The 57671-nt window shown below is 63.3% G+C and carries 51 protein-coding genes and 4 pseudogenes (2 of these 55 running past the window's edge); 24 read left to right on the top strand and 31 right to left on the bottom strand.

What is annotated here, in order from left to right; translation table 11 throughout:
• From ACVDG8_RS32585 to ACVDG8_RS32565, 5 genes are all read left to right on the top strand, one after another.
• Positions 1–113, top strand: the 3' portion of a protein-coding gene (locus ACVDG8_RS32585) for a hypothetical protein (protein WP_371013481.1). 73 nt of this gene lie to the left of the window's left edge; only the last 113 of its 186 coding nucleotides appear in the window; the start codon falls outside the window, past its left edge; the stop codon is at positions 111–113.
• Positions 114–503: 390 nt separating this feature from the next.
• The gene (locus tag ACVDG8_RS32580) at positions 504–638 is read left to right on the top strand and encodes a hypothetical protein (RefSeq protein WP_013531161.1); all 135 of its coding nucleotides are present in this window, start codon (positions 504–506) and stop codon (positions 636–638) included.
• Positions 639–944: 306 nt separating this feature from the next.
• Positions 945–1883 (top strand): GlxA family transcriptional regulator, encoded by a 939-nt coding sequence (locus ACVDG8_RS32575; RefSeq protein ID WP_447257156.1) that lies wholly within the window; start codon positions 945–947, stop codon positions 1881–1883.
• 64 nt (positions 1884–1947) lie between these two features.
• On the top strand, positions 1948–2238 hold the full coding sequence (locus ACVDG8_RS32570; RefSeq protein ID WP_447252139.1) for a type II toxin-antitoxin system TacA family antitoxin: 291 nt from the start codon (positions 1948–1950) through the stop codon (positions 2236–2238).
• 38 nt (positions 2239–2276) lie between these two features.
• Positions 2277–2726 carry a GNAT family N-acetyltransferase gene (locus tag ACVDG8_RS32565; RefSeq protein WP_447252138.1) on the top strand — a complete coding sequence of 150 codons (450 nt, stop codon included), beginning with the start codon at positions 2277–2279 and terminating at the stop codon, positions 2724–2726.
• A gap of 3 nt (positions 2727–2729) precedes the next feature.
• On the opposite strand, the gene ACVDG8_RS32560 is transcribed toward ACVDG8_RS32565, so the two are convergent.
• From ACVDG8_RS32560 to ACVDG8_RS32495, 14 genes and pseudogenes are all read right to left on the bottom strand, one after another.
• Positions 2730–3524, bottom strand: coding sequence for an ABC transporter ATP-binding protein (locus ACVDG8_RS32560; RefSeq protein WP_447252137.1), 795 nt, complete (start codon positions 3522–3524; stop codon positions 2730–2732).
• The gene (locus ACVDG8_RS32555) at positions 3521–4297 is read right to left on the bottom strand and encodes an ABC transporter permease (protein WP_447252136.1); all 777 of its coding nucleotides are present in this window, start codon (positions 4295–4297) and stop codon (positions 3521–3523) included. Before ACVDG8_RS32555 ends, ACVDG8_RS32560 begins: the two co-directional genes overlap by 4 nt.
• 64 nt (positions 4298–4361) lie before the next feature.
• Entirely contained in the window at positions 4362–5312 is a 951-nt protein-coding gene (locus ACVDG8_RS32550; protein ID WP_447252135.1) for an ABC transporter substrate-binding protein, read from the bottom strand.
• A gap of 202 nt (positions 5313–5514) precedes the next feature.
• On the bottom strand, positions 5515–5880 hold the full coding sequence (locus ACVDG8_RS32545) for a beta/gamma crystallin-related protein (protein WP_447252134.1): 366 nt from the start codon (positions 5878–5880) through the stop codon (positions 5515–5517).
• A 79-nt stretch (positions 5881–5959) separates the two neighbouring features.
• On the bottom strand, positions 5960–6808 hold the full coding sequence (locus tag ACVDG8_RS32540; RefSeq protein ID WP_447252133.1) for a DUF1194 domain-containing protein: 849 nt from the start codon (positions 6806–6808) through the stop codon (positions 5960–5962).
• An 85-nt stretch (positions 6809–6893) separates the two neighbouring features.
• Complete coding sequence (locus ACVDG8_RS32535; protein ID WP_447252132.1) at positions 6894–9455, bottom strand: GcvT family protein; 2562 nt, start codon at positions 9453–9455, stop codon at positions 6894–6896.
• A 151-nt stretch (positions 9456–9606) separates the two neighbouring features.
• Complete coding sequence (locus tag ACVDG8_RS32530) at positions 9607–10365, bottom strand: FkbM family methyltransferase (RefSeq protein ID WP_447252131.1); 759 nt, start codon at positions 10363–10365, stop codon at positions 9607–9609.
• Positions 10362–11594, bottom strand: coding sequence for a hypothetical protein (locus tag ACVDG8_RS32525; RefSeq protein ID WP_447252130.1), 1233 nt, complete (start codon positions 11592–11594; stop codon positions 10362–10364). The genes ACVDG8_RS32530 and ACVDG8_RS32525 overlap by 4 nt, the downstream gene beginning before the upstream one ends.
• 2 nt (positions 11595–11596) lie before the next feature.
• On the bottom strand, positions 11597–13069 hold the full coding sequence (locus ACVDG8_RS32520) for an aspartate aminotransferase family protein (RefSeq protein WP_447252129.1): 1473 nt from the start codon (positions 13067–13069) through the stop codon (positions 11597–11599).
• Positions 13070–13092: 23 nt separating this feature from the next.
• Positions 13093–14101 (bottom strand): annotated as a pseudogene (locus ACVDG8_RS32515) (NAD-dependent epimerase/dehydratase family protein).
• Entirely contained in the window at positions 14098–14532 is a 435-nt protein-coding gene (locus tag ACVDG8_RS32510; protein ID WP_447252128.1) for an EamA family transporter, read from the bottom strand. Before ACVDG8_RS32510 ends, ACVDG8_RS32515 begins: the two are co-directional and overlap by 4 nt.
• Positions 14533–14655: 123 nt before the next feature.
• Positions 14656–16008: an FAD-binding oxidoreductase gene (locus ACVDG8_RS32505; protein ID WP_447252127.1), complete on the bottom strand. Its 1353-nt coding sequence runs from the start codon at positions 16006–16008 to the stop codon at positions 14656–14658.
• Positions 16008–17441 (bottom strand): UbiA family prenyltransferase, encoded by a 1434-nt coding sequence (locus tag ACVDG8_RS32500; RefSeq protein ID WP_447252126.1) that lies wholly within the window; start codon positions 17439–17441, stop codon positions 16008–16010. The genes ACVDG8_RS32505 and ACVDG8_RS32500 overlap by 1 nt, the downstream gene beginning before the upstream one ends.
• A 237-nt stretch (positions 17442–17678) precedes the next feature.
• Positions 17679–17942: a hypothetical protein gene (locus ACVDG8_RS32495; RefSeq protein WP_447252125.1), complete on the bottom strand. Its 264-nt coding sequence runs from the start codon at positions 17940–17942 to the stop codon at positions 17679–17681.
• Between the two features lie 201 nt (positions 17943–18143).
• Between ACVDG8_RS32495 and ACVDG8_RS32490 the strand changes: the two genes are divergently transcribed.
• The gene (locus ACVDG8_RS32490) at positions 18144–18962 is read left to right on the top strand and encodes a helix-turn-helix domain-containing protein (protein WP_447252124.1); all 819 of its coding nucleotides are present in this window, start codon (positions 18144–18146) and stop codon (positions 18960–18962) included.
• A gap of 164 nt (positions 18963–19126) precedes the next feature.
• A complete protein-coding gene (locus tag ACVDG8_RS32485; protein ID WP_447252123.1) occupies positions 19127–20023 on the top strand; it encodes an NAD(P)H-binding protein in 897 nt (298 codons plus the stop codon).
• Here ACVDG8_RS32485 and ACVDG8_RS32480 read toward each other — a convergent pair.
• Positions 20020–22508: pseudogene (locus tag ACVDG8_RS32480) on the bottom strand (mechanosensitive ion channel family protein). The gene ACVDG8_RS32485 and the pseudogene ACVDG8_RS32480 overlap by 4 nt on opposite strands.
• Before the next feature lie 204 nt (positions 22509–22712).
• Here ACVDG8_RS32480 and ACVDG8_RS32475 point away from each other — a divergent pair.
• From ACVDG8_RS32475 to ACVDG8_RS32455, 5 genes are all read left to right on the top strand, one after another.
• Complete coding sequence (locus ACVDG8_RS32475; protein WP_447252121.1) at positions 22713–23972, top strand: sarcosine oxidase subunit beta; 1260 nt, start codon at positions 22713–22715, stop codon at positions 23970–23972.
• Between the two features lie 69 nt (positions 23973–24041).
• Positions 24042–24335, top strand: coding sequence for a sarcosine oxidase subunit delta (locus ACVDG8_RS32470; RefSeq protein WP_455707385.1), 294 nt, complete (start codon positions 24042–24044; stop codon positions 24333–24335).
• On the top strand, positions 24332–27340 hold the full coding sequence (locus tag ACVDG8_RS32465) for a sarcosine oxidase subunit alpha (protein WP_447252119.1): 3009 nt from the start codon (positions 24332–24334) through the stop codon (positions 27338–27340). The genes ACVDG8_RS32470 and ACVDG8_RS32465 overlap by 4 nt, the downstream gene beginning before the upstream one ends.
• Entirely contained in the window at positions 27333–27935 is a 603-nt protein-coding gene (locus tag ACVDG8_RS32460; protein ID WP_447252118.1) for a sarcosine oxidase subunit gamma, read from the top strand. Before ACVDG8_RS32465 ends, ACVDG8_RS32460 begins: the two co-directional genes overlap by 8 nt.
• Before the next feature lie 229 nt (positions 27936–28164).
• Positions 28165–29547, top strand: a complete 1383-nt coding sequence (locus ACVDG8_RS32455; RefSeq protein ID WP_447252117.1) for an MFS transporter — start codon at positions 28165–28167, stop codon at positions 29545–29547.
• Positions 29548–29572: 25 nt separating this feature from the next.
• Here the strand turns inward: ACVDG8_RS32455 and ACVDG8_RS32450 are convergent, their stop codons facing one another.
• Entirely contained in the window at positions 29573–30277 is a 705-nt protein-coding gene (locus ACVDG8_RS32450) for a nitroreductase (protein ID WP_447252116.1), read from the bottom strand.
• Between the two features lie 227 nt (positions 30278–30504).
• Here ACVDG8_RS32450 and ACVDG8_RS32445 point away from each other — a divergent pair, with 227 nt between their 5' ends.
• The 4 genes and pseudogenes from ACVDG8_RS32445 (at position 30505) to ACVDG8_RS32430 (ending at position 37442) form a co-directional block, all read left to right on the top strand.
• A complete protein-coding gene (locus ACVDG8_RS32445; RefSeq protein WP_455707384.1) occupies positions 30505–31098 on the top strand; it encodes a helix-turn-helix domain-containing protein in 594 nt (197 codons plus the stop codon).
• Positions 31099–31199: 101 nt separating this feature from the next.
• Positions 31200–33652: pseudogene (locus ACVDG8_RS32440) on the top strand (GcvT family protein).
• 164 nt (positions 33653–33816) lie between these two features.
• The gene (locus tag ACVDG8_RS32435; RefSeq protein ID WP_447252113.1) at positions 33817–34998 is read left to right on the top strand and encodes a pyridoxal phosphate-dependent aminotransferase; all 1182 of its coding nucleotides are present in this window, start codon (positions 33817–33819) and stop codon (positions 34996–34998) included.
• On the top strand, positions 34995–37442 hold the full coding sequence (locus ACVDG8_RS32430; protein WP_447252112.1) for a GcvT family protein: 2448 nt from the start codon (positions 34995–34997) through the stop codon (positions 37440–37442). Before ACVDG8_RS32435 ends, ACVDG8_RS32430 begins: the two co-directional genes overlap by 4 nt.
• A gap of 143 nt (positions 37443–37585) precedes the next feature.
• On the opposite strand, the gene ACVDG8_RS32425 is transcribed toward ACVDG8_RS32430, so the two are convergent.
• The 7 genes from ACVDG8_RS32425 to ACVDG8_RS32395 all read right to left on the bottom strand — a co-directional run bounded on the left by ACVDG8_RS32425 (position 37586) and on the right by ACVDG8_RS32395 (position 44169).
• Complete coding sequence (locus tag ACVDG8_RS32425; RefSeq protein ID WP_447252111.1) at positions 37586–38173, bottom strand: NAD(P)H-dependent oxidoreductase; 588 nt, start codon at positions 38171–38173, stop codon at positions 37586–37588.
• On the bottom strand, positions 38173–38754 hold the full coding sequence (locus ACVDG8_RS32420; protein WP_447252110.1) for an NAD(P)H-dependent oxidoreductase: 582 nt from the start codon (positions 38752–38754) through the stop codon (positions 38173–38175). The genes ACVDG8_RS32425 and ACVDG8_RS32420 overlap by 1 nt, the downstream gene beginning before the upstream one ends.
• A complete protein-coding gene (locus ACVDG8_RS32415) occupies positions 38754–40157 on the bottom strand; it encodes an FAD-binding oxidoreductase (RefSeq protein ID WP_447257155.1) in 1404 nt (467 codons plus the stop codon). The genes ACVDG8_RS32420 and ACVDG8_RS32415 overlap by 1 nt, the downstream gene beginning before the upstream one ends.
• The gene (locus tag ACVDG8_RS32410) at positions 40157–41458 is read right to left on the bottom strand and encodes a cytosine deaminase (protein ID WP_447252109.1); all 1302 of its coding nucleotides are present in this window, start codon (positions 41456–41458) and stop codon (positions 40157–40159) included. Before ACVDG8_RS32410 ends, ACVDG8_RS32415 begins: the two co-directional genes overlap by 1 nt.
• A gap of 33 nt (positions 41459–41491) precedes the next feature.
• Entirely contained in the window at positions 41492–42343 is an 852-nt protein-coding gene (locus ACVDG8_RS32405; RefSeq protein WP_447252108.1) for an ABC transporter permease, read from the bottom strand.
• Positions 42330–43100, bottom strand: coding sequence for an ABC transporter ATP-binding protein (locus ACVDG8_RS32400; RefSeq protein ID WP_455707383.1), 771 nt, complete (start codon positions 43098–43100; stop codon positions 42330–42332). Before ACVDG8_RS32400 ends, ACVDG8_RS32405 begins: the two co-directional genes overlap by 14 nt.
• A gap of 64 nt (positions 43101–43164) precedes the next feature.
• Entirely contained in the window at positions 43165–44169 is a 1005-nt protein-coding gene (locus tag ACVDG8_RS32395) for an ABC transporter substrate-binding protein (RefSeq protein WP_447252106.1), read from the bottom strand.
• A gap of 254 nt (positions 44170–44423) precedes the next feature.
• On the opposite strand from ACVDG8_RS32395, the gene ACVDG8_RS32390 reads away from it, so the two are divergent.
• Entirely contained in the window at positions 44424–44807 is a 384-nt protein-coding gene (locus tag ACVDG8_RS32390; RefSeq protein ID WP_447252105.1) for a RidA family protein, read from the top strand.
• 68 nt (positions 44808–44875) lie between these two features.
• Positions 44876–45673, top strand: a complete 798-nt coding sequence (locus ACVDG8_RS32385; protein WP_447252104.1) for a creatininase family protein — start codon at positions 44876–44878, stop codon at positions 45671–45673.
• Here ACVDG8_RS32385 and ACVDG8_RS32380 read toward each other — a convergent pair whose 3' ends face one another.
• Positions 45674–46183 (bottom strand): tyrosine phosphatase family protein, encoded by a 510-nt coding sequence (locus ACVDG8_RS32380; protein ID WP_447252103.1) that lies wholly within the window; start codon positions 46181–46183, stop codon positions 45674–45676.
• Positions 46180–47235, bottom strand: coding sequence for a threonine-phosphate decarboxylase CobD (cobD, locus tag ACVDG8_RS32375; protein ID WP_447252102.1), 1056 nt, complete (start codon positions 47233–47235; stop codon positions 46180–46182). The genes ACVDG8_RS32380 and cobD overlap by 4 nt, the downstream gene beginning before the upstream one ends.
• Between cobD and cbiB the strand changes: the two genes are divergently transcribed.
• Positions 47234–48223: an adenosylcobinamide-phosphate synthase CbiB gene (gene cbiB, locus ACVDG8_RS32370; RefSeq protein WP_447252101.1), complete on the top strand. Its 990-nt coding sequence runs from the start codon at positions 47234–47236 to the stop codon at positions 48221–48223. The genes cobD and cbiB overlap by 2 nt on opposite strands.
• On the opposite strand, the gene cobO is transcribed toward cbiB, so the two are convergent.
• The 3 genes from cobO to ACVDG8_RS32355 all read right to left on the bottom strand — a co-directional run bounded on the left by cobO (position 48220) and on the right by ACVDG8_RS32355 (position 50203).
• Positions 48220–48843: a cob(I)yrinic acid a,c-diamide adenosyltransferase gene (gene cobO / locus ACVDG8_RS32365; RefSeq protein ID WP_447252100.1), complete on the bottom strand. Its 624-nt coding sequence runs from the start codon at positions 48841–48843 to the stop codon at positions 48220–48222. The two genes, cbiB and cobO, sit on opposite strands and share 4 nt — an antisense overlap.
• A 1-nt stretch (position 48844) precedes the next feature.
• Entirely contained in the window at positions 48845–49390 is a 546-nt protein-coding gene (gene cobU, locus ACVDG8_RS32360) for a bifunctional adenosylcobinamide kinase/adenosylcobinamide-phosphate guanylyltransferase (RefSeq protein WP_447252099.1), read from the bottom strand.
• A gap of 126 nt (positions 49391–49516) precedes the next feature.
• Positions 49517–50203 carry a gamma-glutamylcyclotransferase gene (locus ACVDG8_RS32355; protein WP_447252098.1) on the bottom strand — a complete coding sequence of 229 codons (687 nt, stop codon included), beginning with the start codon at positions 50201–50203 and terminating at the stop codon, positions 49517–49519.
• 140 nt (positions 50204–50343) lie between these two features.
• Here ACVDG8_RS32355 and ACVDG8_RS32350 point away from each other — a divergent pair, with 140 nt between their 5' ends.
• Entirely contained in the window at positions 50344–51522 is a 1179-nt protein-coding gene (locus tag ACVDG8_RS32350) for an aromatic ring-hydroxylating oxygenase subunit alpha (protein WP_447252097.1), read from the top strand.
• Here the strand turns inward: ACVDG8_RS32350 and ACVDG8_RS32345 are convergent.
• A complete protein-coding gene (locus ACVDG8_RS32345) occupies positions 51514–52713 on the bottom strand; it encodes an MFS transporter (protein ID WP_447252096.1) in 1200 nt (399 codons plus the stop codon). The genes ACVDG8_RS32350 and ACVDG8_RS32345 overlap by 9 nt on opposite strands.
• Positions 52714–52945: 232 nt before the next feature.
• On the opposite strand from ACVDG8_RS32345, the gene ACVDG8_RS32340 reads away from it, so the two are divergent.
• Both ACVDG8_RS32340 and ACVDG8_RS32335 read left to right on the top strand, forming a co-directional pair.
• Positions 52946–53947 (top strand): heparan-alpha-glucosaminide N-acetyltransferase, encoded by a 1002-nt coding sequence (locus ACVDG8_RS32340; RefSeq protein WP_447252095.1) that lies wholly within the window; start codon positions 52946–52948, stop codon positions 53945–53947.
• The gene (locus ACVDG8_RS32335) at positions 53944–54423 is read left to right on the top strand and encodes a methyltransferase family protein (protein ID WP_447252094.1); all 480 of its coding nucleotides are present in this window, start codon (positions 53944–53946) and stop codon (positions 54421–54423) included. Before ACVDG8_RS32340 ends, ACVDG8_RS32335 begins: the two co-directional genes overlap by 4 nt.
• Positions 54424–54434: 11 nt before the next feature.
• On the opposite strand, the pseudogene ACVDG8_RS32330 reads toward ACVDG8_RS32335, so the two are convergent.
• A pseudogene (locus tag ACVDG8_RS32330) lies at positions 54435–54819 on the bottom strand (MerR family transcriptional regulator).
• 149 nt (positions 54820–54968) lie between these two features.
• On the bottom strand, positions 54969–56387 hold the full coding sequence (gene mgtE, locus ACVDG8_RS32325; RefSeq protein WP_455707382.1) for a magnesium transporter: 1419 nt from the start codon (positions 56385–56387) through the stop codon (positions 54969–54971).
• A gap of 352 nt (positions 56388–56739) precedes the next feature.
• Between mgtE and ACVDG8_RS32320 the strand changes: the two genes are divergently transcribed.
• The gene (locus ACVDG8_RS32320; protein WP_447252093.1) at positions 56740–57411 is read left to right on the top strand and encodes a LuxR C-terminal-related transcriptional regulator; all 672 of its coding nucleotides are present in this window, start codon (positions 56740–56742) and stop codon (positions 57409–57411) included.
• Positions 57412–57545: 134 nt separating this feature from the next.
• Positions 57546–57671, top strand: partial view of an aminotransferase class V-fold PLP-dependent enzyme gene (locus tag ACVDG8_RS32315; protein WP_447252092.1) — the 5' end (the start) only. It continues 1065 nt past the right edge of the window; only the first 126 of its 1191 coding nucleotides appear in the window; the start codon lies at positions 57546–57548; its stop codon lies off the right edge, out of view.

The raw sequence follows: 57671 nt of genomic DNA, 5'->3' as shown, positions 1-57671 counted from the left end.
GCGCCATCCACGCGCTGCCGATCGAACTGCAGAAGGACATCGGCTGGCCGGAAGCCGCCGACGCCAAGACCAACATGCGCTTCGGCGTCGGAAGCTGGGCCGGAGCGAAGTAACCCAGTGAACATTCAATGCTGAAGGCCTGCCGCATCAGCTCGGCAAGCCTTTTCGTTTGTGCCGCACCTTTCTATTTGCACAGAACCTTTTTGTTTGCATTCAAACGACTTTGCCAGCCATGCGGGCCACGCATGACGCATATGAAGCAGCCGCATAGCGAGTTAATTTTCAAGATAAGCCGTTGTAATAAATAAGAAATTTCAGAAACACTGCCTAAAATTTCAGGCATCTTGCCTAAAAATGTCGCAAACGGTGTCGCATTTCATATCAAGCGCTTCGCTTTTGCGATTTAGTTTCTGCTGAACTGAGCCTATATCACCGCCAGCAAACGAGCTGCCCCACTCCATCAAGCGAAGGCGACCCGTCTAAGCAACTGATAGGAGATGATGATGAAGCTTTTTGCCCGCCTCTTTGCCCGCCGCGAAATGAACCTGACCACCGCTCTCGAGCGTCAGCGTCTTGCCAACACCATGCCCGGCCAGACCGGCGCCATGAATGCCGCCCGCCTCGGCTTCGTCGCCTGAGACAATCGGCCTCCCAAGCTGAATTCGACGCCGCCCGGTTTCACCGAGGCGGCGTTTTCGTTGGTGCTGGCACGGCATCGGCCGGCCGACGATACTTTACGCATGCATGAATTGCCCATTTGCGACCCGTGTCGCAAATTTAATCTTCACTTAGCCGCCTACCCGATTGACAGGAATGGTTTTTCCTGATGTCGCTATGCTATTCGCGACATCCTGTTCGCGTCATGGCTGCGTGAGGTTCCCGTGAACGTCGTAAAGCATCCGATCAAGCGATCGTTTGTGTTCTTTCTTGTCCCCGACTTCACCATGATCGCCTTTGCGACAGCGCTCGATCCGCTGCGCTCCGCCAACCGGATGCTCGGCTACGAGGCCTATCGCTGGCGTCTGGCCAGCATCGATGGCAAACCGGTGCGCGCCTCGAACGGCGTCGAATGCGCCGTCAACACCTCGCTGGAGGAAGAGCGCAAGAAGATGGCCGGGCCGGATCGGCCGAACATGGCCATCGTCTGCAGCGGCATCAATGTCGAGCGCTACCAGAACAGGTCGGCCTTCGCCTGGCTGCGCGAGGAGTATAATCGCGGCGTCGCCGTCGGCGGCCTGTGCACGGGCGCCCATATCCTGGCCGCCGCCGGCCTGTTGTCCAACAAGCGCTGCGCCATCCATTGGGAGAACCTGCCCGGCTTCTCCGAAGCTTTCCCGAAGGCCAATGTCTTTGCCGATCTCTTTGAGATCGACCAGAACGTCTACACCTGCGCCGGCGGCACCGCCGCGCTCGACATGATGCTGAAGCTGATCGGCGACGATTTCGACGATAGCCTGGTCAACCGCGTCTGCGAGCAGGTGCTGACCGACCGCGTGCGCAGCCCGACCGACCGCCAGCGCCTGCCGCTGCGCGCCCGCCTCGGCGTCCAGAATTCCAAGGTGCTGACCATCATCGAACTGATGGAAGCAAACCTCTCCGAGCCGCTGTCGCTGATCGAGATCGCCGACCATGTCGATCTGTCGCGCCGGCAGATCGAGCGCCTGTTCCGCACCGAGATGGGCCGCTCGCCCGCCCGCTACTATCTTGAGATCCGGCTCGACCGCGCCAGGCACCTGCTCATCCAGTCCTCGATGCCGGTGGTCGAGGTGGCGGTGGCCTGCGGCTTCGTTTCGGCCTCACATTTCTCCAAATGCTACCGCGAGCTCTATGCCCGCTCGCCACAGCAGGAACGCGTCGACCGCAAACAATTGCTGGCGGCCTGAGTCATTTTGAATTTGTCATGACATTGTCTGACAGTCATGCTACCTCTATATTGTGAGGTACGTTATGACTACAAGAACCAATCGATCCGAAAAGCTTGACTTGCGCCTTACGGCGGAAGCTAAGCGTATTCTTGCGACCGCGGCGGCGGCCGAGCGCCGGTCGTTGAGTGATTTCGTTCTTGAAAGCGCGCTTGGCCGGGCTGAGGAGACATTGGCCGACCGGCGTACCTTTTATCTTGACGCTGAGAAATGGGCCGCATTTATCTCAGCGCTTGATGCGCCGACCAAAGACCTTCCGCGCCTCAAGAAACTGCTGAGCGAACCAGGCATCTTTTCCGGCCGCGATCCGGCGTGAGCTCTTTTCGCATTGAGAAGCTGACTCGCAGCCATTCGGTGGAGGAGTTCGACTGCGGCGAACAGCCGCTCAACCGCTTTCTTGCTCGCTATGCATTTCAAAACCAGCAAGCAAACGCGTCGCAGACATATATCGGTCTCTCTGGCGAGATCGTGATCGGCTTTTATACGCTGGCCATTGGCGAGGTTGCCTATGACGACGCGCCCGATCGTTTGAAAAAGGGCCTGGCTCGTTATCCGGTGCCGATAATGTTGCTGGCGCGGCTCGCGGTCAGCTTGGATTGGCGGGGTAAAGGCGTTGGGGCGGGCCTGTTGCGTGACGCAGTCCTGCGCAGTTTGCAAGCAGCCGATATCGCCGGCATCCGCGCTCTCACAGTACATGCGAAGGACGACAACGCCCGCAGCTTTTACGAACGCTACGGATTCATGCGGTCACCGACCGACCCGCTACACCTCTATGTGCTCATAAAGGACTTGAAGAACCTCTGAGTTTTATGCGGCCGCCTGTGCCTGCGCCGTCCGCATCGCCTCGATGCGGATGTCTTCGGTGAGTTGCGCCTTCAGCGCCGAGAATTCCGGGCTGGTCTTCAGCGTGTAGTGGCGCGGATGCGGCAGGTCGACCGGCACATCCGATTTGATGCGGCCAGGCCGCGCGCTCATCACGATCACCCGCGAAGCCATGAAGATCGCTTCCTCGATGTCATGGGTGACGAACAGCACCGTCTTCTTGCGCCGCTCCCAGATGCCGAGCAGCAATTCCTGCATCAGCCCGCGCGTCTGGTTGTCCAGCGCGCCGAACGGCTCGTCGAGCAGCAGGATTTCCGGATCGTTGGCCAAAGCCCGCGCGATCGCGGTCCGTTGCTGCATGCCGCCCGAAAGCTGCTTTGGCCAATGGTTCTCGAAACCCTTCAAACCGACTAGGTCGACATAGGACGCGACGATGCCGTTGCGCTCGCGCTCGGCCATGCCGCGTTCGCGCAAGCCGAAGCCGATGTTTTCAGCCACCGTCAGCCAGGGAAACAGCGTGTAGGACTGGAACACCATGCCGCGATCCGGACCCGGGCGCGTGACGGCTTTGCCGTCGAGCAGCACCTGGCCGGTGCTTGGCGCCTCCAGCCCGGCGACTATCCTGAGCAAGGTCGACTTGCCACAGCCGGAAGGGCCGAGAATGGTGATGAAATCATTGGCCGCGACCGAGAGGTCGACAGGTTGCAGCGCCTGCACCGGCTTGCCGCCCCTGACCGCGGCAAAGGTCCGCGAGACGCCTTCGATGCGAAGCTTGCTCATGCCAGGCTCCATGGATAGAGCCAGCGGTTGAGCGCCTTGAAGGCGAAATCGGACAGCAGCCCGATCAGCCCGATGACGATGATGCCGAAGATGATCTGCCCCGTCGCCAGCCGCGACTGGCTGTTGATGATCATGTAGCCGATGCCGGACGACGAGCCGATCAATTCGGCGACGATGACATAGGTCCATGCCCAGCCGAGCACCAGCCGCAGCGTCTCGGCGATCTCCGGCGCGTTGGCCGGCATGATGACGCGCTTGACGATGCCGTTGTCGGTCGAGCCCAGCGTGTAGGCGGCCTCAACCAGGTCACGCCTGGTGTTGCCGACCTTGACGGCGACGATCAGAATGATCTGGAAAACCGAGCCGACAAAGATCACCAGGAGCTTTTCCAGCTCGCCGATACCCGCCCACAGGATCAGCAGCGGGATGAAGGCCGATGCCGGCAAATAGCGGGCGAAGGACACGAACGGCTCGAGGAAGGCCTCGGCCGGCTTCCAGGCGCCCATGGCGATGCCGATCGGCACGGCGACGAGCGAGGCCAGCACGAAACCGCCAAAGACGCGCCACATGGTGATCAGGATATCGAGCCAGAAACGGTCCTCGACGAGCAGCCGCCAGCCGTCCTTCAGCATCGACAGCGGATCGGCGAGAAAGATCCGGTTCACATGGCCGCCGAGCGTGATCCACGCCCAGAACGCCACGAAAAGCACGAAGAAGGCGATGCCGAGCACGGCCCGCAAGCCAGGCGGAACGGGATGCAGGGGACGCAGCATCAGGTCCTCTCATTAACGAGGAATGGCGGTGGCCGGAAGGCACCGCCGATCGCGGGATTCAGCGTCAGTTCGCCACCGCGCTGGTGTCGGCAAGCGTCGTCACATCCGGCGCTTCCTTGATCAGCCCCATCTGCAGCAGAAGCTCACCCGCGGTCTTGGAAAAGTCCTGGAAATCCTTGGTGAAGAACTGCTTGTTCTCCGCCTTGTCGGCCCATTTCAGGTATTTGGCCGAGTCCTCGAACTCCTTGGCCGACTGCTTCACGTCGGCGCCCATAATCCCGTAGGATTTCTGCGGGTCTTTCTTGATCAGGTCGAGCGCTTCGAAATAGCTGTCTGCCAGCGCCTTGGCGGCATCGGGATTGGCCTTGAGGAAGTCGGGCGTGCAGCCGACGGTGTCGAGCACCATCGGATAGTCGAGCGTGGTAGCCAGGATATGCCCCTGGTCGGACTTGCCGCGCACCGCCGAAATGAAAGGCTCGTAGGTGACGGCCGCGTCGTTCTGGCCGGCCAGGAAGGCCTGCGCCGCCGCGTCCGGCTCCAGATTGACGACCGTCACGTCCTTGGTCGACATGCCGTTCTTGTTGAGCACCCAGGCGAGCATGAAATAGGGCGACGTGCCGGGCGCCGACGAGGCGACATTCTTGCCCTTGAGATCAGCGACGCTCTTGATGTCGTTGCGCACGACGATGCCGTCGGCGCCGTAGGACTTGTCGAGCTGGAAGATCTGCTTGGTGGTGACGCCGCTGGCGTTCCAAACCATCCAGGTCTCGACGGTGGTCGCCGCGCATTGCAGGTCGCCGCTGGCAATCGCCAGCGGACGGCTCGCCTGCGGCACCTTCTTCAGCGTGACGTCGAGCCCGTGCTTTTCGAACAACCCGGCGTGCTTGGCCAAAGTCAGCGGCGCGAAGCCGGTCCAGCCGCTGATGCCGATGGTGACCGAGGTGGCGGCCATTGCCGGCGCGCCGAGCACGACGGCTGCCGTCAGCGCCGCCGTGAAAATGCTGGTCCTGTTCATTGTGGTTCCCCTTTTGTGTTGTGAGACCGAATTGTCTCACAGACGCCAAAAGGCTTGTCAATGAAGTGCCTGCCCTGCCAAGCCATGCTCCAACCAAAGACCAATCACGATCGCGGCAGCTTGTCCGGGACCGGGCCGGATGGCTTCCTGGAGCAATTCCGGGAATAGAGCGGTTCGCCGTTTCCGTGAACGGTGAACCCTTCTAGTACTGGTCGCAAACGCACTCGGCCGAGGAGATGCGATCATTCCAGCCACCGAGGCTGCGGGCCCTGCGCTGCACCTCGATCGATCGGCCACGCATCCCGGTATCCTCATAGGCGACCAGTGTGCAGCCGCGGCTCACGAAGATGGACGAGACACGGTCGTTCCAGAACTGGCCGCCGCGGAAATTGACCGAATCGCCGGGCTCCATTTCAATGGACCGGCCCCGAAAGTTGACGTCCTCGAACATTGCGCAGGCTGGCCCCCCATAAGATTGGGCGATGGCGCTGCCGGTGAAAATTATCGACGCGAATGCAGCCAAGGTAACCAAACGCTTCATGTGATGTTCCTCATAAAATTGCTTCACGCAATGACGCCGTCCCTGAGGCACTTTGCCATCTTGCAGCCCAGCGAGGCAAGCCTGCGCGCTCCGTCTGGCGTCTTGATCACGGGTTGCCCGGCACCCAGCCGCGATTGCGCCACATCTTCTCGCCCGCCAGGCAATCGGCGGTCGGCCTGTCGTCCGCCAGCACCACCGGCGGGTGCGCCGCCTCTTCCGCCGCCCATTGCGGCGAAGCCGGACCGGCGAGTTCCAGAACCAGCTTGCGGCGAATGGCATCCGGAAATTGCGTCCAATCATTGACCGGGATCATGAAAGCGCCCGGACCGCCGATGACGCAGTCGCTGTAATAGCGGTCGAGATTGTCGACGTCGAAAGCACTGCTGAAGCCGCCGCGTGTCATCAGCGGCAGGCCGTTGATGGTGATGCCTTGCTTCACCACCTCGTCACGCGTCAGGTTGACCGGCGCGCCCTGGTTGTTGGGACCGTCTCCCGAGACGTCAATGACCCGCTTGGTGCTCTGAAAACCGCTCTCGGCGAAAAGATCGCTGCCGAAGGTCAGCGCGCCGGAGATCGAGGTCCGCCGCGCGCTGTCCGGCGGGCTGGCGTTGAGCTGCGTGACGAACCGCTCGGCATCGGCGCGGCTGGCGATCACGGTCCACGGCACGATGACGCGCTGCCAGGTGGTGCCGGCCCATTCGACATAGGTGACGGCGATCTTGCCAGAGGCGCCGTCGGCGATGGCCTTGAGCACATTGTCATGCGTCAGCGCCGCCGCGTAGCCATGGCGCTGGATCTCCAATTCGGCCGGTGACATGGAGAGCGAAACATCGACCGCCAGCACCAGCTCGACATCGACCGGCTCGGCCGCGGTCGGGCGTGTTGTCAGGCCAAGGAGCATCGCCAGCGCGGCAGCGCTCGAAAGCCAAGGACCTGCACGGCCGAAAGCGGACATGACGCGAGGGTAAGCGATAACGGCGCTCGGACAAAGCAAAAAGGCTCAGCATCAGCCGGGCCTTCGACAGCGATAGACCGGTGGCTTAGCTGCGCGGCTTGAGGCTCTCCGGGTCGTAGAGCGGCTTGTAGCCGACGGCGGCGACCTCGACCGGATAGGTCTCGCCGAAATATTCGACGTTAAGCTTGCGGCCCTCCTGGGCGAAGGCCCAGGGCAGGTAGGCGAGCGCGATGTTCTTGCCGATCGTCGGGCCGTAGGCGACCGACGTGGTGAAGGAACGGCGGCCAAGTTCGTCGACCAGCGTCTCGCCGGTCGCCGGGTCCAGCACCGGCATGATACCGACCGGATAGCGGGCGACGCCCTTGGCATCCTTGTTGTCGGTCATCACCAGCGTGCACAGGATGGCCGGCTGGTGCTCGCGGGCGCGATATTCGACATGCTTGGCCTTGCCGCAGAAATCGTTGTCCTTGACCTTCGGACGCGCCAGATCGGCCTCGAGCAGATTGTACTCGGTGAGCAGATCGGCATTCTGCAGTCGCAGGCTTTTTTCCATGCGGCGCGTGTTGGCATAGGTCTCGACGCCGAACGGCATGACGCCGGTGGAGCGCAGCGCATCCCAGACGGCGAGCCCGTCCTCGTAGCGCATATGCAATTCCCAGCCCTGCTCGCCGACATAGGAGATGCGGAAGGCAGTGACATCCTTGCCGCCAATCCTGATCGGCTTGATCGCGGCGAAGGGGAAATTCTCGAGCGAAAGCCCGTCCGGATTCTCGACCACCTTCTGCAAGGTCGTGCGCGCGTTCGGCCCCCAGATGCCGATGGTGACGTATTTCTCGGTAACGTCGGTGACGGTGGCGTCAAAACCTTTGTCCTGCGCGGTGCGCTGCATATAGCGAAAGTCGCGCGGCCCGGCGTCGGCGCCGTCGATGACGCGGCAGCGGTCGGCCATGCGGATGACGGTGAAGTCGGCGCGCACCATGCCTTCCTCGTCGAGGAAGTGGGTGTAGATGCCTTTGCCGATATTGTTGTCGCCGCCGATCTTGGCCGCGCAGAGCCATTCCAGCAGCGCGACATGGTCGGGTCCTTCGACGTCATACATCGAGAAATGCGACAGGTTGACGATCCCGCAATCCTCGCTCATCGCCAGATGCTCGGCATTGGAGACGCGCCAGAAATGGCGGTTGTCCCACTCGTTCTCACGCACGGGAACCCGATTGCCATACTTCTCGAGCAGATGCTCGTTGGCGGCATAGCCATGGGCGCGCTCCCAGCCGCCGAGTTCCATGAAATAGCCGCCCAATTCCTTCTCGCGCTCCCAGAACGGCGAGCGGCGGATGTTGCGGCCCTTGGAGAAGGGTTCGCGCGGATGCACAGCAGGATTGTAGACTTTCATCGCCGTCTCGGTGCAGCGATCCCAGATGAACTGCTCCTGCGTCTGATGCGGGTAGAAGCGCGCATAGTCGATGGCGTGATGGTCGATTTCGGTGCGGCCGTCGGTCATCCAGTCGGCGATCAGCTTGCCCATGCCCGGGCCGTCCTTGACCCAGATGGCGACGGCATACCACAGGCCTCTCACCTTCTGGCTTTCGCCCATGGACGGGCCGCCATCGGTGGTCACCTGCAACAGGCCGTTGAAGGAATGGCCCTCATTGTAGCCGAGCTCGCCCAGGATCGGCGTCAGCTCCATGGCGCGCTCCAGCGGCGCCATGATCTGCTCCATGTCGAGATCGCGCTGCGACGGCGACAGCCGCGCCTGATCCTTTTCGAGCAGGTCGCGCGGATGGCAAAGGCGCGGATTGGTCTCTTCGTAATAGCCCCACTCGATCTGCCCGCCCTCGGCGGTCTTCGGGTCGCCGGTATCGCGCATATAGGCCGAGTTGCCCTGGTCGCGCAGCAGCGGCCAGCCGATCTCCTTGCCGGTGCCGGCGAACTCATTGTAGGGGCCGAAGAAGGTCAGTGGATGGTCGATCGGCATCACCGGCAGGTCCTCGCCGACCAGCGCCGCGGTCAAACGGCCCCAGATGCCGGTGCAGACCACGACATAGTCGGCCTCGATCGTGCCGCGCTCCGTCACCACGCCCTTGATGCGCCCGTTCTCGACGATGAGCGACTTGGCCGAGGTGTTGGCGAAAGCCTTGAGCTTGCCGGAGGCCTCGCCCTGGTCGACCAGCTTGCCGGCCACCGTCTGCGAGCGCGGAATGACGAGGCCGGCGTCCGGGTCCCACAGGCCGCCCTGCACCAGGTGCTCCTCGATCAGCGGGAATTTTTCCTTGATCTCGGCCGGTTCGATCAGCCGCGCGCGCGTGCCAAAGGCCTTGGCCGAAGCAATCTTGCGCCTGATTTCTTCCATGCGGCTGTCGTCGCCGACGCGCGCCACCTCGAGGCCACCGACGCGGGCGTAGTGACCCATCTTCTCGTAGAAATCGATGGAGTAGAGCGTCGTCCAGCAGGACAGGAAATCGTGGCTGGTCGTATAGCAGAAGTCCGAGGCGTGCGCCGTCGAGCCGATGTCGGTCGGGATGCCGGACTTGTCGATGCCGACGATATCGTCCCAGCCGCGCTCGATCAGGTGATGGGCGACCGACGCGCCGACAATACCGCCCAGGCCAACGATGACGACCTTCGCCTTTTTCGGAAACTCTGCCATTGCCCGCGACTCCAAAGGGATGGACGGGCGCCTTTGCGCGCCCTTCGAATGGCGCACAATATGCAGAGGACGTCGACCGAGCTACCGCCTGTTTGCGACACGTCGCAGGTACGGCGCGACCCGTCGCGCCGCTCGGTCATCCAGGGCCGATTCAGGCGAAAGCCCAGATGTCCTCGGCCTGGAAGCCGACCTGATAGCCGGCGGTCTTGAGTTTGACCACGACCTGGCCGATCTCGGCGGCCGGCAACGCGCCGACCTCGATCTTGATCATGCCGGGGCGGTAGCGCTGCAGATCGAGCTGCTCGAACACAATCCAGTCGGCGCCCTCGCAGTCGACCAGGAAAGCATCGATATGGTCGATCCCGTTGCGATCGAGCAGCGTCCGCAGCGTCTCCGACGGCACCTCGATGTCCTTCAGATGCGGCGCGAATTTGTTGAAATTGGCATCCGCCTCACCCCAGGCATTCTTGCCCGACATCAGATTGGTGTCGGTGACCGAGGAGCAGCCGATAAACTCGATCGGCAGCGTGCCGGCCTCGAGCGCGGCGGCGTCGAAAGTGTGCACGGTGATCGTGCCTTTGATCCGGGTCACCGCCACCGGCTCGATGACGAAGCGGCTTGCATCCGGATAATTGGCGCGCAGCCGCTTCTGGTTATAGGGGATCGGCTCGACCAGCATGGCGCGAGCGCCGCGAATGCTGTGCAGCCACGGCGTCACGTCGTCGAACAGCGCGCCGTCGCAGGCGCCGACATTGACCATCTGGAACGGCCGGCCCTTGCCACTGAAGCGGGCCTTCAACGCGGCTTTGGCGAGGAACTTGGTGCCATGCAGCGAGGGTCCACGGTCAAGCAGGCCGGCGGGCAGGCCGAGTGAGAGCAGGATGCGCGCCAAGCTGGAAACCGAACTCATGACTTGTCTCCGGAAATGACCTGCAGCGCGACGCGCCGGCCTGCCTGGCTTGCCGATGCCCACAACGCCGTCAGCGGCGCGATGAGCAAAAGGAAGGGCGGCAGAAGGTTGGGGAAGTAGATGCGGGTGTCGTGGATCGGGAAGACGGTGAATTTCGCCAGCACGCCGAGCACGAGCGCCGCAAGCAGGATGCCGGCGCGGCGCTCGATCCGGAAACCGGCGCGATCGAGCCCGAACCAGCCGGCCAGAGCCAGCACCGAGACGCCGACCCAGCTGTTGACGGTGACCGCGCGCACGACCGAGGCGGCGAAAGCCTTGAGATAGGCCGTCACCGAGAGTGGCGGCTCGAACCCGTCCATATTGTAGTGCTGCTCGATGCTGGAAAACCAGAGATGCGGCCACCAGCCGGGATGCTGCGCCCAATGCGAGATGGCGAAATAGGCAACGAACGAGGCTGCGAAACCGGCCAGCGCGCCCCAGGCTTTCTGACGGAAAGCAACGAGCAAGACAGCGAAGATGGCCAGGAAGACGATGTTGTCCGGCCGCGCCATAAAGGCCAGGAAAAGCAGGATCGCGGTTGCCGCCTCGCGTTTGCGCATATAGGCGAACAGCCCGCCAAGGAACAGCGCCGAGCACAACAGGTCGGGCGTCGAGGCGCGCGCGGCGTCGCCGAAATCGGCCATGATCAGCACGGCGCCAACGACCGGCGCCAGCGCCAGCGCGCCTTCGGCGCGCAGCCAGGCGAGCGTGATGGCGCCGAACAGCAGCACCGAGAACACCTGCACCAGCCGCATCGCCTCGACCGGCGAGACGACATGGCTGAGGCCGGACAGGATCTCGGCGTAGAGGAACTTGATGCGGTACATGCCGAGCAGCGAATGGAAGTCGACGGCATTGTCCGTCATGTGGCTGCGGAAACCGCCGTCGTCATCGGTCAACGTTTTATAGTCGCCCGCCGACACACCGGCCTTGACCGTGCTGTAGGCATAGTCGTGAAGCGCCTGCGCATCCGGATGCGTGCCCTCCTCCGCAATCGCCAGATAGGGAAGCATGTCCCAATTGGCGTCGGGCATGAACCAGGCCGTAGAAGCGGTGAGCAGGATGTAGAGCGAAAACGCAATCGCGCCGATGGACGCCGCCCATCGCGCATAAGTCTCCTCGCCCCGGGCGAGACCGGCCGACGTAAGCCGTTCCAGCGGGTTTTGCGGAGCAGGAGACTTGGTCAGCATCCTCAGCGAACCTGGCTTTTCACGAAATCCTTCACGATCGCCACGATGCCGCGCGACAATAGGCTGTCGAAGGCGTCGACGAAGCGGTCGACATGCTCGCGCTGGCAGATCAGCGGCGGCTCCAGACGGATGACGTTGCGGTTGTATTCGGTGAAGGCGACGAGCACGTCATAGTCGCGCAACAGAAGCGAACCGACGAAGCCAGACAGCGAACCCTTCAGCTTGTCGTCGAGCACGCTGACGATCGGCCGCAGCACCATCGGCAAGGTCTGCGAGAAGTCGTGGAATTCGAGCCCGACCATGAAGCCCCGGCCGCGCACGTCCTTGATGATCTTCGGGTATTTTTCCTTCAGCGCCTGCAGGCGCTGCAGAAGGTAGTCGCCGGTCAAGGCGGCATTGTCGATCAGCCCGTCATCATAGAGCACGTTGATGCCTTCGATCGCGGTAACACAGGCCTCGCCCATGCCGCCAAACGTCGCCATGGCGTGGATCATCGCCGTCTTCGGCGTGCCATAGGCCTTCATGTAGACGTCGCGCTTGGCGATCATGGCGCCGACCGCGGCCTTGCCGGCGCCCAGCGACTTTGCCAGCGCCGTCACGTCCGGCACCACGCCATAGTGTTCGAAGGCATAGAAGCGGCCGGAGCGGCCATAGCCGCACTGCACTTCGTCGGCCACCCACAACACGCCATGCCGGTCGCAGAGCGCGCGCAGCTTCTGCCAGTACTGCGCCTCTGCCTGGATGATGCCGCCGCCGCCCTGGATGGTTTCGAGCACGATGACGCCGATCTCGGGATCGCTCATGAACAGTCGCTCGACGGCGTCAATGTCACCGAACGGAACGCGCACGACATTGTCCGCCACCTTGAAGTCGGCGCGATAGAGCTGGCCGTCGGTGATCGCCAGCACGCCCTTAGTCTTGCCATGGAAGGAATTCTCGGCATAGACCACCTTCGGCCGCTTCGGGCCGGCGGCGCGCTCGGCGAGCTTCACCGCCGCTTCCATGGCTTCCGAGCCGGAAGAGCCCAAAAACACCATGTCGAGCTCGCCAGGCGAGCATTTGGCGATGTTGTGCGCGAGTGCTGCCGCATATTGCGACATGAAGGCAATGGCGATTTCCTGGCGCTTCTCCTCCTGGAATTTTTTCCTGGCTTCCAGGATGCGCGGGTGGTTGTGGCCGAAGGCCAGCGAACCGAAGCCGCCGAAGAAGTCGAGGATCTTGCGGCCGTTCTGGTCGATGTAGAACATGCCTTCGGCGCGCTCGATCTTGATCTTGTGGAAGCCGAGCAGCTTCATGAAATGCAGCTGGCCAGGATTGAGATGCGCCTTGAACAGGTCGGTGATGCGGGCGACATCCATCGCCTTGGCCTGTTCGACGCTGATCAAATCGGGCTTGGCTATTGTGGCGGGCGACAGCGCCGGCGCATCGACCAGCGTGCGCGCGTTCGTCTGTTCCGGCTTGGCCATGACGGTCATCTGAAAAATCTCCCTACGTCGCCTTATTCGGCAGGAACGTGTTTGGTGGCGACGGCGTGGCCGTCCTTCTTGGCGCGGTATTCGCTGTAGGCGGCAATCAGCATGTCCTCGTCACGATATTGCGGCACCCAGCCTCAGCTGGCGCTCGGCCTTGGACACGTCGAGCACGCATTCCTCGTCGGCAATCAGATATTGTTCCGGATCCATGATCGGCATGTTCATGAGGTCGAGCAGGTCGAGCGTACGCTTGACCGCCCAGCCCGGCGTCGGAATGAGCAGCGACTTGGAACCGGCATGACGGATCAGGTCACCCAGTAGTTTCCTGACCGGCGGCGGGTTGAGCGAGCCGAGATTATAGGCCTCGTTCGGCACGCCTGCCTTCCAAGCCGCGCGGGCGGCCTCGGCGCAGTCGAACACCGAGATGAACTGATAGGGATTTCGGCCCGAGCCGATCATCGGCACCGGCAGGTTCCAGTCGATCAGCTTGAACAGTTTTTCGAGGATGCCGAGCCGGCCGGGTCCAATGATCAGGCGCGGACGGAACAGTGAGATCGACATGCCGCGCGTGCGCCATTCGGCGGCAAGTTCCTCGGTCTTCTGCTTCGACCAACCATATTCGCCGAGCGGCGCGACAGGGTGCTCCTCGGTCATCGGCATCGTCACCGTGTGGCCGTAGATCATGTCGGTCGTGTAGTGGACGAGCCTCGGTGCGCCGGCCTTGTCCATGGCCCGCATGATGTGTTCGGTGCCGTGGAAATTCACCGGAAAGAAGAAATCATGGCGCTTGGCGCGCACCTGGATCGGCGACAGCATTTTCGCCGACAGATTGTAGACCATGTCGTCGGCCTTGAGCCCAACCGTGGCCACCGAGGCCGGATCGGTGACATCGCAGGTGACGAACCGCATCGAGCGGTAATGCGGCAGGTCGCTCTTGACGATGTCGGCGACGACGACTTCCTCGCCATCGGCAACGAGCTTGGGGGCAAGGTGACGGCCGACGAAACCGTCACCGCCGAAAATCACATGTCTCATCGGACGATCTCGTTTGCTTGGATTTTGTCGGACGCGATGGAGGCGGTCTGGTCCTCATGTCCGCGGCCGCTTTGCGCTATCAGCACGGTGCCGACGCAGATGCAGGCGATGCCGGCGATGCGCCAGCCATTGAGGTCCTCGCGGAAGACGAAATAGGCGAAGATCGCGACCGCGACATAGGCGAGGCTGAGGAACGGATAGGCGAAGCTGAGCTCGACCTTGGACAGCACATAGAGGTGCGACGCCATCGAGATGACGAAGGTGCACAGCCCCAGGAACACCCACGGGCTGAACACGATCTGCAACAGCTTCATGAGCGGGTTGGTGCCTTCGAACGAAATCGGACCAAGCGACATCATGCCTTGCTTCAGCATCAGCTGCGCCGCGGCATTGGTCATAACCGTAAAGAGAATGAAGACGATGTATTTCATGTGCGCCACCCTGCCCCGCGGTCGTCCTACTACTAACCTGCAAACATTTCGTGAAGTCACAAGAACATATTGAGTAAACCATGGCTTTAACACTTAATTTACCACGATTTATTCAAATTCTATCTATTCCGCGGCTTCCGCATTCCTTCGTCCGATATCCAGCTTTTTTGCCGTGCGTGCCCAGAAACTCGACAGGAAAGCCGGGTCGCGAAACGCCTCCAGGCGCTGCCATTGCGGGAACGACGCAGCGAAGGTTTCGGGCGGCATGCGGGCATCCTTGTAAGGATTGACCGCCCCGCCGGCTTCGACCGCGATGCGGTCGAGCTCGGCCAGCAGCCGCAGCGTTTTCTCGCCCTTGTTGGGAAAATCCAGCGTCAGCGTGTAGCCGGGCCGCGGGAATGACAGCAGCGCCGGCGAGCGAATGTCGCCGAAACGCTTCAGGACGGTCAGGAAGGAGCCTTGCCCTGCCCGTCTCGCGGCTTCCAGCAACGTCGGCACGGCATGGCGCGCGGCGGCCTCCGGCACCACGCTCTGGTGCTGGAACAGGCCGCGCGGTCCATAGAGCCGGTTCCAGTCGCTCAGGCCATCGAGCGGGAAAAAGAAGCCTTGATAGCCGGCCTGGCGTGGGGCCGCTGACCGGCCTTTCGCCCAGCGATAGGCCGCATTGAAAGCGGTCAGGAACGGCCGGTTGAGCACGTTGAAGGGCGGCTGCACCGGCACGGACAGCCGGTTGCCAGCGCGCGCGGCGGCGTGTGAGCCGTGCTCGGCGTGGTTGCCGGTGAACAGAAGGCCTCGGCCTCGCCCGTGGCCGCCGGCGAGTTGGTCGATCCAGGCGACGGCATATTCGTTGGCCTGGTCCGCGGCTTCGGCAAGTTCGAAGAACTCGCCGAGATCGCGAAACCGTGTCGCCTTCTCGATTATGTCGAGCGACGGCACGCGCATCAGCCGGATCGAAGCCGACAGGATCAGCCCGGTCAGGCCCATGCCGCCGATCGTCGCCCTGAACAATTGACTGTTCTCGGTTTGCGAGCAGCGATGGATGCGGCCGTCGGACCTCAGCAACATGAACGCCTCGACATGGCAGCCGAACGTGCCGCGCCGATGGTGGTTCTTACCGTGAACGTCGTTGGCTATGGCGCCGCCGAGCGTGACGAACTGCGTGCCTGGAACCACGGCGGGAAAGAAACCGTAGGGCGCGGCATGCGCGATGATATCGCAAAGCAGCGCGCCGGCTTCCGCCTCGAGCACGCCGGTCTCGGCATTGAAGGACCGGATGCGGTCGAGCGGCCGCATGTCGACCACCGTGCCGGCATCGTTCTGGCAACTGTCGCCATAGGAGCGTCCGTTGCCGTAGCCGAGCAGCGAGCCCGGCCTGGCGGCGCCGCTCTTCAGCAGCGCGATCGCCTCGTCAGCCGAAATCGCCTGGCGCGCCGGCGGCGTCGCCAGCCCGAAGCTGCCGAAGCGCTTGGCGTCCATCACCAGCCCCCGATGACGAGAAACACCGCGCCGATGGCGACGACGATCTGGCTGCGCCAGTCGCGAATGATGAAGACGACGGGATCGTCATGCATCTCGTCGCGTCGGGCAAGGATCCACACGCGCATGGTAAGGTAGAGCACGATCGGCGCCAGCGGCCATATCAGCCATGGATGCGGATAGAGCTCGCGCACAGCCGGGCTGTCCATGTAGAGCGCCAGCACCAGCGCCGAAGAGAACGCCGAAGCCATGCCCGCCTGCGCGACGATCTCCTGGTCTTCGGTGCGATAGCCACGGCCGGCGATGCGCTCGCCCGGCGGAATGGCGGTGGTGCGCAGTTCGACGAAGCGCTTCACCAGCGCCAGCGACAGGAAGAAGAAAATCGAGAAGGCAAGCAGCCAGAACGACACGTCGACGCCGGTGGCGGCAGCGCCCGCCAGCACGCGGATCGTGTAGAGGCCGGCGAGCGTCAGCACATCGACCAGAAGCATGCGCTTGAACGACAGCGAGTAGGCGGTGGTGACGGCCATATAGCCGGCAAGCACACCGAGGAATTCGATCGGCAGGAACAGGCCGGCGGCGATCCCGATGGCGAGCAGCACGGCAATCGCACCAAGGCCGAGGGGGATCGACAGCGCGCCGCTGGCGAAAGGCCGGTTGCGTTTTGTCGGATGCTTGCGGTCGAGCGCCAGGTCGAAAAAATCATTGACGATGTAGATGGCCGATGCCACCGCGCTGAAGGACACGAACGCCAGCAGGCACTGCCAGATCATGTTGGCGTTGAAATATTCGTGCGACAGCACCATCGGCACGGCGATCAGCGAATTCTTCAGCCACTGATGCACGCGCAGCATCTTGATATAGATCTTGAGCGTCCGCTTCGGCGCCGGCATGGCTTCGGCACCATGCGCCGCCTGCCAGCGCCGGGCGCTGCGATCGGGGGCGACGACAATAGAGCTGCGCGCGGCGTCGAACACTTTGAGATCGTGGCGGCTGTTGCCGGCATAATCGAAGCCGGCATCGCCATAGGCGGCAATCAGCGCGGCGCGCTTCCTGCCCGAGGTCATGTTGTGCGGCCCGTCGGTCGCCAGCACGCGGTCGAAGATGCCGAGATGTGCGGCGATCGCTTCAGCGAATTTGCGCGGCGTTCCCGTCGCCAGGACGATCTGGCGTCCCTCCTGGTGCTCGACCCGCAACCGGTCGAGCAGGTCCTGGCGATAAGGCAGCGAGGCCGGATCGATGTCGACGCGTTTGGCGATTTCCTGCTTCAGCCGGGGCGGACCGCCGGCCAGCCAGAACGGCACCAGAAAGAGATAGAGCGGATTCTTCTTGAGCAGGATGAACAGGCCTTCCCACAGAAGGTCCGTTGTAATCAGCGTGCCGTCGAGATCGACCGCAAGAGGAATTGCGTTCCTGTCCGACCGCGCGTCCATTGTCCTGCCCTGCTCGGGCGATGACCCATTTCGCAATGGGTCATCGCCACCAAGATCCGCGCCGTGTTTCGGCATCTTCGCATCGGATATAACGGGGGATGGCGCAGCGAACGTTAAAACGCCCGGTTGCAGCGGGTGGTCATACCGGTTTTTCAGGCGTCATCGTTAAGCGTCGGCTACCGGAAACGATAAAAGGCCGGACATCCGCCCGGCCTTTTGCCAATCATGCGACGACGATTACTTGATGCGGGCGGCGCCGCCCGAAATCTCGACCGTTTCCGAACCGGTCAGCGCTTCGAGGTCGCCATTCGGCAAGGTGACGAAGCAGCCATTCGAGCAGAATTCCACCGTCTCGCCGGCGCCGAGCGTGATCTCGCTCTTGGCGCCGCCTTCGGTCACGATCAGGGTCCGCGTCTGAGCATCCCTGTTGATCGCGCTGGCGGCGAAAGCCGAACCGCCCAGAGCCAGCAAAGCGATGGCGGCAACGACAGACTTCCACATTGCATTTCCGGTGCTTTCACACCGCCTCTGTTCAAATTTGCAAGGCATTCTCGCCCTTTGCATCGGAGCTTATATGAGATGTTACCTGAACCGCAACTGAATGCCGTATTCATGCCACAATCGGTTTCGTCCTCCACACCCTGTTAAATTCGGGCGGCGGACCCGATATGATACGGGCACGTTACAGGTGAGGTCAGCACAGTGCCCGGCACATGGCTTGAAACGATCGGCGTCGAAGTCGAGCGGCGGGATATCACGGCCGGCCTGAACTATTATGTGCCCGCATCGCCCTATCATCGTCTCGGCATGCATGTCGGGCCGCCCGTCAACGCCTCATGCCGTTGCGACGACAGGCATCACCGGCGTGTCCAGGCGCATGGCGATATCGACATCGTGCCTGCCGGCTTGGATGGCAATTGGCAGGATGATGCGGACTGCACCGTCCTGCGCCTGTGGGTCAATCCGGCCCTGGTCCGGCGGGCCGCGCTGGATCTGGAGCTCGATCCGGACCGGATCGTCGTCGAACCGCAGTTCCAGCGCCGCGATCCGAGGATCGAGCATATAGCCTTGGCGCTCGCGAGCGGACTGAACCCCGAGGTGCCGTCGGATCGACTCTATTGCGAAAGCCTGGCAAGGGCGCTGGGCGTGCAACTGATCAATGGCGCGGCCATTAGAAAGCTGCCTTCCGGACAAATGCTGTCGTCCGGCCAGAAGCGCAGATTGCGGGAATTCGTCGAGGCCAATCTCGACCAGGAGCTTTCCCTCGATGATCTGGCGGAGGTCGCGGCGATCAGCGTCTCGCATCTGAAGGATTTGTTTCGCCGCAGCTTCGGCATGCCGGCGCACCAATATGTCATCCAGCGCCGTGTCGAGCGCGCCAGGCTGTTGCTTGGCGAGAGCAAGATGCCGCTCAGCCAGATTGCATTGGAAGCAGGCTTTGCCCACCAAAGCCACATGGCCCGCAGCATGAAGCGCGTGCTGGGCGTGACGCCTGCGGCGCTCGCTCGTCTGCAGCGATAGAGCATGATGCCGAAAAGTGTGGAGCGGTTTTCGGACGACATCATGCTCCATTGATCTAGCCGCTACAAAATCATCGTCCTTTTGTGCGCGCCGCCGTCCTTCCCGGTGCGACGCGCGCTCGCATATCGGGCATCCAGCGCTCCTACATCGACAGGAGAATGAAGATGTTCGTGATCATGGGCGCCACAGGTAAAATCGGACGGGCGACAGTCGGCGCGCTGCGCCAGAACAACCTCCCGGTCAGGGCCGTCGTTCGCAACCCCTCGACGGCTGACGAACTCCGCACGATCGGTTGCGACATAGCCGTCGCCGATTTCGCGGACATGCCGGCGCTGGTGCAGGCAATGAGAGGCGCCTCGGCTGTGCAGGTGATCTGCCCCACCCTCGTCAGGGCGCAAGATGCGTTGTCCCAGATGAAAGCGACGACCGACACGATCGTCGAGGCGCTGGCGCAGGCCCGCCCAGCCCATGTCCTGGCGATCTCCGATTACGGCGCCCAACTGCCGACCGGCACCGGCATCACGCTCGCCTTCCACCATCTCGAAGCGCGATTGAAGACACTGCCGGCGTCGCTGACCTTGCTGCGCTCGGCCGAGCACATGCAGAACTGGGGCCGCAGCACCGGCCGGGCGCTGCAGACCGGCATCCTCGGCAGCCTGCATCATCCTCTTTCCAAGTCGTTCCCGACCGTCTCGGCGGGCGATGTCGGGCTGATCGCCGCCGATCTGCTCATGTCCGGCGCAGGCAAGGCGCCACGCATCGTCCATGCCGAGGGACCTCGGCGCTACAGCGTGTTCGACGTAGCCGAGGCGTTGAGCGTGACCAGCGGCCGTAAAATCGTTGCCCGCGAGGCGCCAAGACAGGACTGGATTGCGATTTTGACCGCCGGCGGCATGAGCGCGAGCTATGCGCAGCTTGTAGCCGACCTGTTCGATGCCCACAACGCCGGCCGTATCGATGCCGAGCAAGGCGCCGGCGAGATCAGAAAGGGCAAGACGGAGCTTTCGGTGGTCCTGTCGGCGCTGGTTCCACCAAGCGAACAAGCGTCGCTCGAGGCTTAACTAGGATCGGGCTTGCGGCCTTTGCGTTTCAGCCTGGCAAGCCGGGCCTGCTCGGCCGCCGCCTCCGCCTCAAGCCGCTGGCGCTCGGCAAATTCGGCCTCGATCTTGTCGTCGTCGATCGGCCAGGCCTCGTGCTTCTTGGTCTCGACGACGGCGCGCGGCGTCGACGGGATCTCGATGTGCTCGTCCTCGAAAACATCGAAGATGGCGAAACGGATGTCGTTCTGGACGATGCTGCCGTTCATGATGTCGGCCACGAACACGCGGATCTCGAATTCGAGCGCGGCGGCGCCGAAATTGGCGAACAGCACGAAGGGCTCGGGATTTTTCAGCACCATCGGGTGGGCGCGCGCGATATCGGCCAGGATCGCATGGACGCGCTTGACGTCGCTGCCATAGGCGACGCCGACCTTGATGTCTACGCGGCCGAGCTTGTTGCGATGCGTCCAGTTGCCGACCGCATTATTGATGAGGTTCGAATTGGGCAGGATCACCGACTGACGCTGGAATGTCTCGATCTCGGTGGCGCGCACGCTGATCTTCTTCACCGTACCGCTGGTGTCGCCGGCGATGATCCAGTCGCCGACCTTGAACGGCCGCTCGGCGAGCAGGATGAGGCCGGAGACGAAGTTCGAGACGACATTCTGCAGGCCAAAACCAATACCGAGTGACAGCGCGCCAGCCACCAGCGCAAGGTTTGAGAGATCGATGCCCGCGGCCGAAATGCCAACCAGCCCCGCGAGCGCGACCCCGGCGTAGCCGACGCCCAACCGAATCGAATTGCGCACACCGGTGTCGACCTTGCCGCGAGCCATCACCGAGCCGTCGAGCCAGCCCTGGAACCAGCGTGTCAGGAAATAGCCGATGATGAAGACGACGATGCCGGTGAGGATGCCAAGGAAGGAGATCGTCACCGAGCCGACCTGGACACCGGTGGCAAGCTTGTAGGCCCACGCCTCGATATCGCCGGGTTGGAACCCCCACATCAGGAGGATCAGCGGCAGGAAGACCAGCACGATCATCACGTTGATAGCGATGCTGACGACCAGGCCAAACTGGTCGAGCGCCGTATCCTCATAGCTGGAATTGGCCGAAAGCCAGCGCCCCGCTGTCGTGTCGGCGAAGCCGCCCTCCTCGCCGATCGCCCGCGCCGACAGGAAGCCGATATAGGCGGTAACCAGGATGGTGCCTGTAACCACCACCTGGAACGAGACGAAGAGCGCCAGACCGATATAGCCGAGCAACGCAGCGGCAATGGTGAACAGCCCGAGCCCGATGGAAAGGAAGCGAAGCCATGCAGGCCAAGGCCGCCATGAACCGTCCTTCGCCCTGAAAGGCCTGATCAAGCTCATCAGGATCAGGATGACGCCGACGATTATGGTGGCAACGAACCCCTGGCGATCGTCAACGAGAGCGGCGAGCCCATCTTTTCGTTTACGACCGAAAGGAAATAGTTGAGCCCCAGAACGATGGCCATGGCGGTGGTCAATCCGACCAGCCAGCGTGCCGGGCCGTTTGCGACCGGAATGAGCCGCCAGTTCGGCAGGCGTGGCTCCAATGCTGCATTGGTCAGCCTGTTGACGCAGAAAACCATGGCGATCACGGTAAGCAACGCGTTGAGGAATGTGCCGATGTCGCCACGCAAGACATTGTAATAATTGAAGAAGAAGACGGCGGAGGTGAAGAACGCGCCGAGTGCCACAGTTGGCAGCAGCGTCGACCAGAATGCCACCGAAAGCCGGCTAAGATAGGACGGCTCCTCAATGCTCGGGTCTGCCTCGAAAATACGGCCGAACAACCGTCTGCCGCCGATCAAAAGAACGGCGGCCAGCGCCAATGCCATCAAAGTTGCGGCAAGGATTGCCTGAAACTTGAACTTGAAAGCGAAGCTAAGCCATGAGCTGACCGCCTTGTAGAGACCGCTGAACTGGTCGTGCGCGTCCGAAAAGGCCTGCGGGCTCAGCGCGTCGGTCAGCTCGTATTGCTTGGTGATGACATTGCGGAAAAGCGCGCTGCGCATGGTCGCGATCTTGTCGACCAGCCCGTTGACACGGATCGACAGGTTCTGCGCGCTGGCGACGACCGCGTTGATCAGTGCCTTTTCGGAGGAGAGCGCGGCGCGCTCGCTGCTGACGACTTCCGGCTCCGGCGGCTGTCCTTGCGCCGGCGCCGGGCCGAGCACCTGGATACGGTTGTTGATATCGGTTAGCCGTTGACGGAACGCCAGCGCGCTGTTGAGCGCCGCCCGCGATATGTCTTCCAGCTGTAGGCGGATGTCGACGAGGCCGGCATCGTCCTGGCCGGGATCGTTCAGCTTCTTCTCCAGGCCATCGGTCCTGGTCGTCAGGTCCTGGATAACCTTGGTCTGGTCGGTGATGAGCTGGGAGGAGCCGTGGCCGATCGCCTGCGCCGAGGCGTCGAACGACGGCTGCGCCCATGCGGCGACGATCAGGACCAGGATCAGGCGTAGCAGTCGAAAGAACATGATTTTGTTGGCGACTCGCGGCCGGAAGACCTTCGAAATTTCCGCCCTTGATAAAGACCGCCATACCATGCGGCAAGCTGTTCCCGTTCATGACGGGCATGGGGACCGGAGTCGGCCTGTCGAAAAGCCATGGCGCAATCCTGGCTTTGCCCTTACAGGCCGCTCTATAGTGTGCCGCCTCGCATCATAAGGACGACAAGAAGAATGGCGGAGTACTCAGCCTTTTCGCTGCTCAAGAACGCCCTGTCCGGCAACAAGGACTGGAAGCCCGCCTGGCGCAAGCCGGACCCCAGGGCCTCTTACGACGTGATCGTCATCGGTGGCGGCGGGCATGGCCTCTCGACCGCCTATTATCTCGCCAAGGAACACGGCATCACCGACGTCGCGGTGCTGGAAAAAGGCTGGCTGGGCTCCGGCAATGTCGGCCGCAACACCACGGCCGTGCGCTCCAACTATCTTCTGCCCGAAAATACCCGCTTCTACGAGCATTCGATGAAGCTGTGGGAGAACCTCTCGCACGAGCTCAACTACAACGTCATGTTCTCGCAGCGCGGCTGCCTCAACCTCGCGCACACGCCGGCCCAGCTCGACGATTACGCCCGGCGCGGCAACGCCATGCGCCATCTCGGCGTCGACGCCGAGCTGATGAGCCTCGACCAGATCAAGCGGCTGGTGCCGGCGCTCGACCTCTCCGGCTCCGCGCGTTTTCCCGTGCTTGGCGGTCTGATGCAGCCGCGTGCCGGCACCGCCCGTCACGACGCCGTCGCCTGGGGTTATGCGCGCGGCGCCGACCGCCGGGGCGTCGACATCATCGAGAATTGCGAAGTCACCGGCTTCCTGCGCGACGGCGGGCAGATCACCGGCGTGACGACGACGCGCGGCGATATCCGCGCCAAGAAAGTCGCGCTTGCCGTGGCCGGCAGCACCGGGCGCGTCATGCAGCTTGCCGGCATTTCCCACATGCCGATCGAAAGCCATGTGCTGCAGGCCTTCGTCTCGGAATCGCTGAAGCCGGTTATCGACACGGTGCTGACCTTCGGCATGGGCCATTTCTACATCTCCCAGTCCGACAAGGGCGGCCTCGTCTATGGCGGCGACCTCGACGGCTACAACAGCTACGCCCAGCGCGGCAGCCTGCCCGTCGTCGACGAGGTGATGAGCGAGATGCTGGCGCTGTTCCCGGGCCTCGCCCGGGTGCGCATGCTGCGCTCCTGGGGCGGCGTCTGCGACATGACGATGGACGGCTCGCCGATCATCACCGCCGGGCCGCTGCCTGGCATGTATCTCAATTGCGGCTGGTGCTACGGCGGCTTCAAGGCAACGCCTGCCTCGGGCTGGTGCTTTGCCCATACCATCGCCAAGGACGAGCCGCACGAATTCAACGCGCCCTTCACGCTCGACCGTTTCTACCGCGGCCTCGTCATCGACGACAAAGGCCAGGGCGCGAATCCGCGGCTGCATTAGCACCATGATCCCAAAAAGTGGAAACCGGTTTTTGGAAAAGATCATGGTTGAACAAAAAGATACAAAGAAATGCTGATCACCTGTCCCTATTGCGGCCCGCGCGACGTCATCGAGTTCGCCTATCAGGGCGACGGCAACCGCGAGCGGCCGCAGCCGGCCTCGCAGAACCTCGACGCCTGGAATGCCTATGTCTACGACCGGCTGAACCCGGCCGGCGAGCACAACGAGATCTGGCAGCATTCCGGCGGCTGCCGCGCGCATGTGCGCGTCGTGCGCAACACCGTGACGCATGAGATCCTGAGCACCGAATTCGCGCGTGGCGGACACAAATCCGCCGGCCACAAAGCGGGGGTCCGGTCGTGAGCCCGCGCCGTACCGAGATCGGCGGCCGCATCGACCGGCTGCGCACCATCCGCTTCACCTTCGACGGCGCTGCTTATACGGGCCATGCCGGCGATACGCTCGCTTCGGCGCTGCTTGCCAATGGGGTCACCCTGTTCGGCCGCTCGTTCAAGTACCACCGCCCGCGCGGCCTGCTCGCCGCCGGCGTCGAGGAGCCGAACGCGCTGGTGACGGTGCTGCGCGGCGAAGTGCGCGAGCCCAATGTCGCGGCCACCATGGTCGAGATCTATGACGGGCTGGTCGCCGTCAGCCAGAACCGCATGCCCTCGCTTGCCTGGGATATCAATGCCGTCAACCAGCTCGGCGGCAAGATCCTGTCTGCCGGCTTCTACTACAAGACCTTCATGGGGCCGGTGATCGGTCCGCTGAAAGGCACGCGCTTCTGGATGTTCTGCGAGCATTTCATCCGCCGCGCCGCCGGTCTCGGCAAGGCCGGCACCGCGCCCGATCCGGCGCGCTATGAACGCATGAACGCCTTTTGCGATGTGCTGGTCGTCGGCTCCGGCCCTGCCGGCCTGATGGCGGCCAAGGCCGCCGCCGACCAGGGCGCGCGTGTGATCCTGGCCGATCTGGAGGCCCATTTCGGCGGTTCCGCCAACTGGTCGGGCGAAACCATCGACGGCTCACCCGCGGCGGACTGGGCCCAGCGCATGGTTGGTCAGCTCGAAGGCAATGACAATGTGCGGCTTTTGCCGCGCACGACGGTGTGGGGTTATTACGACGGCAACACGCTGGCCGCTCTCGAGCGCGTGACCGACCACAAGGAAGTGGCGGCCAAGGGCGAACCGCGCCAGCGCTACTGGGCGATCCGCGCCGGTACAGTGGTTCTCGCCACCGGCTCGTTCGAACGGCCGCTGGTGTTTCCGGGCAACGACCGTCCGGGCGTGATGCTCGCTCACGCCGCCGAGCGCTACGCAGCTGAATATGGCGTGCTGCTGGGGCAGCGCATCGCGCTCCTCACCAACAATGACAGCGCCTACCGCTCGGCCGCTGCCTTGAAGAAGGCGGGAGCGGCGGTCGTCGCCATTGTCGATGTCCGCGGCGACGTGAGCGGCGACATGCGCAGGCTGGCGAGCGAGGCCGAGGCCGAGTTGCTGACCGGCCACGCGGTGATCTCCACCGAGGGCGGCAAGGCGCTCAGCGGTCTGAAAGTGCAGCGCTTCGACGCTATGAGCGGGGCGCTGAGCGGCGACGAGCGCAGCATCCATGCCGACTGCCTTTTGATGTCGGGCGGCTGGTCGCCGACCATCCATCTCGCCAGTCAGGCCGGCGCGAAAGCCGAATGGGATCCGGCGAGACAAGCCTTCCTGCCGCCAAAGCCGACGCAACACTGGCCAAATCAGCAATGGATTGGCGCCGGCGCCTTCACAGGCAGTTTCTCCACCACTGAGGCAATTGCCGAAGGCCGCGCCGCCGGTCTTCAGGCTGCGGGCGGAGCGACGTCATCCGCCCCCTTGCCCGTTGTCGAGGCAGCGCCCGGCGATCCCGATCCGGCGCCGGTGTTCGAGATCAAGGCCAAGGGCAAAAGCTTCGTCGACTTCCAGCACGACGTCACCGCCGAGGACGTGCGGCTGGCGCATCGCGAGGGCTTTGTCTCGGTCGAGCATCTGAAGCGCTACACCACGCTCGGCATGGCGACCGACCAGGGCAAGAATTCCAACGTGCCGGGCCTTGCCATCATGGCCGAGGCGCTCGGCAAACCGATCCCCGAAGTCGGCACGACCCGCTTCCGCCCGCCCTATACGGCGGTGTCGATCGGCTCTTTGGCCGCCGAACGCTTCGGCGATCTGAAGCCCGAGCGGCTGACGCCGATGCATGACTGGCACCTCGCCAATGGCGCGACCATGTACTCGGCCGGCCTCTGGTACCGGCCGATGATCTACGGCCTTGCCGGCGAGACGGTCGAGCAGGCCTATGTGCGCGAAGCCAAGGCAACGCGCGAAAGCGCCGGTATCGTCGATGTCTCGACGCTGGGCAAGATCGCCGTGCAAGGGCCGGACGCCGCCGAACTCCTCGACCGCGTCTACACCAACATGTTTTCAACTCTGGCCGTCGGCAAGGCGCGCTACGGTCTGATGCTGCGCGAGGACGGCCTTGCTTTCGACGACGGCACCACCTGGCGGCTCGGCGAGCAGGATTTCCTGATGACCACCACCACCGCCAATGCCGGCAAGGTGATGCAGCATTTGGAGTATTTCCTCGACGTCATCTGGCCGGAGCTCAAGGTCACCGTTACATCGGTCACCGACGAATGGGCGGGCGCGGCGATCGGCGGACCGAACGCGCGGGCCATTCTCGCGGCCTGCGTCAAAGGCACGGCGGTCGACAATGCCGCCCTGCCCTTCATGGGCATCGTCCATGGCGAGATCGCCGGCGTGCCGGTAATGATCTGCCGGCTCTCCTTCTCCGGCGAAATGGCTTTCGAAGTCTATTCCGGCGCCGGTCACGGCACGCGCGTCTGGGAAGCGCTGATCGAAGCCGGCAAGCCGTTCGGCCTGGTCACCTACGGGCTCGAGGCGCTCGGCACGATGCGCATCGAGAAGGGCCATGTCACCGGCGCCGAGATCGACGGCCGCACCACCGCGCGCGACCTGCATCTCGACTGGATGCTGTCGAAGAAAAAACCTTTCATCGGCTCGGCGATGATGGACCGCGAGGGGCTCATCGCCCCCGACCGGCTGCAGCTCGTCGGCGTGATCGCCCTCGACAACCGACCGCTCAACGGCGGCGGCCACATCGTCGAGGCGCTGGACGAAGCCAATCCGCACGGTTCGCTCGGCCACATCACCGCCTGCTGCTATTCGCCGGCGCTCGGCAAATACATCGCGTTGGCGCTGGTCAAGGGCGGCAAGGCAAGACATGGGACCCGCGCCTTCGTCTCCGACCCGCTGCGCAACCGGTTCGGGCCGATCGAAATCGTCTCCAACCATTTCTACGATCCGGACGGGAGCCGCATGCATGGCTGATCAACAGTCGCCCGAACGCCTATCGCCGCTGGAGCCCGAGTATCATCCCGGCTCGCACGGCAATTTCGAGCACGGCGTCGATGTCATCCTGTCCGAGACACGGCCGGGCTCGATCCTGCAGCTCGCCGCCTGGACGGGCGAGGAGAAGCAGCTGATCGACGCTATCCGCAAGGTCACCGGCCTTGCCTTGCCCGACGGCGCTGGCGGCGGCATCAGCAATGGCGCGAAATCGGCCTTTGGCTTCGCGCCGGGCAAGTTCACCGTCGTCGACGAGGCCGAGGGGCTGGCTCAAGCCTTTGCCGGCGTCATCACGCCGGCCATCGGCACCTTGACCGACCTGTCGCACGGACGCACTGCAATCCGCATTGCCGGGCCGAAGGCCGAATGGATCATGGCAAAATTCTTCGCCATCGATTTTGCCCTGCCGGCCTTTCCGCTGGGCGCCGGCCGCTCGACCAATCATCACGACATCTTCGCCCAGATCCAGCGCACCGGCGCCGACCAGTTCGACATCTACGTCTTCCGCTCCTTCGCGCGCTCCTTCTGGAAGGCCTTGTGCCACGCAAGCGAGGAAGTCGGATACGAGGTGCAGTAGAGCGACTGCATCCGTTGGCCGGGCTGAGAATTGGTCCAGCCGGCGTCTGGCACTATTGACGACTACAACTGCTGCTTGAGCGCTGGACCAGCAGGGACGATAGATAAGGAATCATCGGCGTTTGCCAGCCAAACGTCCGTTCAGGCAACGAATTCGACTTTATTCTCCCATGACTTTAGAGACTTCGGCGACAGCCACGACCCGCTTTGCTCCAGCGGAAGGCCCATCGATGCTGTTGCCGGCGACCGTCGCTTGCGGCGTGTTCATGACCAGCCTCGATCAGAACGTCATCGTCACAGCACTTCCCGGCATCGGTGAAAGCCTGGATCGCCCGCCGAGCCAGCTGGGTCTGCTGATTACGGTCTATGTCGCCAGCCTCATCGTCACCATGCCGCTCGGCGGCTGGCTGGCGGACCGCTTCGGCCTGCGCAACGTCTATTGCTTTGCGCTCCTGGTGTTCGCCGGTTCGTCGGCCTTGTGCGGCCTCTCCGAAAACATCTGGATGCTGGTCGGCTCACGCGCCGTGCAAGGGTGCGGCGGCGCGCTGATGGGCACGCTAGGCCAGGTTGTCATCCTGTCCAGCTTCCCGCGCGACCGCACGCTGAAGATCAACATGTACATCTCGCTCGCCGGCCAGTCCGGACCGCTGGTCGGGCCGCTGGTCGGCGGCGCGCTCACCACTTACGTCTCGTGGCGCTGGATCTTCTATATCAACATCCCGATCGCGCTGACCGCGGCACTGCTTGCCGCGTCGCTGTTTCCGACGACGACCAAGCCGGTCCGCATGCCTTTCGACTTTCCAGGCTTCCTGCTTGTCGGCAGCGGCATGGGACTGCTGGTCTTCGGCATGGACTCGCTGGCCGCGAAGGATGCCGCCGGCAGCGTCATCGGTCTCGAGCTCGGCCTGGCGATCGCTATCCTCACTGTCGCCGCCTTCTACTGCCTGCGCGCCCGCAACCCGCTGCTCGATCTCAATCTGCTGCGCATCCGCACCTTCCGCATCAGCTTTCTCACCGGCGGCGGCCTCGACACGATCGGTTTGAGCTCGGTCGTCTTCCTGTTGCCGCTGATGTTCCAGCTAGGCTTTGGCATGAGCGCCGTGCAGGCCGGATCGCTGACTTTCGTCGCCGCGATCGGCTCGTTGGCAATGCGCGTCTTCATGCCACGCCTTTTGAACCGCTTCGGCTTCAAGCGCGTGCTGGTCACCAACACGCCGATCGTCGCCTTATTGGTTGCGGGCTTTGCCCTGATGCACGAGAACCTGCCGGTCTGGATCGTTCTGGCCTATATCTTCGCCTTCGGCGTCTTTCGCTCGGTGCAATGGGCCTCGACCGGCAACCTTGCTTATTCGGACATCGCGCCCGAGCAGCTCGCCCGCTTCAGCGCGCTCTATTACATCCTGTGGCAGCTTGCTGTGGCGCTCAGTGTCGGCCTGGCGGCGGCATTGCTGTCGCTGCTGGCGGGCGGCGGCCAGGCCAGCGTCAACGACTATCGCATCCTGTTCGTCGTCGAGGGCCTGATCACGCTCTGCGCGCTATCGGCCTATCTCAGACTGACGCCGCAGGACGGCGCCCATGTCAGCGGTCATGGCGCGCATATGAACGCGGACTAAAGTCCATCGCGACCTTACGCGGGCGCTATTTCGAGAACGTCACCCAGTCCTCGAGCGGCGCGCGGTCGGTGCGGAATTCGTTCTCGGGCTTGGAGATATCCTCATAGCCCAGCGCCATGCCGCAGACGACGATTTCCTCGTCGGGAATGTTGAGCACAGGCCTGATCTGCCGATGATAGGGCGCGAAAGCGGCCTGCGGGCAGGTGTGCAGGCCCCTGCCCCGCGCCGCCACCATGATGTTCTGCAGGAACATGCCGTAATCGATCCACGAGCCCTGGTTCAATCGCCGGTCGATGGTAAAGATCATGCCGACCGGCGCGTCGAAGAAAACGAAGTTGCGGTCGTGCTGGGCGCGCATCTTGTCTACCTCGCGGCGGCCGATGCCGAGCGCGCCATAGAGCCCGAAACCGTTGGCGCGACGGCGCGTCAGATAAGGCTCGAAGAACTGGGTCGGGTAGTAGCGGTATTCGTCCCAATCGGCCTTCTCGGCGCGGATGCCGGAATTGAGGATGGCGTCGCTGATCTGCTGCTTGACCTCGCCCTTGGTCACATAGACCCGCCAGGGCTGCATGTTGGTGCCTGAAGGCGCGCGCGCGGCGACTGCCAGTATGGCGCGGATCGTGTCCTCGTCGACCATATCGGGCAGGAAGGCGCGCACCGAACGGCGCGATAGGATCGCCTCGTCGACGATCGCCGCATCCTTGGCAATCCGGCTGTTGTTTTCCAGCATGGGCCGTCCCTTTGCGCATGGCCGGGAACCGGAGGCCGGTTGCCCGAAGGACGATGCGCAGACTCAAATCTCAAACCTGGTCCCGACCGGACGCCCCACTCGCCGCTCGTGCGCGAGCCTTTGCATCAACCGGCGGAATCGCGCAAGCAAATCTTGTGGCCTATGAAAATCCTCTTGATTTTTTCACAAGCCTGCCCTCTCATGAAATTTATTCGGATTTTTTCACGATGCGATTGACCCCGACCGCCGCCAGAACGGAACAGGACAATGGCGACCGGCTGCTCGCCGGCGACATCCGTGCGCTGCGCAAGGCGCGCGGGCTGACGCTTTCGGAAATCGCCCTCAAGCTTGGCCGCTCCGTCGGCTGGGTCAGCCAGGTCGAGCGCGGTCTTTCGGTCCCTTCGCTTGGCGATCTGCGCGCCTTCGCAAACCTCTTCGGCGTGCCGATCAGCCTGTTCTTCAGCCATGACGTGCCGGTCGAACAGGAGCGCGGCGTCATCGTGCGCGCCGGCCGTCGCCGCGCGCTTGGCACAAGTGAATCCGGCCTGGTGGAAGAGCTTCTGTCGCCCGATCTCGGCGGTAGTTTCGAGATGGTGCGCTCGGTGTTCGCGCCCGGCGCGGAGATGAAGACGGCGGCGCTGCGGCCGACCGAGGAGGCCGGTTATATCGCGTCGGGCCAGTTCGACATCGAGATTGCCGGCGTCTGGCATCGGCTCGGCGAAGGCGACTCGTTCCGCTTCGAGGGCAAGCCTTATCGCTGGCGCAACCCGGGAACCGAACCGGTGGTCGTGATCTGGGTGGTTTCGCCGCCCGTATATTGAACAATGCATGCCGCCCAAAAATGCTCAGCGGTTTTGGGACAACGGCATGCATCAAACAAAAATGAAAGCGCGTCCTAACGCGCTTGATTGAGGAGAAATACATGGCCGGTTTGCCGACCACGGCGCGCGTGGTGATCATCGGAGGCGGTGTCGTCGGCGCTTCCTCGCTTTATCACCTCTGCAAAGCGGGCTGGACCGATTGCGTTCTGCTCGAAAAGAACGAGTTGACCTCCGGCTCGACCTGGCATGCCGCCGGCAACGTGCCGACCTTCTCCTCATCCTGGTCGCTGATGAACATGCAGCGCTATTCGACCGAGCTTTACCGGGGCCTTGCCGACGCCGTCGACTATCCGATGAACTACCATGTCACCGGCTCGCTCAGACTTGCTCACAGCAACGAGCGCATGCAGGAGTTCCAGCGCGCCAAAGGGATGGGCCGTTACCAGGGCATGGACATCGACGTCGTCGGCCTCGACGAGATCAAACGCCGCTATCCCTTCATCGAGACGCATGAGCTGAAGGGCGCGCTCTACGACCCGAGCGACGGCGACATCGATCCAGCTCAGCTCACCCAGGCGCTCGCCAAGGGCGCGCGCGACATGGGCGCGAAAATCATCCGTTTCTGCCCGGTTACCGGCGTGCGCCGCGAGAACGATGAATGGGTGGTCGAGACACCGCAAGGCGAGATCCGCTGCGAAATCGTCGTCAATGCCGCCGGCTATCGTGCAGCCGAAGTCGGCAAAATGTTCGGCCGCCAAGTACCGATGATGGTGATGAGCCACCAGTACATCTTGTTCGAGGAAATTCCCGAACTCGCAGCCTGGTCGAAGGAACAGGGCAAGAAACTGCCGCTGCTGCGCGACGTCGACACGTCCTACTATCTGCGCCAGGAAAAGAGCGGCATGAATCTCGGCCCCTATGAGCGCAATTGCCGCGCGCATTGGGCAACCCACAACGATCCGATGCCGGATGATTTCTCCTTCCAGCTGTTCCCGGACGATCTCGATCGTCTCGAGCACTACCTCGCCGATGCCGTCGCGCGCGTGCCGATTCTGGGCACCGCCGGCCTCTCCAAGGTCATCAACGGACCGATCCCCTACGCGCCCGACGGCAACCCGCTGATCGGCCCGATGCCGGGCGTGCCGAATGCCTTCGAGGCCTGCGTCTTCACCTTCGGCATCGCGCAAGGGGCGGCGCCGGCAAGGTGCTGGCTGAATGGATCACCGAGGGTCAGACCGAATGGGACATGTGGTCCTGCGACCCGCGACGCTTCACGTCCTTTGCCGCCGCACCCGACTACTGCCTCGCCAAGGGCCTGGAGATCTACGGCAACGAATACGCCATCCAGTTCCCACGCCATGCCTGGCCGGAGGGGCGCAACCGCAAGCTCTCGCCGCTGCACGACCGCATCAAGGCGCTTGGCGGCCAGTTCGACGCCTATAATGGCTGGGAACGCGCCACCTGGTATGCGAAGCCCGGCGACGATACGTCGGAAGAATCGACGCTGACTTTCCGCCGCAACGGGCCCTGGCAGCGCGCGGTGCGCGAGGAATGCCTCGCCGTGCGCGACGCTGCCGGCATCCTCGACCTGCCCGGCTTCTCGCGCTTCAACCTCGAAGGCCCTGGCGCCGCCGACTGGCTGGCGCTGCAGGTCACCGGCCTGGTGCCGAAGCCCGGCCGCATCGGGCTGGTCTATTTCGCCGACGACAAGGGCCGCATCGTCACGGAGATGTCGGTGGTACGCCATGGCGAGGACCAGATGACGCTGATCACCGCGGCAGTGGCGCAATGGCATGATTTCGAATGGCTGAAGTCACGCATGCCGGCCAATGCCGCCTTCACGCTGACCGATCGTACCGAGGAATACACGACGCAGATCCTCGCCGGCCCGAACTCGCGCAAAGTCCTGGCCGAGGTCTGCGATGCCGATCTGGCGCTGCCCTGGCTCACACATCAGGAAACGACCATCGCCGGGCGCTGGGCAAAGCTGGTGCGTGTCTCCTTCGCCGGCGAGCTCGGCTGGGAAATCCACACTAAGGTCGCCGACACCGCGACGGTGTTCGACGCGGTCTGGGCGGCCGGCCAGAAGCACGGCTTGAAACCGTTCGGCATGTACGCGCTGGATTCACTCAGGCTCGAGAAAGGCTACCGCACCTGGAAGGGCGACCTGACCACCGACTATTCGATCTTGCAGGGCGGGTTGGAGCGCTTCGTCAAATGGGAAAAACCGGAGTTCCGCGGCAAGACGGCGCTGCAGAACGAAAAGCAGCAAGGCGTGAAAAAGCGCTTCGTCACTTTGGTCGTCGAGAACCCGGGCGATTGCGACGCGCCTTACATGTCGACGCTCTGGCACGATGGCAAGATCGTCGGCGAGACGACGTCCGGCGGCTGGGGCCACCGGGTCGAGAAGTCGATCGCGCTCGGCACACTGCGCACCGACCTGACCGAACCGGGCACCGCCGTCGAAGTCGAGATTTTCGGCGACCGCTTCAAAGCGGTCGTGCAGAAGGACGAGCCGCTTTGGGATCCCAAGAACGAGAGGTTGAGAGCTTAGGACGTTTCCCGCCCATAGCGGTCCATTCTGACGGAGGAATTTTGTGACAAGAACAAGCGAAGAACCGCAGGGCGTACCGGCGGTACGCACAAGGGGCTTTGCGCCGGAATTGGCGCAAAATAGCCCGTCGGAATGCGGCCGATATGGTCGGGAAAGGTTCTAGGATGCCAAAGCCGTCAAAACGTATTACCGGCATCGTGCCTTCGGGCAAGGATGGCTGGGAAGTCCATTCGGCTGCCTGGGCTCGCAAGGCTGCAGGCGAAGACATCATCATGCTGTCGGTCGGCGACCACGATTTCGACACGCCTTCGCAAACCATCGAGGCTTGCGTTGCCGCGGTTCGCGGCAGCAATCACCACTATACGCCGCTTCCCGGCCTGCCGCGGCTGCGCCAGGCGATGGCGGCAGCCTCCAGCGCCTGCACCGGCGTCGAGACGACACCGGATCAGGTCATCGCCACGCCGGGCGGCCAGGCCGCCCTTTACGCCGCGGTGCAGGCCGTGCTCGATCCCGGTGACCACGCCATCGTGGTGGCGCCCTACTACGCCACCTACCCCAACACCTTCAGCGCCGCCGGCGCCAGCTTCACCGTGGTCGAGACGCCGGCCGAGGACGGCTTCCAGCCGCGCGCCGATATGATCCGCGCGGCGCTCAAGGCCAACACGCGCGCCATTCTGATCAACACGCCGAACAACCCGACCGGTGCCGTCTATTCGCGCGAGCGTCTGGAGCAACTGGCCGAGGTTTGCCGCGAGCACGACCTTTGGCTGCTGTCGGACGAGGTCTACTGGACGCTTGGCGGTGGCGAGCACATCTCGCCACGCTCGCTGCCCGGCATGGCCGGGCGCACGCTGGTCATCAATTCCATGTCCAAGAGCCATGGCATGACCGGCTGGCGCATGGGCTGGCTGACCGGCCCGCAAGAGATGATCACGCTGCTCATCAGCCTCAATCTGGTGACCACCTACGGCCTGCCGGCTTTTATCTCGGTCGCTTGCGCCGAGGCGCTGGAGAACCACTACGGCGTCAAGGACATCGCCGAGCGCTATGCGGCGCGCCGCACCATTTTCCTCGACGCCATACGCGGCGCCAATGAAGTCACCGTGCGCGGCTCTGAAGGTGGCATGTACATCATGCTCGATGTCTCGGCCGTCGAACCCGACGACGAGAAATTCGCCTGGGGCCTGCTCGACAAGGAAAAGGTCGGCGTCATGCCGGGATCGAGTTTCGGCGAGGCCGCCGCCGGCCACATCCGCATCAGCCTCTGCCAGCCCGAACCCATCCTCCAGGAAGCCGCGCTTCGCGTGCGCCGCTTTGCGTCCAACTATCGCCGAGAAGCCGCATGACCAAGACCGTTCCCACAAAGGCCCGCGCCGTGATCATCGGCGGCGGTGTCTCCGGCTGCTCGGTCGCCTACCATCTGGCCAAGCTTGGCTGGACCGACGTCGTGCTGCTCGAGCGCAAGCAGCTGACCTGCGGCACGACCTGGCACGCGGCCGGCCTGATCGGCCAGTTGCGCGGCTCGCAGAACATGACGCGGCTGGCGAAATATTCGGCAGACCTTTACGTCAAGCTGGAAGCCGAGACGGAAGTCGGCACCGGCATGCGCCAGGTCGGCTCGATCACCGTGGCGCTGACAGAGGAGCGCAAGCACGAGATCTACCGGCAGGCGTCGCTCGCCCGCGCCTTCGATGTCGACGTGCGCGAGATTTCGCCGAGCGAAGTCAGTGAGATGTATCCACATCTGAATGTCTCCGACGTGGTTGGCGCCGTGCATCTGCCGCTCGACGGCCAGTGCGATCCCGCCAACATCGCCATGGCGCTCGCCAAGGGCGCGCGCCAGCGCGGCGCGGCCATCGTTGAGAACGTCAAGGTCACCAAGGTCCACACGAAGAATGGCCGCGTCTCGGGCGTGTCCTGGGCGCAAGGCGCGGAGCAAGGCACCATCGAGACCGATATCGTCATCAACTGCGCCGGCATGTGGGCGCGCGAACTTGGCCGCCAGAACGGCGTCAACATCCCGCTGCACGCCTGCGAGCATTTTTATCTCGTCACCGAACCGATCCCCGGTCTGACCCGCCTGCCGGTGCTGCGCGTGCCAGACGAGTGCGCCTACTACAAGGAAGACGCCGGCAAGATGATGCTCGGCGCCTTCGAGCCGGTGGCCAAGCCATGGGGCATGGACGGCATCCGCGAGGATTTCTGCTTCGACCAACTGCCCGAGGATATGGATCATTTCGAGCCGATCCTCGAAATGGGCGTCAACCGCATGCCGATGCTTGGCACGGCCGGCATCCACACCTTCTTCAACGGCCCCGAAAGCTTTACACCCGACGACCGCTACTATCTCGGCGAGGCGCCGGAGCTCGCGGGCTACTGGATGGCGACGGGTTACAATTCGATCGGTATCGTGTCGTCAGGCGGCGCCGGCATGGCGCTGGCGCAGTGGATCAACGATGGCGAAGCACCATTCGACCTATGGGAAGTCGACATCCGCCGCGTCCAGCCGTTCCAGAAGAACCGTCGTTATCTCAAGGAGCGTGTGTCGGAAACGCTCGGCCTGCTTTACGCCGACCATTTCCCCTATCGGCAGATGGCGACATCGCGCGGCGTCCGCCGCTCGCCATTGCATGAGCATCTGAAATCGCGCGGCGCCGTCTTCGGCGAAGTCGCCGGCTGGGAGCGCGCCAACTGGTTCGCCCGTGACGGCCAGGAGCGCGAGTACCGCTATTCCTGGAAGCGGCAGAACTGGTTCGACAACCAGCGCGAGGAACACCTGGCGGTCCGCAATGGCGTCGGCCTGTTCGACATGACCTCCTTCGGCAAGATCCGTGTCGAGGGCCGTGACGCTTGTGCGTTCCTGCAAAGGCTGTGCGCCAACGACATGGATGTAGTGCCGGGCAAGATCGTCTACACCCAGATGCTCAATCAGCGCGGCGGCATCGAGAGCGATCTCACTGTCTCGCGCCTTTCGGAGACAGCCTATTTCCTCGTCGTACCCGGCGCCACGTTGCAGCGGGATCTCGCCTGGCTGAGGCGGCATGTCGGCGACGACTTCGTCGTCATTACCGATGTCACGGCTGCCGAAGCTGTGCTGTGCCTGATGGGGCCGGACTCGCGAAAACTCATCCAGAAAGTCAGCCCGAACGATTTTTCCAATGAGAGCAACCCGTTCGGCACGTTTCAGGAGATCGAGATCGGCATGGGGCTGGCCCGCGCCCACCGCGTCACCTATGTCGGCGAACTCGGCTGGGAGCTCTACGTCTCGACCGAGCAAGCAGCGCATGTCTTCGAGGCGATCACCGAAGCCGGCGCCGATGTCGGCCTGAAACTCTGTGGGCTGCATACGCTGGATTCCTGCCGCATCGAAAAGGCTTTCCGTCACTTCGGCCACGACATCACCGACGAGGACAATGTTCTGGAGGCGGGTCTCGGCTTCGCGGTGAAGACGGCCAAGGCCGACTTCATCGGCCGCGACGCCGTGCTGAGGAAAAAGGAAGTCGGACTGTCACGCCGGCTGGTGCAGTTCCGCCTGAAGGACCCTCAGCCCCTGCTCTTCCACAACGAGGCGATCCTGCGCGACGGCCGGATTGTCGGCCCGATCACCTCGGGCAATTACGGCCACCATCTCGGCGGCGCGATCGGCCTGGGTTATGTGCCGTGCCAGGGCGAGAGCGAGGCGCAGGTGCTGGCTTCATCCTACGAGGTCGAGATCGCCGGCGAGCGTTTCGCCGCGGAAGCATCGCTGAAGCCGATGTACGATCCGAAGGCGGAACGGGTAAGGATGTAGCATCTCTTCCTTCGCCCCGTTTACGGGGAGAAGGTGGCCCGAAGGGCCGGATGAGGGGCGGCGCCAACATCTCGAAAGTTCGCGCTGCCCCTCATCTGCCTGCCGGCACTTTCTCCCCGTAAACGGGGCGAAGAAACCTGTTCCTAAAACCGCTCCAGTTTCCTCCGCACATTCGCCAGAAAAGCCGCCCGGCTCTTCGGCGTCGATGCGTCCATCAGATAATGCGCGAGGAAGAATGTCTTGCAGCGCCTGGAGCAGAGCGCACGCATGCCGCGCAGCAATGTCTTGCGGCCGGGCTGGCCGACAACCACGCTCCACCAGGTCGGCGCGCCGCAGGTGGTGATGACGCCGACTTTGGTGACATGCGTCATCAGCGAGGTGATGCGCCCCTTGCCGACCGGCAGCTTGAAGGCGACATCCGTCGCCCAGACACGGTCGAGCCAGCCTTTCAACATCGCCGGCAGGCCGTACCACCAGGTCGGATAGATGAAGAGGATCGCCTCGGCCCATTTCAGGTGCTCGAAATGCAGCTTCAACGCCGGATCCTGCGGCGCGCGGTTATTATAGGAACGCCGCTCCTCGCAGCCCATCACCGGGTTGAAGTTCTCGGCATAGAGGTCGAGCAGCCGCACCTCCCAACCTCGCCTCTTCAACACATCGAGCGCCGTCTCGCGGATCGCCGCGCAAAAACTCTCGGGCACCGGATGGCAATAGACCACCAGCACCCGCATCAGAATTGATCCATCCGGGCCGCAACCTTTGCGGTGAAGGCCGTGCGCGTCTCGTCGGTCGACAGGTTCATCGAATAATGGGCGAGGTAGGAAACGGACGCCCCGGGCCTGATGGTCGCCCGCAGCATACGTTTGACAATCTTGCGCGGCGGGTCGCCCATCAGCATGGCGCGAAACCGGCTGCCGCCATAGGTGGTGACGGCGGCGAGCTTGCTTATGTTGTGCAGCGACGGCTGCACCTTGCCATCCACGAGCTTGAACGACACGCCGGGCAGGAAAACGCGATCGAAGACGCCTTTCAGGACAGCGGGAAAGCCGTAGTTCCAGACTGGGTAGGACAGTACCAGCGCATCAGCCCGCAACAGGCGCTCGACATAAGGCGCCGCTGGATCGGCGGAGCCGCGCGGGCTGTGGTAATCCAGCCTCTCCTGGCGGGTCAGCCTCGGATCGAAATCCTCGGCGTAGAGATCGCAATCGTCGACGCTATGGCCCGCCGCTTCCAACCGCTCGACGATCGTCCGGTGCAGGCCGGCATTGAAGCTGGTCTCCACCGGATGGGCGTAAAGCACGAGGACTTTCATCAGCCCGCCCTCTGCAGCCCCTTGAACAGGAACGTCCGGCCCGAGCGATAGTCGTAGTCCGGATTTTCCCAGGCGATCATCTTGCCGGGGTTGAGCAGCCCTTGCGGATCGGTCTCGCGCTTGAAGGCGAGCTGGATCTCGTCGGTCTGCTTCATGCCGCCCTCTTCCAGCGTGTAGCGATGCGGGTTGAAGATTGGGCAGCCATTCTCCTCATGCAGGCGGATGATTTCGTCGAGCCGCGCCTCGCTGGTGAACTTGACCAGCGGCAGGCCGAAGCAGGTGATGTTGCCGTCGAGGCGCACGAATTCGAGATGCGAAAACACCTCGCCGGGGAACATCGCGTCCATCTTCTCGACCAGCGCCAGCTGGTTGGGAAACGGATAGAGCGACTGCAGATAGGTGATGGAAGGATCGACGCGCAGTGCCCGCAACGTCGTGTGGTTCCAGGCGAGCTCATAGGCCGGCGGCAGGCCCTTCTTGTCCTCGCCCGTCGCGGTTGCCGCGTTGAAGACGATCTCGCCGCCAGCGCGACGGGTGAAAGCGAGGAAAGCGTCCAGCCCGTGCCTTGCCACCATGACCACGCAGATGCTCTGCCCCTCGCGGAAAAATTTCTGGTGGCGCTTGAAATAAAGCTGCGGCACGGGCGCGGCGATCGGCGTGATCAGCTTGGTCAGGATGCCGTCCTGGCGAGCGAGCGCATTGCCATAGCGCGCTGCATCCATGAAACGGTCGAAGCCGACGATCACGTCGATCCACTCATAGGCGGCGGTCAGCGGCATCTCGACTTCGGTGATGATGCCGTTGGTGCCGTAAGCGTGCGTGACCTTATGCAAATCCTCGCCGGTCAGTTCGAGCACTTTCGGCTCGGCCTCCATGGTGACGATGCGCAAGCGCAGCACATTGCCGAAATCGCGCAAGCCGCCGAAATTGATGGAGCCGACCCCGCCTGAGCCACCGGCGATGAAGCCGCCGATCGAGGCCGTGTTGTAGGTCGAGGGCGAGAGCCGCAATTCCTGCCCGGAATGCGCCCGCGTCGCCTTGTCGATGTCGGCGAGGATTGCGCCAGGACCAGTAACCACCCGCCCCGGCGCGATCGCCTTGATCTCGTTCATCTCGGCCAGGTTGAGCACGACGCCGCCCGACAGCGGCATCGCCTGGCCGTAATTTCCGGTGCCGCTGCCGCGTGGTGTCAGCGGGACACCATGCTTGTGGCATGCGGCAAGCACGCGCATCACCTCGTCCTCGTTCTTCGGCGTGACGATGAGGTCGCCTTTGACATGGTCGAGCTGCGCTTTGAGCACCGGGCTGTACCAGTAGAAGTCGCGGCTCTTCTGCTGGACGATCGCCGGATGGTCGTCGATCTTGAGCCCTTCGAGGTCGCGCTTCAGCGCCGCGATATCCATCATTCCACCATCAGTTCGTCGAGTTCGGCATAGTCGGGCAATTTGCGCTCGATCGCCCTGCCCGCGCGCACGACGATGCGATCCGATTCGGGCCGCGACAGCAATTCCGTCCAGCTGCGCCCCTTGAAGACGATGAAATCGGCGCTGCCGCCGGCGGCCAGCGTGCCGGCGCCATCGAGCCGCATCACTTCAGCCGGCGTCGCCGCCACCGCCCTCGGCCAGTCGCCGACCGGATGGTCGAAATGCAGGATGCGCGTCGCCATGCGGTAGACTTCCAGCATGTCGAGATCGCCATAGGCGTAGAACGGGTCGCGTGTGTTGTCGGAGGCGACCGCCACCTTGATGCCGCGCGCCCTCATCTCGTGCAGCAGCGTCACGCCGCGCCAGCGCGGTGTCGTTGCGTTGCTGCGCCGGTCCTGCAGATAGAGATTGCACATCGGCAGCGACACCACGGCCAGGCCCGCCTTCGCCACCTTGTCCAGCGTGTCGAGCACGTCGAGGTCGGGCTGCCGCGCCAGTGAGCAGCAATGGCCGACCAGGATGTTGCCTTCAAAACTGTTCCACAGCGAGGCTTCGGCGATCTTCTTCAAGGAGGTCGCCGCGACATCGTCGGTCTCGTCGGCGTGGAAATCGAGGTCCAGCCCGTGCTTGATCGCCTGCGCAAACACCTTGTCGAGCAGCTCCTCGAGATCGGGTACCATATAGGTGACGACACCGAGCACACCCTTGGCCGCGGCGACGCGCTTCGCCAGTTTCTCGAACCATTTTTTGTCACGCACGCCTTCGATGCCGATCAGACAGGCGGCCTGCAGGTCGATGCGGCCCCGCCAGCTCTCGCGCATCGCCTCGAACACCGGCCAGGAAATCTCTTCCTGCGGCGCAACACTGTCGAGATGCGTGCGCACGGCCCTCGTGCCATGCGCATAGGCCGAGCGCAGCGAAAAATCCATGCGCCGCGCCACATCCTGCGCGCTCCAGCGCGCCGCGCGGTCGGCGCCGGTGGCGTTGAGCGCGCCCATGAAAGTGCCATCGGGATTGGGTTTTCGAGGCCAGATGTGCCCTTTGTCGATATGGGTGTGGCAGTCGACGAAACACGGCAGGATGATGCGGCCGCCGAGGTCGATCGCATCGGCCGGCGCCTTCGATTTGTCATGCGCCGCAATGCCGGAGATCTTCCCGTCGGCGACCGCAATGTCGACAAGCGCGAAACCGTCGGCGTCGAAAATTGTAGCAAGCCCTGGCGTCAGCGAGCGGTGAACGCGGGCGTTGGCCAGCCGGTATGAGGTCGTGTCCGGAATCAAAGGCTGCTCTCCTGGGTGCCGAGACCAACCACCCTAGCGCTCCTGCTTCAGCGCGCTCTCATGCCAGCGACGCAGGATGAGATGCGACACCAAGGACAGCACCAGGAAGATCAGGATGCCGGTGAGCGAGATCAGGATCAGCGCCGCAAACAGCCGTGGCGCGTTGAGCCGGTAGCCGGCCTCGATGATGCGGGACGCCAGCCCGGACGACTGCCCCTGCGCGCCGGCGACGAACTCGGCCACCACCGCGCCGATCAGCGACAGGCCGCCGGCGATCTTCAGGCCGCCGAGGAAATAAGGCATGGCCGCCGGCAGGCGCAGATAGCGCAATTGCTGCCAGTGCGTGGCGCCGTTGAGCTTGAACAGGTCGCGCAAGTTTCGGTCGACCGAGTTCAACCCAAGCGTGGTGTTGGAGAGGATCGGGAAGAAAGCGACGATCCACGCGCACAGCAGCAGTTTGACGGTCTGGTTGTTCACATAGATGTTGATCAGCGGGAAGATGGCGACGATCGGCGTCACCTGCAGCACGATGGCGAAGGGGAAAAACGACATCTCCACCCATTTCGACTGCGCAAACAGCACCGCCAGCCCGACACCGCCGATGACGGCCAAAAGCAGGCTGAGAAAGGTGATCCTGAGCGTCACCAACAGCGAGGAGAACAACAGCCCGGCATCGTTGTGCAGCGTCTGCAGCACCACGCCCGGCCGCGGCAGGATGTATTGCGGGATCTCGTTCCAGACGCAGACGCGATCCCAAAGCCAGATCGCCAGCACCATGATCGCCAGCGGCAGCACCCATCTGCCGATGCGTTCCAGCCGCTCCTGGCGGACGCGGCGCGCCTCTTCTGGGTCGAGCTTGAGCGCGGTGTCGTCAATGGCCGTCATGATGCGGTCCAACAGTTGAATTGATGGCATTGACCAGCACGTCCGACGCTTGCCGGCAAAGCGCTGCGTAGTCGGGCGAGGTCCGGAACACCTCGTCGCGCGGATAAGGCGCGTCGACGGCGAGTTCGCCGAAGACCCGGCCCGGACGCGCCGCCATGACGACGACGCGGCTGGACAGGAACACGCTTTCGAAGACGCTGTGGGTGACGAAGACGACGGTGAAGCGCTCGTCCTGCCAAAGCTCCAGAAGGTCGTTGTTGAGCTTGAAGCGGGTGATTTCGTCGAGTGCGGCGAACGGCTCGTCCATCAACAGGATACGCGGCTTCGTCACCATGGCGCGCGCGATCGAGACGCGCATCTTCATGCCGCCCGACAGCTCGCGCGGCACGGCGCTCTCGAAGCCGGTGAGATGGACGCGCGACAGCATCTCCATCACCGCCGGTTCGGCCTTGGCGCGCGACACGCCCTTCAGCCGCAGCGGCAGCCAGACATTGTCGAAGACGCTGGCCCAGGGCAGCAATGTCGGCTCCTGGAAGACGAAGCCGATGTTGGAGCGGCCGATCGAGCCGCCCCAGTCGAGCTGGCCGGAGGTCGGCGTCGACAGGCCGGCGATCAACCGCAAGGCCGTGGATTTGCCGCAGCCGGAGGGTCCAAGCAGGCTGAGGAAATCGCCTTCACGGATCGCGAGATCGACCCTGCTCAGCGCCGTGACGCCGTTGGAAAACACCTTGCCTACATTGCGCAGCGAAAGCAGCATCGGGGCTTCACCCGATGCTGCCTGTCTGCGCCACTTTTTCCTGGATCATCTCAGGCAGGCCGTCTTACTTCTTCAGCTCCATCCCGACACCTTTGTTGATGAAGGCCAGCGTATAGGCCTTCTTGATGTCGATGCCCGGCTGCGCGACCTTGGCCTTGACCATCTTGTCGTAGAAACTCTGGATGCGAGCCTCGGTCATGGCGCCGATGCCGAGCTTTTCCGAATCGCCGGAATCGACCACGCCGAACTTCTTCATCTGCTCGATCGAGAAGGCGATCTGCTCATCCGTCATGTCCGGATTGTCCTTCTTGATCATGTCGTTGGCGGCCTTGTTGTCGCCGTAGAGATACTTGTACCAGCCCTTGGCCGAGCCATCGACGAAGCACTGGACGACCTCCGGCCGCTTGTCGATCGTGTCCTGCATCACCTCGACGGTCGTCGAATAGGTGTCCCAGCCATAGTCGGCGAGCAGGAACTGGTTGGGCATGAAGCCGCCCTGCTTCTGCACGGCGAAAGGCTCGGACGTCACGTAGCCCTGCTGGATCGACTTGTTGTTGGCGATGAAAGGCGCCGGGTTGAACGTATAAGGCACGCGCTTGGCGGCGTCGTAGCCGAGATCGGTGACCATCCACTGGAAGAAGGTCTGCGCGCCTTCGTCGCCCATGATGTACTGGTCGGCGTTCTTCAGGTCCTCCCACTTGTCGAGCCCCTGCCCCGGATGGGACATGATGACCTGCGGATCCTTCTGGAAGTCGGACGCGACGACGCGCATCGGGATGCCTTGCTGCACGGCGTCGAAGGCCGAAAGCAGATTGCCGCCCATATAGAAGTCGATCTTGCCGGCCAGAAGCATCGGCCGGCCGCTGACCTGCGGCCCGCCCTGCATGATGGTGACATCGAGGCCGCAAGCGGCGTAGGTGCCGTCGGCCACCGCCTGGTAGTAGCCGCCATGCTCCGGCTCAGCCAGCCAATTGGTGCCGAACGTGACTTTCTCGTTCGCGGCCGCGCTGAGCGTGCCTGCCGCCAGCAGGGCAATCGAGCCTGCCAGGATATTCCCTCTTCCGACCATCAACATCACCCTCTCTTGGCTCCGGCGCGCAATGCGCTGGGCTCGACACCATTGGTTCAAGAAGCAAGACACATGCCACCGCCTGGGCCGCCTGCTTGCGCGACAGTCACCCCAAAGACCGGACGGGTCATGCTGTACGAAAGGCATCGTGCCTATTTTTTGGACGCCTGTCCACAATCGCCCGGGCGGCATGCACGGCATCTTGAAGGTTTCATCGATGCCGCTCTAGGGTGCCTCAAGACAGGAGAATGCCCATGCTGAAATACCTCGCCCCGAAGTCGATCAAGCCGCCCTTCGCCCGCTACAGCCACGGCGTCGAAATCCCGGCCGGCAAGCGCCTGGTGCTGTGCTCGGGCCAGCTTGGCATCGGGCCTGACGACCATGTCCCCGAGGATGCCGGCGCGCAGACGGAGCTTTGCTTCAAGAACATAGCCGCGATCCTGAGCGAAGCCGGACTGGCGCTGAATGACATCGTGCGCATCAATGCTTTCGTCAGCGGCCGCGAGCATCTGCAGGCCTATATGGATGTCCGCAACCGGCTGTTTTCCGATCCAGCGCCAGCCTCGACGCTGATGATCGTTTCCGGCTTCGCCCGCCCGGAATTCAAGGTCGAGGTCGAGGTGTTGGCTGCAGGCTGACAGTTGCCGGTGGGAAGCAAGGGCATTACACCGACCGGTACGGACGGCAGAGCGATCGGGAGACGACAGTGACGAAAAAGCGAGTGTGGTGGGGCGATTACCGGACCACTGAATACGCCTCGATCGATGCGGAAGCGACGATCGCCGTGCTGCCGGTCGCCGCCATTGAGCAGCATGGCCCGCATCTGCCTGTTTCGACCGACACCTCGATCATGATGGGCATGCTGGAGACGACGATCGCTCGGCTGCCCGACGATCTCGACATCCGCATCCTGCCGGTACAAGCGGTGGGCAAATCGAACGAGCACCTGCATGCGCCGGGAACGCTCACGCTGCCGGCCACCACGCTGGTCGATGCCTGGACGGAGCTTGGCCTGTCGATCGCGCGCGCCGGGGTCAGGAAGCTGATCGTCGTCAATTCGCATGGCGGCAATGAAGAGATCATGGGCATCATCACGCGCGAATTGCGGGTGCGCGCCAAAATGCTGGCGGTGAAGACGAGCTGGCAGCGCTTCGGCCGACCGGCGGGCATGTATACCGAGCTCGAGGACCGCCACGGCATCCATGGTGGCGATGTCGAGACCTCGCTGATGCTGCATTTCCGGCCCGACCTCGTCGACATGGGCAAGGCAGACAATTTCGTCTCCAATGTCGGCCGTGCCGAAAAGGAATTCGGCCTTCTGCGCCACACCGGAACGCACGCCTTCGCCTGGATCGCCAGCGACCTCAACGCCAATGGCGTGGTCGGCGACGCCAGTATCGCCACCGCCGAGAAGGGTCGGCTGACGGCCGAACATCAGGCGAATGGTTTCATCAACCTGGTCAAGGATGTGCGTAAGGCGAAGCTTGCCGAGTGGCTGCTGTAACTACTCCTCGACAGCAAGCTCGAACGGAATGCCTTCGAAAGCATCGGCGCCGCGTCCGATCGCTTCGATCGCCGCGATCATGCGGCCGTCGCGCTGCAGCAGCATGTCGGCGACCGCGATCAGCCGTGGGTTGGGCGTCGCCGTCGGCGACAGAAAGCGCAGCGTCCTGGCGAGTTCCACCTCGTCGCGCTTGGGCGCCAGTGCCGCCGCGATGATATAGGCCGAGGCGGTCGAGCGGCTCACCCCTGCATAGCAATGCACGACCATCGGCTTTGCCCGGTCCCAGCGATAAGCGAAATCGAGCAAGGCGCGCACATGCTCCTCGCCCGGCATCGTCATGCCGTCCTGCGCGACCGCGATGTCGTGCATGACAAGATGCAGGTGGTTTTCAGCCTGGATCGAGGCCGGACGCGTCACCTCGGTGCCGGCAGCAAGCAGGGACAACAGCCGCTGCGCTCCGGTCCTTGCAACGGTTGCGTCAACCTTCGACAGCGAACAGACATGGATCATTGCTTTGCTTCCTTTGCCTGATCGTCGCGCCTCGCGGCGCAGGCTGCAAGCGCCGATTCGAGACGCTGCCATTCGTCGTCGCTGCCCGGCAGACCGGCGCGCAAGGCCTGTGGCCGTTCGGCAAAATGACGAACGAGCACGCCGTGATGGCCGAGCGCCGAGAACAGGCTGGGAGCATCGGCAAGAGACAGATAGCGGAACAACGAGGTGCCGCTTGCGACCGGAGCGCCGAAGCGGTTGAAGAGAGCGTCGAGCCGCTCGGCTTCTGTCGCGAGACGCCGGCGCATGTCGGCCTGCCATCCTGTGTCCGACAGAGCGCGGATACCGTATTCGAGCGCCGCGCCGGCGACAGCCCAGGGGCCGAGCTGCATCTCCAGTCGCTCGACCGTCAACGGATCGGCCAGCGCGAAGCCCAGCCTGACGCCGGCGAGACCGAAGAACTTGCCGAATGAGCGCAGCACCACCATGCCGCCCTCGCCGGCGTCGCCCGCCAGGCTTTGCTCGATGGGGCCGACATCCATGAAGGCTTCGTCGACGACCAGCAGGCCGCCTTTAGCGCGAAGCGCGGTGGCAAGCCGAAGCAGCCGCTCGCGCTCGACAACGCGCCCGTCCGGATTGTTCGGATTGACCAGGATGGCAAGATTTGCCTCCGCCAAGGCATCGATATCGCTGACTTCGGCCACCGCATGGCCGGCAATCGCGGCTGCCCTGGCGTGTTCGGCATAGGTTGGCCCCAGCACCAGCGCCTTGCCGGGCCCGACCAGCGAGGCAACGCGCGGCAGCAGGATTTGCGTGCCGGGAGCGGCCGCGACATGCGCCGCCGAGGGCGCGCCATAGGCGCTCGCCGCAATGGCTTTCAGCTCATGGTTGCGCACACCCTCCGGAAGTCGCCGAAAGGTGGTGGCAGGCGGTTCGAAAAGCGGATAGGAGTGCGGATTGATACCCGTCGAGAGGTCGACGAAAGGCCGTGGCGCGGAGGGGAAGAGCGCACTCGCCCGGCCAAGGGATCCGCCGTGATCCACCGCAGCAACCGCTCCATCAAGAAGCTTCATGTCGATCCTGATCGCCTTCCTGTCCCTGATCGTTGAACGTGTCCTGGGTTATCCGGACTGGCTGTTCAATACCATCGGCCATCCCGTCACCTGGATAGGCAGGCTGATATCCTTTCTTGATCGCAGGCTCAACCGCGCGACCGATTCCGACGAAGTGCGTCGCCGTCAGGGCGTGCGGGCGTTGCTGGTCATCGTCCTGGTGCCGGCTGCCATCGGCCTGGCGCTGCATGTCCTGCTCTGGATGATCTTTCCGACCGGCCTGGTTGTAGGCGCAATCCTCGGCTCATCGCTGCTATCCCAGAAAAGCCTTGCCGAGCATGTCGAGGCCGTCGCCGACGCGTTGGAGACAGGCGGCCTGACGCTTGGCCGTATCGCGGTATCGCGCATCGTCGGCCGTGATCCGGAAAGGCTCGACAAGGCCGGCATTGCCCGCGCCGCGATCGAGAGCCTGGCCGAGAATTTCTCCGACGGCATCGTCGCGCCGGCTTTTTGGACCGGCATCGGCGGTCTTGCCGGAGGCGCCGCCTACAAAGCCGCCAACACCGCCGATTCGATGATCGGCCACCGCACGCCGCAATATGAGGCCTTCGGCCGGGCCGCGGCCCGCTTCGACGACCTGATCAACCTGCCGGCATCGCGGCTCACCGGCCTGCTCATCGTGCTCGCCGCCTTTCTTGTCCCGGGCACCGACCCGCGCGGCGCCTGGCAGGTCATGCGCCGCGACGCCAGAAAACACCGCTCGCCCAATGCCGGTTGGCCGGAAGCCGCGATGGCCGGCGCTCTGGGATTGTCGCTGGCCGGACCGCGCAGCTATGGCGGCGAAATGGTCGAGGACGCCTATATGGGCGAAGGCGGCCGCCGCGAGGCCGAAAGCACCGACATCCGCCAGGCGCTGAAACTCTACCGCGTCGCCGACTGGCTGCTGATCGGCCTGTTCGCGGTTCTTTCGGCTGTTGTGATCTACCTGACCACAATGATCAGCGGTTAAAATTCGATCCCCTGCTGCGCTTTCACGCCGGCCGAGAAATGATGCTTGGTCAGCCCCATTTCGGTGACGAGATCGGCGGCCTCGACCAGCAGCGGCTTGGCGTTGCGGCCGGTGACGATGACATGCAGATCCTCGCGCCGAGCCTTCAGCGCCGCGACCACTTTTTCCAGGTCGAGATAGTCGTAGCGCAGCGCGATGTTGAGCTCATCGAGCACGACAAGGCTGATCGACGGGTCGGCGATCAACTCCTGAGCCTTGGCCCAGGCGGCCTCGGCGGCTGCGATGTCGCGCTTCAGGTCCTGCGTCTCCCAGGTGAACCCCTCACCCATGGCATGCCAGACGACGCGGTCGCCGAAGGCGGTGAAGGCGTCCTTCTCACCGGTGTGCCATTTGCCCTTGATGAACTGAACGACGCCGACGCGCTTGCCATAGCCCAGCATCCTCAGTGCAAGGCCGAAGGCGGCGGTGGTCTTGCCCTTGCCGGGGCCGGTGTTGACGATCAGCAGGCCCTTCTCGATCGTCTTGCCCGCAACCTCGGCATCCTGCACTTCCTTGCGCTTGGCCATTTTGGCGCGGTGGCGCTCGGCTTCCTTGTCGTCGACGGTCTGGTTTTCAGCCATGTCATTTCACCTTGAGCGGCAGCCCCGCCACCATCATGAGAACACTGTCGGCGACCGCCGCGACCTGCTGGTTCAGTCGGCCGGCGGCATCGCGGAAGCGGCGCGCCAGCGCATTGTCGGGCACAATGCCGAGGCCAACCTCGTTCGACACCACGAACCACGGTCCGCGCGGCCGCGACAGCGCATCCGTGAGCCGCCGGCATTCGATCTCGGCATCATGGTCGGCCAGCATATGGTTGGTCAGCCACAATGTCAGGCAGTCGATCAGCACCGGCTGGTGGTCCGGCAAGGCTTCGATCGCTTCCACCAGGTCGAGCGGCGCATCGATGGTCACCCAGCCTAGGCCGCGTCGCGACCGATGCAGCGCGATGCGCTCGCGCATCTCGTCGTCATAGGCTTGCGCGGTGGCGATATAGGCCCAGGGCGATGGGTAGCCGGTCGTCAGGGTCTCGGCATGCGTACTCTTGCCCGAGCGCGCGCCGCCAAGGAGGAAGGTCAGTTTCCGATTCGAAGCTGTGTTGCCGCTCGCGGCTGTCGCGCCGGTCATTCCAGGCCTTTCATCTTTGGCTTGAATCTTGTCCTGGCCACGAATGGCCGACTTTAGGCAGAAGCGCCATGACCGGCAAACCAAATTCCGTCGTTGCGCAACCGGATTGCGGCAGCGCCTGCAGCATCATGAAGCGGCGATCCGGGCAGCAACCAGCTGCTGCAGCCGCCATAGATGCGCATCGTGGATGCCGCGCTGCTCCAGGTTTTTCACCGTGTTGTGGAGGTAATCGGCGCCTGAACCCCAATGGCCGCAGGACGTCGCAAGCCTTTCGACCACTTCGTCCTCGCTGAGCGGACCGGCATAGGTGGTGCCCTGGCGGTTGATGACGAAGGCCAGCGCGCGCAACGGTCCCTTGTCGGTTGCGACCTGCAAAAGGCGCGGCCGGTAGCTCGTCGGCTTCAATGTCACTTCACGCCGGAACAGTCTGTCCAGCGCCTGCCTGCGGTTGGTGTCGCTCAGCCGGAAGGCAACGCCCTTGCACTGCCCGCCACGATCGAGTGCCATCATCAGGCCGGGGTTGTCCTTGGTGCCGCGCCAGCGCGTCATCTTCATGCAGAAGGACCGATGCCAGCCGCGCGCCACGGCCACCCGCTCCTCCGTATGTTCGATTTCTGGCTTCCAGATCAGCGAGCCATAACCGAACAGCCAAAGCGGCTCGGTGGCGGGAAGCTGCGCCTCGAACGCACCGAGCATGACCTCATAGTCGCTGTCGGACAGATGCTCCGCATCCGGATCCGGTCCCGTGTCCTCGACTGGACGGAAGCAGCGAGCGACCAGGTCCTCAGTCAGCGACATCGTTCTTGCAAGCATCACTCATCACCCAAGCCCGCCGCTGAAATACCGGCGATTCCGAAGCGACCTTAAGGGCGGCGCAGAAGCGCTACAATGGCGCAGCGCAATTGACAACACCGCTCTCCAGGTGTCGGCTGTCGGGCAGCCAGGAGCAGCCGATGCAGCCGGATCCAAGCGGAAGCGACCTCTACAACGGTCTGACCAGCCTCGAACCCACCTTGCCGTCGGCAGCCTATTGGGACGCCGATGCCTACGGGCGCGACCTGGACGCCATCTGGCACCGGAGCTGGCTGATGGTCTGCCGCGAAGCCGATCTCGCCGACCCCCTCGCCTTCAGAACGTTCCGCATCGGTTCGCAGGAGATCGTCGTGCTGCGCGACGAGACCGGCAGCTTGCGCGCCTTCCACAACACGTGCCGGCATCGCGGCTCGCAGCTTTGCCAGGAAAGCGCGGGGCGGCTGAAAGCCAGGCTGCTCACTTGCCCTTACCACGCCTGGTCCTATTCGCTGCGTGGCGACTTGGTGCGCGTGCCGTCGAAATCGTTGCCCGAAGGCTTCGACAAGGCCGATTATCCGCTCTACCGGGTGGCGTTGTCGGTGTGGCGCGGTTTCGTCTTCATCAATCTTGCCGAAGACGCCGTCGGATCGGCGCAAACCGCTTTCGATCCGGCCTCCGGTGACCTGTCCAACTGGCCGTTGGAAACGCTCGTCACCGGGCACCGGCTGAGCAAGCTGATGAACTGCAACTGGAAGATCTTTTGGGAGAACTTCAACGAATGCCTGCACTGCCCCGGCGTGCACAAGGATCTGTCGCGGCTGGTGCCGATCTATGGCCGCGGCCTGATGTCCCGGCACGACGATCCGGAATGGACGCGTCACGCCGACAATGATGCGCCGGAGTTTTCCGGCGGCCTGCGCGCCGGCGCCGAAACCTGGTCGCGCGACGGACGTGTCCATGGCCCGGTCTTTGCCGGCATGACGCCGGCAGAGCGTGCCGCCGGCCAGACCTATGCGACAGCGCTGCCCTCGATGTTCATCGTTGGCCATGCCGACTATGTGCGCACGGTGAGGCTGGCGCCGCTCGGCCCCGAGCAGACCGAGCTCACCGCCGAATGGCTGTTCGCGCCGGATTCGCTGGGAGAAACCGACATCGACAACATCGTCGCCTTCGGCACGCAGGTGCTGGAGGAGGACGCCGCAATCTGCGAGATCAACCAGAAGGGCCTGCGCTCGATGCGCCATCAGGCTGGCGTGCTGATGCCCGAGGAGTATGATCTCCACCGCTTCCACGACTGGGTGCGTGGGCGCCACGCCGCATTCCAGCCTGGATCAGAATGATTTCGGCAGATAGCGCCAGGTGAAGAAGCCGCAGAACGCCGCCAGCAGGCCAAGTGTTGCGAACACCGAACCCAGGCCGAAAAAGCTCAGCACCACCGAATAGACCAGCGGCGGCGTCAGCTCGGAGAAGTCGAGATAGGTGCGGTAGACCGCCGCCATCTGTGCCCTTTCATAGGAGCGCACCGAGCGCATGAAGACGGTCGAGCCCAGCGCATCGAGCGCAATCGTGAACAAGGCGCCGCAAAGCAGGAATGCGCCGGTAAGCAGCGGCGCGGCCTCGCCGACGCCGCCGGCCGCAAACAGCATGGTCGCCATGGCGAAATAAGCGAAGGTCATCACCCGCCGTCCGCCAAAACGCTTGCCCGCCTTGCCCCAGAAGATCGCCATGAAGAGCAGCGCATTGCCAGCCGAGACCAGCAGGCCGCCGGCGAGCTCACCCTGGCTGGTGATGACCATGAACAGCGGACCGTAGACGAAGAACGTCGTCCAGAAGCAGGAGCGGCCAAAGGCGATCAGCCAGGCAAGCCGCAGCCTCGGCTGCCTGACGAAACGGCCGATATTGGCAAGCGGATTGGCTGGGCGCGTCTTGCCTGGGCGGATCGACTGGTTGTCGCTCAGCCGATAGGCCCAGAATAAAGTCAGCAATGCCAGCGCGAAGACGACGACCGCGCCATGCGCGGCGTAGATGCCGAACCGTGTGTAAAGGAAGATGCCGAGCGTCGGCCCGCCGGTCCAGGCAAACATCGACCACGCCATGCGCAGCGATTCGGCCTGCATGAAGTCGGTCTTGCGGATGTGGTCCATGATGTAGAGGTTGAGCGTTATCGACAGCGCGCTGGCGCCCATCACGCGGCAGAGCATGCCGGCCAGTTGCCCCCACAGCGTGTGGGTGACGAAGAAAGCCGAGCCAATCGCCAGCAACAGGCAACCGGCCGTGTAGACCCAGCGCCGCGCGAAGCGGCGGATGAGCATCGGCATGAACAAGGTGACCGACAGGCCGGTGAGCGATACGATCGTGTAGAGGATCGAGACGATCTGCTCGTTGTGCAGGATCTCGTAAGCCTGGATCGGGATGACGCTGGAGATCGTGGCGCGGGCGAAAGATTCCACGGCATAGAGCGATGCGAACGTGCGCGCATCGGCCGGCCGCAAAGCGGGCAGCCATATCGGATGGCGCACATGGGTGGACATCGACCCTCCGGAACGTGAATCACGCCTCAAATCTGGCCGGACCAGTCGCTGCCCGGTAGCAGGAAACCGACCCTGAACGGCCGAAAAGCGAAGCCTGTCAAAGGCTTTCCGGCGCTGGCCTAAGGCGGAATTTCATGGCTGCCATGAAATGCATTGATGACCGCCTGCTTCTGTCGTCCACTTGAACCGTGATAGTCGTTTGGCACGACGGGAATCGGATCGCGTGACGACGATGAGCTATCAAACGACGAGCGACCCTGTGCAGGACGCAGCGAAGCCCGGCCGTATCACCGCCTTCGACATCCTGCGTGGCATCGCGCTGATCGCAATGGCGAGCTACCATTTCACCTGGGATCTCGAAAACTTCGGCTACACCGCGCCCGCCCTCACCACCTTCGGGTGGTGGAAGTTCTATGCGCGCTGCATCGCCTCGACCTTCCTGTTCCTGGTTGGCGTCAGCCTGTTCCTCGCCCATGGCCGGCAAATCCGCTGGCCGAGCTTCTGGAAACGCTTCGCCATGGTTGCCGTCGCGGCGGCCGCCATTTCGGCCGTCACCTACTTCGTCACGCCGGACGGCTTCATCTTCTTCGGCATCCTGCACGAGATTGCGCTGGCGAGCCTGCTTGGCCTCGCCTTCCTCAGGCTGCCGGCGCTGCTGACGGCGATCGTTGCCGCGGCCGTCATCGCGGCGCCATACTATCTGCGCTCGGAGGTCTTCGATCACCCGGCGCTGTGGTGGGTCGGCCTGTCGGCAAGCAATCCGCGCTCCAACGATTATGTGCCGCTGTTTCCCTGGTTCGGCGCGGTCCTGCTCGGCATCGCGGCGGTGAAGCTTGCCTCCTCATCCGGGCTGTTGGCGCGATTGGTGACATGGAGACCCGGCCGCTGGTCGAACCCGCTGACCTTCATCGGCCGGCACAGCCTCGCCTTCTATTTGATCCATCAGCCATTGCTGTTCGGGTCGGTGTGGCTCTTCTCGCAGGTCATGCCGGCGCCGCCGCAAGACAAGGACGCGAACTTCCTGCCGGCCTGCCAGGCGCAGTGCGAGCAACAGCAGGACAGCACGTTCTGTTCCAGCTATTGTGGCTGCATGCTGGATACGCTCAAGGGCGAGGGTTCGCTCGACAAGCTCTACAGCAACGACCAGTCCAGCATCTGGAAATCGCATCTGACCGACCTGGCAAGCACCTGTACCGCCGCCACGGAAAGCAAGATGGAGGGAGGGCAGCAATGACGGGGATCGCAAAGCCGAGGCACGGCATCATTCCCTGGCCGCCGGTGATCTATGTCGTGGCGATCGCGCTCAGCGTCGTGCTCGGCATGTTCTACCCGCTGCCCTGGATCGGCGACATTTTCGGCGACCTCCTGTTCGGCGTCGGACTCGTCGCCCTGTTTGGCGTCGTCATGCTCTGGATCACCGCGATACGCGCCATGATGCGGGCGAAGACGACGCTCGATCCCAATGCCGAGCCCGAGCATCTGGTGACCTCAGGCCCGTTCGGCATCACCCGCAACCCGATGTACCTTGCCAACACGCTGCTCCTGATCGGTGTTGCCTTCATCACCGGCATCGCCTGGTTCCTGCTCTTCGCCTTCCTCGCCGCCTTCGCGACGCAGAAGCTGGCGATCGAGAAAGAGGAGAAAATGCTCACAGCCAAGTTCGGCAAGAAATACCGCGACTACGCCAAGCGGGTGCGACGCTGGATTTGAGGCGATGACGCTTAGGTGTTGACGCCCAGCTCGACCAGCCGCTCGACACGACTCCTCGGCCTGGTCGAGTTCGGCCAGCGTCTCCTCGAGGTCGCGCCGCTTCTGGCGTAAATCCTCGCGCTTTTCCTCGATGCGCTTGATCATCAGCTTGAGCTGGCCGACCTCGCCGGGCGGCTCCTTGTACATCTGGATGATTTCGCGGATCTCGTTGATCGAGAAGCCAAGCCGTTTTCCGCGCATGATCTGACGGATCAGGTGCCGGTCGGACGGGCGAAACAGCCTGGTGCGGCCTCGCCGGACTGGCTGCACCAACCCTTCGTCCTCGTAAAACCGCAACGTCCGCGTCGACACGTCGAATTCGCGCGTCAACTCGGTGATCGTGTAATATTCCCGCATTCTCGCTCCCACGCCCGAACGTCCAGGCATTACCGATGCGCGGCGCCCTTCCTCCGATCAAATCCGTCCCATGCCGGAATCGGCACATGACCTCAGGGGCAACGTCGCACGGCATTTACGTAAAAGTCAATTAACGGCGGTTCGTTGATTTAGGGCACTCTAAACCACCAGGTCGCCAGCCCGAGAAAGGCGAAGAAGCCTACGCAATCCGTGACGGTGGTGACGAACACCGCCGACGCCACCGCCGGATCGATCTTGAAGCGGTCGAGCACCAGCGGAATGAGGATACCGGCAAGCGCCGCCGCGAACATGTTGATGATCATCGCGGCTGCGATGATGCCGCCCAGATTGGGGTCGCGGAACCAGAAACCGGCGACCATGCCTATCAGCACTGCAAAGACGATGCCGTTGATGAAGCCGACGCCGACTTCGCGGCGGATGATACGGGCGGCGTTGTAGATATCGAGATCCTTGGTCGCCAGAGCCCGCACCGTCACCGTCATGGTCTGCGAGCCGGCATTGCCGCCCATGCCGGCGACGATCGGCATCAGCACCGCCAGCGCCACGATGTGCTCGATTGTGTGGTCGAACAGGCTGATCACCGAGGCGGCGAGAAAAGCGGTCAAAAGGTTGACCAGCAGCCACGGCACGCGCGAGTGCGAGGTGGCAAGCACCGTGTCGGACAGCTCTTCGTCGCCGACGCCGCCCATGCGCAGCAGGTCCTCCTCCGCCTCCTCCTGGATGACGTCGACCACATCGTCGATGGTCAGCACGCCGACCAGCCGCTCGTTCTCGTCGACCACGGCGGCGGAGAGCAGATTATACTGCTCGAACTCCCGCGCCGCCTCTTCCTGGTCCATCGTGGCTGGGATCGCGTGCGAGGTCTCATGCATGATGTCCTCGACCTTGACCGCCCGCCTGGTGCGCAGGACCTGGTCGAGGTCGATGGCGCCCATCAGCTTGAAGCTCGCATCGATGACGAAGATCTGGCTGAAGCGCTCGGGCAGGTTCTTGTCCTCGCGCAAATAGTCGATGGTTTGGCCGACGGTCCAGAATGGCGGCACGGCGACGAATTCGGTCTGCATGCGCCGGCCGGCCGTCTCTTCCGGGTAGTCGAGTGCACGCCGCAGCCTGATCCGTTCGGTGAACGGCAGTTGCGACAGGATCTCGTCCTGATCCTCCTGGTCGAGGTCCTCCAGAATGTAGACGGCGTCGTCGGAGTCGAGCTCCTGCACCGCCTGCGCGATCTGCGCATTCGGCAGATTGTCGACGATGTCGAGGCGGATTGCCTCGTCGACCTCGGTCAGCGCGGAAAAGTCGAAATCGGCGCCGAGCAGGTCGACTAGGGCCCGGCGCTGTTCGGGATGAAGCGCCTCGAGCACGTCACCGAGTTCGGATTGGTGCAGGTCGTCGACTTCACGTTTTAGGGTGATCGTGTCGCGATCGGCGATCGCCGCGCCAATCTGGGCCAGGAAGGATGCCCGCACGGCGCCGTCCTCGCCATAGATATCGGCGTGCTTGTCCTCGGCGGGCGCGACGCCGGTTGTCTGAGTGTCGTGGCCTTCCACCAGCGCCTCCCGCCATCAGAATCCCGAAGTATCAAATCAGGTCTAGCGCATGACCCCAAAAACCGGAAACCGCTTTTGGGAAAATCCAAGACCAGTCCGGCAGATAGCGCAGCGACGGGATTCGTCTTGGCAAGATCTCGCCCTAGTGCGCGGAATAGCCAAGGAAATCCCTCGGCGATCCGGCCCTCCGGAGGCGCTGAATTGCAATGCGTCGCCGGTGCGACAATGCCTTCAGCCGACGCGACAGCTGATGTCGCTGGGGAAAGAGCACCGTCTTACCGTTGCGTCAGAATTGTCGTGATGCACCATACGTCGGCGCATCGCCCAATCGGTCGAGGACAAAACGCTGCCCTTGAACATCAAGTCCGGAAAGACGACTGAGAAAAATACCGAGCGGCGCGTCCGTGTGGTCGTTGCCGAACGCAATCCATTCGTTGTTTCGGCGCTGCGTGAAATGCTGGAATGCGACGGCCGCTTCGATTTGCTCGACGCCGTGCAGAGCGGCGCGCAGTTCCTGGAACTGGCCGCAACCACCAAGTTCGACGTCGCCGTCATCGGCTGGAAGCTCGCCGACATGGACGGCGCCGACATCCTGGCCGAAATCCAGAACCGCCAGCTCGGCGTGCGCGTCACGGTCTTTTCCAATGACCACGACATCGGCATCCTGAAGCAATGCGTGCGCCTGGGCGCGCACGGCTATTGCTTCCAGTTCGACGATCCGGCCATCATCTTCGATACCATCCTTGCCGTCGCGCATGGCCGCATCTGCATTCCCTATATCGACATCAACAAGGTCAACGACACGCCGCTGTCGCGCCTCACCGTGCGCGAGCGTGAATTGCTCGCGGTGCTCTCCGATGGCTGGACCAATCTGCAGATCGCAACGCGTACCGGGATTTCCGAGAATACGGTGAAGTACCACCTCAAGAATCTCTACGACAAACTGGACGTGCGCAACCGCGCCATGGCCGTCGCGCTCTATGCCAGCGAGAAACGCCGCCCGACGAAATCGCCTTTCGGGTAGGCCGGCCGGTGGGCCAATCGGGTAGGATCATCCCACCCGCCCGGGCCAACTCCTTACCCGGCAAGGTGTTGTTGGCCGGCGCCATCGAAACGAAACTCCCTCGATAATCGCAAGCGACTGGAGGAGTTTCGCGCATGGCTGGGTTCACGCATCTTTTCATCCCCGGGCCCACCAACATTCCCGAACAAGTCCGGCAGGCGATGAACCTGCCTATGGAGGACATGCGCGCCGCCTCCTTCCCCGATCTCACACTGCCGCTG

The organism is Mesorhizobium sp. ORM8.1, from assembly GCF_053005525.2.
Note: the sequence above shows the minus strand (reverse complement) of the source record. Positions and strands in the feature narration are given on the sequence as shown.

Coding starts and splice junctions, on each gene's coding strand:
- ACVDG8_RS32580 (WP_013531161.1), top strand. CDS start 504: ATGAAGCTTTTTGCCCGCCTCTTTGCCCGCCGCGAAATGAACCTGACC.
- ACVDG8_RS32575 (WP_447257156.1), top strand. CDS start 945: ATGATCGCCTTTGCGACAGCGCTCGATCCGCTGCGCTCCGCCAACCGG.
- ACVDG8_RS32570 (WP_447252139.1), top strand. CDS start 1,948: ATGACTACAAGAACCAATCGATCCGAAAAGCTTGACTTGCGCCTTACG.
- ACVDG8_RS32560 (WP_447252137.1), bottom strand. CDS start 3,524: ATGAGCAAGCTTCGCATCGAAGGCGTCTCGCGGACCTTTGCCGCGGTC.
- ACVDG8_RS32555 (WP_447252136.1), bottom strand. CDS start 4,297: ATGCTGCGTCCCCTGCATCCCGTTCCGCCTGGCTTGCGGGCCGTGCTC.
- ACVDG8_RS32550 (WP_447252135.1), bottom strand. CDS start 5,312: ATGAACAGGACCAGCATTTTCACGGCGGCGCTGACGGCAGCCGTCGTG.
- ACVDG8_RS32540 (WP_447252133.1), bottom strand. CDS start 6,808: ATGTCCGCTTTCGGCCGTGCAGGTCCTTGGCTTTCGAGCGCTGCCGCG.
- ACVDG8_RS32535 (WP_447252132.1), bottom strand. CDS start 9,455: ATGGCAGAGTTTCCGAAAAAGGCGAAGGTCGTCATCGTTGGCCTGGGC.
- ACVDG8_RS32530 (WP_447252131.1), bottom strand. CDS start 10,365: ATGAGTTCGGTTTCCAGCTTGGCGCGCATCCTGCTCTCACTCGGCCTG.
- ACVDG8_RS32525 (WP_447252130.1), bottom strand. CDS start 11,594: ATGCTGACCAAGTCTCCTGCTCCGCAAAACCCGCTGGAACGGCTTACG.
- ACVDG8_RS32520 (WP_447252129.1), bottom strand. CDS start 13,069: ATGACCGTCATGGCCAAGCCGGAACAGACGAACGCGCGCACGCTGGTC.
- ACVDG8_RS32510 (WP_447252128.1), bottom strand. CDS start 14,532: ATGAAATACATCGTCTTCATTCTCTTTACGGTTATGACCAATGCCGCG.
- ACVDG8_RS32505 (WP_447252127.1), bottom strand. CDS start 16,008: ATGGACGCCAAGCGCTTCGGCAGCTTCGGGCTGGCGACGCCGCCGGCG.
- ACVDG8_RS32500 (WP_447252126.1), bottom strand. CDS start 17,441: ATGGACGCGCGGTCGGACAGGAACGCAATTCCTCTTGCGGTCGATCTC.
- ACVDG8_RS32495 (WP_447252125.1), bottom strand. CDS start 17,942: ATGTGGAAGTCTGTCGTTGCCGCCATCGCTTTGCTGGCTCTGGGCGGT.
- ACVDG8_RS32485 (WP_447252123.1), top strand. CDS start 19,127: ATGTTCGTGATCATGGGCGCCACAGGTAAAATCGGACGGGCGACAGTC.
- ACVDG8_RS32475 (WP_447252121.1), top strand. CDS start 22,713: ATGGCGGAGTACTCAGCCTTTTCGCTGCTCAAGAACGCCCTGTCCGGC.
- ACVDG8_RS32470 (WP_455707385.1), top strand. CDS start 24,042: ATGCTGATCACCTGTCCCTATTGCGGCCCGCGCGACGTCATCGAGTTC.
- ACVDG8_RS32460 (WP_447252118.1), top strand. CDS start 27,333: ATGGCTGATCAACAGTCGCCCGAACGCCTATCGCCGCTGGAGCCCGAG.
- ACVDG8_RS32455 (WP_447252117.1), top strand. CDS start 28,165: ATGCTGTTGCCGGCGACCGTCGCTTGCGGCGTGTTCATGACCAGCCTC.
- ACVDG8_RS32450 (WP_447252116.1), bottom strand. CDS start 30,277: ATGCTGGAAAACAACAGCCGGATTGCCAAGGATGCGGCGATCGTCGAC.
- ACVDG8_RS32445 (WP_455707384.1), top strand. CDS start 30,505: ATGCGATTGACCCCGACCGCCGCCAGAACGGAACAGGACAATGGCGAC.
- ACVDG8_RS32435 (WP_447252113.1), top strand. CDS start 33,817: ATGCCAAAGCCGTCAAAACGTATTACCGGCATCGTGCCTTCGGGCAAG.
- ACVDG8_RS32430 (WP_447252112.1), top strand. CDS start 34,995: ATGACCAAGACCGTTCCCACAAAGGCCCGCGCCGTGATCATCGGCGGC.
- ACVDG8_RS32425 (WP_447252111.1), bottom strand. CDS start 38,173: ATGCGGGTGCTGGTGGTCTATTGCCATCCGGTGCCCGAGAGTTTTTGC.
- ACVDG8_RS32420 (WP_447252110.1), bottom strand. CDS start 38,754: ATGAAAGTCCTCGTGCTTTACGCCCATCCGGTGGAGACCAGCTTCAAT.
- ACVDG8_RS32415 (WP_447257155.1), bottom strand. CDS start 40,157: ATGGATATCGCGGCGCTGAAGCGCGACCTCGAAGGGCTCAAGATCGAC.
- ACVDG8_RS32405 (WP_447252108.1), bottom strand. CDS start 42,343: ATGACGGCCATTGACGACACCGCGCTCAAGCTCGACCCAGAAGAGGCG.
- ACVDG8_RS32400 (WP_455707383.1), bottom strand. CDS start 43,100: ATGCTGCTTTCGCTGCGCAATGTAGGCAAGGTGTTTTCCAACGGCGTC.
- ACVDG8_RS32395 (WP_447252106.1), bottom strand. CDS start 44,169: ATGGTCGGAAGAGGGAATATCCTGGCAGGCTCGATTGCCCTGCTGGCG.
- ACVDG8_RS32390 (WP_447252105.1), top strand. CDS start 44,424: ATGCTGAAATACCTCGCCCCGAAGTCGATCAAGCCGCCCTTCGCCCGC.
- ACVDG8_RS32380 (WP_447252103.1), bottom strand. CDS start 46,183: ATGATCCATGTCTGTTCGCTGTCGAAGGTTGACGCAACCGTTGCAAGG.
- cbiB (WP_447252101.1), top strand. CDS start 47,234: ATGTCGATCCTGATCGCCTTCCTGTCCCTGATCGTTGAACGTGTCCTG.
- cobD (WP_447252102.1), bottom strand. CDS start 47,235: ATGAAGCTTCTTGATGGAGCGGTTGCTGCGGTGGATCACGGCGGATCC.
- cobO (WP_447252100.1), bottom strand. CDS start 48,843: ATGGCTGAAAACCAGACCGTCGACGACAAGGAAGCCGAGCGCCACCGC.
- cobU (WP_447252099.1), bottom strand. CDS start 49,390: ATGACCGGCGCGACAGCCGCGAGCGGCAACACAGCTTCGAATCGGAAA.
- ACVDG8_RS32355 (WP_447252098.1), bottom strand. CDS start 50,203: ATGCTTGCAAGAACGATGTCGCTGACTGAGGACCTGGTCGCTCGCTGC.
- ACVDG8_RS32350 (WP_447252097.1), top strand. CDS start 50,344: ATGCAGCCGGATCCAAGCGGAAGCGACCTCTACAACGGTCTGACCAGC.
- ACVDG8_RS32345 (WP_447252096.1), bottom strand. CDS start 52,713: ATGTCCACCCATGTGCGCCATCCGATATGGCTGCCCGCTTTGCGGCCG.
- ACVDG8_RS32340 (WP_447252095.1), top strand. CDS start 52,946: ATGAGCTATCAAACGACGAGCGACCCTGTGCAGGACGCAGCGAAGCCC.
- ACVDG8_RS32335 (WP_447252094.1), top strand. CDS start 53,944: ATGACGGGGATCGCAAAGCCGAGGCACGGCATCATTCCCTGGCCGCCG.